This is a genomic window from Corynebacterium sp. NML98-0116 (genome assembly GCF_001767255.1).
Classification (GTDB): domain Bacteria; phylum Actinomycetota; class Actinomycetes; order Mycobacteriales; family Mycobacteriaceae; genus Corynebacterium; species Corynebacterium pseudogenitalium.
Window position 1 is genome coordinate 1,325,154 of the sequence record NZ_CP017639.1, and the last position, 57,671, is coordinate 1,382,824.

The following is a 57,671-nucleotide window of genomic DNA, read 5'->3' on the forward strand; positions in this document are numbered from 1 at the left end:
TTGGGCGCAAAAGCGCTGCGAAGCAGACCCGACCAACTCCCCAATGAGCGTCTACGAGTGCCACGTCGGCTCATGGAAGAAGGGCGCAACCTTCCAGACGATGCGCGACGAGCTCGTACCGTACCTCATGGAAAACGGCTTCACCCATGTCGAGTTCCTCCCGGTAGCCGAGCATCCATTCGGTGGCTCTTGGGGCTACCAGGTCACGGGGTACTACGCTCCAACCGCCCGTTGGGGAACTCCAGATGATTTCCGCGCACTCGTCAACGACCTACACGCAGCAGGCATCGGGGTCATCGTCGACTGGGTGCCAGCCCACTTCCCGAAGGATGACTGGGCACTCGCCCGCTTCGACGGCACCGCCCTCTACGAGCACCCCGACTGGCGCCGTGGTGAGCAGAAAGACTGGGGCACCTACGTCTTTGACTTCGGACGCAACGAAGTTCGCAACTTCCTGGTCGCTAACGCCCTGTACTGGTGCGAAGAGTTCCACATCGATGGCCTCCGCGTCGACGCCGTCGCATCAATGCTCTACCTCGATTACTCCCGCCAGCCTGGCGAATGGCTCCCGAACCAGTTTGGTGGGCGCGAAAACTGGGACGCCGTCCAATTCCTGCAAGAGATGAACGCAACGGTTCACCGCAACCACCCAGGCATCGTGACCATCGCGGAGGAGTCTACTGCTTGGCCAGGCGTGACCGCTATGACGGAAAACGACGGCCTCGGTTTCTCCCTGAAGTGGAACATGGGCTGGATGAACGACACCCTCGAGTACTTCTCTCTCGACCCGATTCACCGCTCATACCACCACAACGAAATCACGTTCTCACTGGTCTACGCGTTTTCCGAGCAGTACGTCCTGCCGTTTAGCCACGACGAAGTAGTCCACGGCAAGGGCTCCCTCTGGCAGCGCATGCCAGGCGATGACTGGAACAAGGCTGCAGGCCTTCGCACGCTCTTCGGCTATATGTTCTCCCACCCAGGCAAGCAGCTCCTCTTCATGGGCTGTGACTGGGGCCAGACCACCGAGTGGGACGAAGCGAACTCAATCAACTGGGATAATATTTCCGACGGCTGGGGCCACGAGTACCACCGCGGTATCCAGCAACTGGTTCGCGACCTCAACCGAGTGTACGTCGACACCCCTGCGTTGTACGCGCAGGACAACGTGCCTGCCGGATTCCAGTGGGTCAAGGGCGACGACTCACAGCACAACATCCTCGCCTACCTCCGGTGGGATACCGAGGGCAACCCTGTGTTGGCCGTCATCAACATGTCCGGTTCTTCGCAGCCGCACTACCGGATCGGCCTACCAGTCGACGGTGAGTGGGAACTACTCATCAACACGGACGCAGGTGTCTACGGTGGCGCTAACAACGACCTGCCACACACCGTGCATAGCGACGACGTCGAGTGGGATCGATTCCCGCACTCGATCGAGCTGCACGTCCCAGCGATGAGCGCACAGCTGTACAAGCTTCGCCGCTAAATCAACAAAGCCCGGGCCTCAGAAGTTCCTGCAGGTCCGGGCTTTTGCATGTTTCGTTAGAACAGTGCACTCGCAAGCTTCGTACGAGCGGACAATACTCGCGGATCGCTGGCGTCGAAAAGCCCGAAGAGCTCGAGCAGTCGCTCTTTCGCCTCCGGTGACTGCTTGACCAAGCCCAACAGACGGTCGAATGCTTTCTCAGGCGCACCGGACACGAGCTCAGCATCAGCAGCCACCAGCTGTTTCGCGACATCGTCAGGGTGCTCCGCAGCATCAGCAATAGGATCAACCGACAAGTTCGCAGGGTCAAGCCGCTTGACGACGGCCACCGTCGCCTTCGCCTGCGCAACCTCTTTGTTACCAGGCTCCTCGCTCAGCATCGCATCGTAGATAGCCGTAGCCTGATCGAAATCACCTGCCTGCATCGCACGAGCTGCCTCTTCCAAACGCGGGTCCTCTGCTGGGGCAGCATCCTCAACGGGCTCCTCGTCTAGGCCCTGCAACTGCCTGCCAACGTTGCTCACCAATGCCTCGAGCCAAGGCTTCAATTCTTCCTCCGACTGATCCCCCTCGAAGCTCGTCAGTGGGCGCCCAGCAGCAAGCGCGAGCGTAGTCGGAACAATCCGTACACCAAGCGCCTGCGCGATCTGCGGAGTGGCATCAGCATCAACGTATGCGTACGCGAATCCTCGCTGACCGGTAGCCAACTTGGTCAACGTCGCCCGTAGCGACTCCGAATCAGCTGAACGCGCACTACCGACATGAACGACAACCGGAATCTGCATTGAGCGCTGCAGTACCTTGGCTTCCAAATCTGCCTCAGTAACCGTAAATACTGGGACAAACCCCTCGCGCTGCATTTCCTCGCGGGCCTCCGCTTGCTTCGCTACCTGAGCTAAATCAACGGCCCCTGCCGTAAATTGTGGTCCTGTCACGTCCTAGTTCTCCTCAAGATGCTTGTTCAAAGACTCCATCTTCTGGTGGAGCATATCTGTAAACCCACGGCGGATATCCGCCTTAATCACCAGCGAAACACGTGGAGACACTTCCTCCACCGCTTGCGTCGCACGCTTAATAACGTCCATGACTTCGTCCCATTCACCCTCAACCGTGGTGAACATGGCTGTCGTCTCATTCGGCAGCCCCGATTCACGAACTACTTTCACGGCGCGTGCCACGGCCTGCGACATCTCCGCGTTCGGCGTGTCAGTGACGGCTGGTGCTACTGAAAATGCTGCAATCATGCCTCATACCCTACCGCCTCGACCAACAATGTTTATGCCAGTGCCGACGATCATCCGCCCCGCGCCCCACTTCTTTCGGCCACGCAACGACATGGGCTACTCCCGGAGGAATGTTCTGATTACATCCCGGGCACACGTAGAACTTCCGCGCTGCGGAAGAGCCAATCTGTCGCACTTTGTAGATCTCACCATGCGTCCACCGCGGCCCTTCCATTTCCTGGGTGCCGATAAAGGTGGACCCATCCCGCGGGAGTATATAGCTCGGCTGGATGTTTTGACGCCGATTTCTTCGCGGCACTGCTACATCGCTCCTCTAGAACAGGCGCAGCTCATCTGATTCAATTCCACGCAGGTCGTCATAGTCCAGCACAATACAGCGAAAACCACGATCTTCCGCGAGCGTGCGGGCCTGAGGCTTAATCTCCTGCGCAGCGATCACACCCTGTACTGGACGAAGTACGCTATCGCGGTTAAGCAGTTCAACATACCTGCTGAGCTGCTCGACGCCGTCGATCCCTCCCCGGCGTTTCACCTCAACGGCAACTGTCTTGCCGTCTGCATCCTTGGCGAGCAGGTCAACTGGGCCAATCGCCGTCGGATACTCACGGCGGACGAGCGTAAACCCATCGCCGAGCGTAGAAATATGCTCAGCCAACAGCTCCTGTAGGTGCGCTTCCACCCCGTCCTTCACAAGACCTGGATCTTCACCGAGCTCCACGTTGGTATCAGACACGATCTCCTCGACCGTTATGCGAAGCTGTTCGCCTTTTGGGTTCTCCACGATCCACAACTCGTCCCCCGTGTCTTCCCCATCAATATCCACGACGGCTTGTTCACGTATCGTGCACGGCGGTGTCATCCAGTTCAGTGGTTTATAAGCACGGTCGTCTGCGTGGATCGACACAGACCCGTCAGCTTTCATCAAAATAAGGCGAAGCGCAGACGGCAAATGCGCATCGAGACGACCAACATAATCTACTGAACAGCGAGCAATGACAAGACGCATGGATACTAGGCTACCGGTCGTGTCATTCTGTACGGAATTATCCCGCTAGTAGCGCTGATCGCGGCCGCGGTCACGCAGCGCACGCCGACGCAGCGCCTCGTAATCAACCTTTTCCTGCCGCTCATCAGGTGCAGACTCAATCCATGAAATCAACGCCATCTGCGCGCGCTTCTGGCCCGCGAATTCAATATCGCCATCGGCACCGTGCAGCAGTACGGCTTCCTTAATCCCTGGCATGAACGACTGCTCTTCTTGACTCAGCGCTCGCATTCCCTCGAAGCTGGTCTGGGTGCGCTCAATGCACATGTCGTACTGGAATGACAAGGACCGCAGTTTATAAAAACGGAGCTCCTCCGCGTGATAGATTAGCACACCGTGGCGCCAACCGTGGACCCCGGTGGCCGGGAGTTGTCGGAACAGGCCTATCGCGCCGGAGTTGCGGAACATTAAAAAGCGCCACACGCACACAGTGATAACAAAGAACACAAAGAACAATGCCACGTACAGTAAAACGATCACATTGCACCTCTGCTTCGTTCAAACCGACCTTGATGAAAGTATGCGCTTCATTTTAGCGACCTTCGCTGCCAGTGCAAGCAACGAAGAAACGGAAAGCCCCGCTGCTAAAACAGCGGGGCTTTACAAGGTTGAGCGTGGCGCTCTACCTTCCTCCTACGCGGTGACCGCGTTAGCGAGATTCACTGCGACGGACGGCAGCAAGCTCGGCCTCTGCACGAGACTTCGCGAGTGCGTCATCAATGTTCTGAAGCTCTGCCTGAGCTTCATCACGATTCACTTCGTGGGCGAAGATGGCGTAATCCGCAAGAATGGTCACTTTGTCACCTTGCACGGAAAGGAACCCACCCTGGACGGCGGCGACGATGCGCTCGCCGTCGATTGGGCGGATGGTCACGACACCATTGTCCTTGAGCTGACCAAGGATGGGTTCGTGGCCAGGCAGAATGCCGATCTCACCTTCGGTAGTCTGAGCAGTCACGATGCTTGCTGGACCCTTCCAGAGCAAACGGTCTACCGAGACTAATTGAGCGGTAAGTTCAGCCATTATTGCCTCCTAGCCCTGCAGCTTCTTGTAGGCAGCCTCAACGTCATCCAAGCCACCCAGGCCGTTGAATGCCTGCTCTGGGTATGCATCGAATTCACCGTTGCACAGCTTCTCGAAGGCATCGATGGTCTCCTCGAGAGGTACGTAGGAGCCCTCGTCGCCGGTGAACTTCTTAGCGACGAAGAAGTTCTGGCCCAGGAAGCGCTCGATCTTACGAGCACGCATAACCGTGACCTTATCCTCTTCGGAAAGCTCGTCCATACCGAGAATTGCGATGATGTCCTGCAGTTCCTTGTTCTTCTGCAGAATACCGATAACTCGCTGTGCAACCTCGTAGTGACGCTCGCCAACGATACCTGGCTCAAGGATGCGCGAGGTCGAGGTCAGCGGATCCACTGCTGGGTAAATACCCTTGGAAGCAATGGAACGCGAAAGCTCGGTCGTCGCGTCCAGGTGAGCGAAGGTCGTGGCCGGAGCCGGGTCGGTGTAGTCGTCAGCCGGAACATAAACTGCCTGCAGCGACGTAATCGAACGGCCCTTGGTCGAGGTAATGCGTTCCTGGAGAACACCCATCTCGTCTGCCAGCGTTGGCTGGTAGCCCACGGCCGATGGCATACGACCCAGCAGGGTCGAAACCTCAGAACCAGCCTGGGTGAAACGGAAGATGTTATCGATGAACAGGAGCACGTCCTGGTTCTGAACATCGCGGAAGTACTCCGCCATGGTCAGGCCGGACAGCGCGACACGCATACGAACCCCTGGCGGCTCATCCATCTGGCCGAAAACAAGGGCCGTATCTGGAAGAACGCCCATGTCCTCCATCTCGAGGAAGAGGTCCGTACCCTCACGGGTACGTTCGCCGACGCCGGCGAACACGGAGGTACCGGAGAACTCGCGTGCAATACGCGTAATCATCTCCTGGATGAGAACTGTCTTACCGACACCAGCACCACCGAAGAGGCCAATCTTGCCACCCTTCACGTAAGGGGTAAGCAGGTCGATGACCTTAATGCCGGTCTCAAGGATCTCGGTCTTACCTTCCAAGTCCTTGAACGCTGGTGGCTCGCGGTGGATGCCCCATCGCTCACCACCGACGCCGACCGATGGGTCGTCCAAGCACTGACCAAGCGCGTTAAACACGTGGCCCTTGACCTGGTCGCCAACCGGAACGGAGATCGGATTGCCGGAGTCGCGTACCTGTGCGCCACGAACCAGACCGTCGGTTGGTGCCATGGCGATCGTGCGGACGAGGCTGTCACCCAAGAACTGGGCCACCTCAAGCACGATGGTGCGGGACATTTCGCCGAGGTCGATGTCAACCTCAAGCGCGTTGTACAAAGCGGGCAGCTCGCCACGCGGGAACTCCACGTCGACGACTGCGCCGATGACGCGCACGACGCGGCCATTCTCAGACCCTGCCGGGTTCTGAGCGAAATCGGACTCATTCTGAGCCTGACCCGTTGGCTCCTCGCCGAGCTCGTCGTAAGAGTGAGCAGTAGTCATGATTTAGTCACTTTCTCCACTACCAGACAGCGCGCCAGCGCCGCCGATAATCTCGGTGATTTCCTGGGTAATTTTTGCCTGACGGGCTTGGTTAGCCTCACGGGACAAGTTGTTCGCCAATTCGGTCGCATTGTCCGTAGCGTTCTTCATCGCCGTACGACGTGAAGCGGACTCCGCTGCAGATGCCTCCAAGAAAATCGAGTACAGCGAGCGAGAAACATACGCCGGAAGCAGTTCGTCCATCAGCGTATCCGCATCAGGTTCGAAATCCATGTCCGGTTGCACATCCCCGCTTGTGGTGAGCATGTCTTCCTGCTCGTACTCGTAATCCTCAAGCACCGGCTCAATTGGGAGCAACTGGTGCACCCTGGCTTCTTGTGTCAACATCGACACAAATTCTGTGTACACCACGTGTACCTGGTCGAAGCCACGAACCTCCTGACCCTCAGGGCCGTGCAGGCCCTCGCGCCACTTAGCGGTCCCTTCAGAGCTCGCCATGAAGCCGTCGATCAGGTGGCGACGAACGTCGTGGGTCGCTTCCCACGAAGGCTTCTGGGACCAACCGGTCCAAGAGCCTTCGACCTCCATATCGCGGAAACGGTAGTGGGTTACGCCCTTACCGCCCGTGATGTAGCGGACGACTTCGTAGCCAGCTTCCTCAAGCATGCGCTCGAGCTCTGCTGCCTTCTTCAACACGTTGTGGTTATACCCGCCGGCCATACCGCGGTCTGATGTGACCACGAGGACTGCTGCGACTCGACCATTCTCACGCTCACGGAGCATGGGGTGATCGAGGGAGCTCGCAGCTGCGAGGCGTTCCATGACGTCTTTCAACTCGTCGGCATACGGCTTTGCCGCTTCGACGCGCTGCTGTGCCTTGGTGATCTGCGAAGTCGCGATCAGCTCCTGGGCTTTAGTGATTTTCTTCGTGGAGTTTACGGACCTAATACGGTCACGTAGTTCGCGAAGTGTTGCCATGGTTTACTCTCCTCCCTTCCTATATGTAGACGTTTACGTCTTGTTCCAAGAATTACTTCTTGGGACGGCCGACGTTAAGGGTATTTTTCTTGACCTCACGCTTGTCCAGCGGATCCGCCTCTGGCTCGCGCACGATGTGCTCACCGGTGGAGGACTGGAACGAGCGAGCGAAGTCATCATTGACGCGCAGCAGCGTCTGCTTGCTCGTATCGTCGAGCGCAGCGCCACCGGAGATCTGTTCGTAGACTTCCGGAGCGACGGAGCGAATGTGCTCCTGCAGCTCGAACTCGTAGCGACGCACGTCTTCGACGGGAACGACGTCAAAGGCGCCTTCGTTTGCAAGCCAGATAGATACGATCTGGAACTCAACAGGCTGCGGAGCGTTCTCCGACTGCTTGAGGAGCTCTACGAGACGCTGACCGCGCTCGAGCTGGCGCTTCGAAGCTGCATCGAGGTCGGACGCGAACGCAGCGAACGCTTCCAGGTCACGGTAGGCAGCAAGGTCGAGACGCAGGTTACCTGCAACCTTCTTCATACCCTTAGTCTGCGCAGCGCCACCGACACGGGACACGGAGATACCCACGTCAATAGCCGGGCGAACACCCTGGTTGAAGAGGTCGGACTGGAGGAAGACCTGGCCGTCTGTAATCGAGATGACGTTGGTAGGAATGAACGCACCCACGTCGTTAGCCTTCGTCTCGATGATCGGCAGTGCGGTCAACGAGCCTGCACCCAGCTCATCGTTGAGCTTCGCAGCACGCTCCAGCAGACGAGAGTGCAGGTAGAACACGTCACCTGGGTATGCCTCGCGGCCTGGTGGACGACGCAGCAGCAACGAGATGGCACGGTATGCCTCTGCCTGCTTGGTCAGGTCATCGTAAATCACCAGCACGTGCTTGCCCTGGTACATCCAGTGCTGGCCCAGCGCTGCACCAGAGAATGGTGCGAGCCACTTGAAGCCTGCGGAGTCGGATGCAGGTGCAGCCACAATCGTGGTGTACTCAAGCGCGCCGTGCTGCTCGAGGGTTGCACGAACGCCAGCGATCGTGGAGCCCTTCTGGCCCACCGCGACGTAGATGCAACGAACCTGCTTCGACGGATCTCCGGTCTCCCAGAAGTGCTTCTGGTTCAGGATCGTGTCGATGCAGACTGCAGTCTTACCAGTCTTACGGTCACCAATGACGAGCTGACGCTGACCACGACCGATTGGGGTCATGGCGTCAATAGCCTTGATACCGGTCTGCATTGGTTCCTCAACCGGCTGGCGGTCGAGAACGCCTGCAGCCTGCAGCTCAAGCGCGCGCTCTTCGTTGGATTCAATTGGACCAAGGCCGTCAATTGGCTGGCCCAGTGGGTTAATAACGCGGCCGAGGAATTCCTCCCCAACCGGGATGGACAGAACTTCGCCTGTCCGCTTTACTTGGTCGCCCTCGGTGAGGGTCTCGAAATTACCCAGAACCACGACACCGATCGAATCGGTCTCAAGGTTCTGTGCGACGCCAATGACGCCGTTCGGAAACTCGAGCAGCTCATTCGTCATGCATCCTGGCAGCCCGGAAACCTGGGCAATACCATCTGCAGCCGAAGTCACCACGCCGACCTCCTCACGGGAGGCCTCCGCGGAGTAGCTCGAGGTGTAGTTCGCTATCGCGCTACGGATCTCATCGGAGGAGATCGTCAGCTCCGCCATGTTCTTCCTGCTCTCGGTAGTTTGTTCCAGCATTATCTCTTACTAAAGGGTCGCGTTGGCGAGAAGGTCGGTGCGCATGCGGTTCAACTTACCGCGCGTCGACCCGTCAATCAGTTCATCGCCGACTCGGATGGTCAGTCCACCGAGGAGGCTGGGGTCAACCTCAGAATGGATCGCCATCTCACGACCGTAAATGTTCTCAAGTTTCTGTGCCAGTGCATCGCGCTGCGCATCAGAGAGCGCCTGTGCGGTGACCACACGTGCCACGGCCTTCCCACGCAACGCGGCGACGTCAGCTGCCAGAGCAGCGAGATCGTCTACCGGGTGGTGTTCTGGACGGCCAATGACCTGCAAAGCTAGCGCTTCAGTAACCGTGGTGACCTTGCCGTAAATGACATTCGCAAGCAGACCGCGCTTCTGTGCGGCTGTAGCGGTTCGGTCGGAGAGAAGCTGAGTAAGCTTCCGCTCCTTCTCAAGCAAGGTGGAGAGTTGGTACAGCTCGTTTTCGACCTGCTCCAACTGCCCTTGAGCCTCCGCGCCCTTCATCAGCGCGCGTCGACCTAGGTTGATCAGGCCTGCGCGGAACTCGCGCGGGTTTGACCACTCCTCGGAAGCTGCTGCAGCAAGGATCTGTGCCGTAGGCTCTGCCACCTTGGCACCGAAAACATCGTTGATGATCCCGCGACGCTGCGCGGCATCAAGCGAGTTATCAGCGACAGCGATGCGCAGTGCACGCTCGGCGTCCAGCTGATCCACGGTCAGGAACAGTTCCGTACCAAGCTGCAATGCAACAGCAACGGTGTCCCCTGCCCCTTGAATCAGCTGATCAAGCTGCTCAGAAACTTTTGTTTGTGCTTCGCGACTAGCTGCCTTCATTTCGCCTACTTCCTCGTAGAAACGTTGTCGAGTTCGGCGAGGAAAGCATCAATCGTGTTCGAGCGGCGGGTATCATCCGAAAGCTCGGTACCCAGCAGACGCTCTGCCAGACTGATGGAGTTCTGACCCATCTCGTTGCGCAGTTCAGCGACGACCTGCTCGCGGGAAGCCAGAAGCTGCTTTTCGCCTGCTTCAACAATTCGACGAGACTCTTCCTCAGCGCGCTCACGAAGTTCTGCCTGAATCTCCTTGCCCTTTGCCCGGGCAGCTTCACGGATCTCAGCAGCTTCGGCACGTGCCTCAGCGAGTTCAGCGTTGTTCTTTTCTAGAGCAGCCTTAGCCTCGGCCTGGGCAACCTGAGCACGCTCAATGCCGCCCTTGATTCGGTCTTCGCGCTCCGCCAGTACTTCCTGGAACTTCGGAAGGACAAACTTCCAGAAGAGCAAGAACACGATGACGAAGACAACGGTCGACCAAACCACGTCGTACATGGCAGGCAGGAGAATGGACGGCTCCGTCTCAAGCGGAAGCTTCTCTCCCTCTGCCAACACGAAAATATCGTTGACGTTAGTCATTGGTTGCTCCTGATCTAAAAAGTGTACGTGGAATTCGTGAGTTCTTTTTAGAACAGGAAGCCTGCAACGAGGCCAATCAGGGCAAGTGCCTCAACGAAGGCGATACCCAGGAACATGGTGGTACGCAGCTGGCCGGCCATCTCTGGCTGACGTGCCATACCCTCAACGGTCTTACCGACCAGCATGCCGATGCCGATACCAGGGCCGATGGTAGCGAGGCCGTAGCCGATGGTGCCGAGACCGGTGTATTCGGTAGCGGCTGCTGCCTGAGCAAGAATGATGTCGTTCATGTGAAAGTCGTTCCCTTTCTTGGTGTTTGCTTGCAACGCTTCCTGCAAACAAACGAGTGACAATTTGTATGGGGTTTATTCAGTTTGACCAGTAGGTTGCGCTTTGTTAGTGCGCGTCTGCATGCAGCGACAGTTCGATGTACACCGCAGTCAACAGAGCGAAGATGTACGCCTGCAGGAAGATAATGATTAACTCATACAGGGTGAACAGCAACGCCGCGATCAGGGTCAGCCCTGACACACTCGTCCAGGCCGAGATCTGCCAGAAGAAGAAGTTCGTAGCAGAGTACAGCAGAACGAGAATGATGTGGCCAGCCAGGAAGTTCGCCATAAGACGAAGTGCCAGCGTGACCGGACGCAGAATGAACGTCGAGAAGAACTCGATCGGCACAACAAGGAAGTGCAGAGCGAACGGCAACCCAGGAATCACGGTCGAGTGCTTGAAGAAGGCAACGCCGTAGCGCTGCACGCCCGCGTAGATCATCGCGATGTAGGCGACAACGGCCAACACAATCGGCATACCGATACGTGCGTTTGGCGAGATGTTGAGGCCAGGGATGATCGTGGCGACATTCATGAACAGGATCGTGAAGAAGATTGTCGCGATTACCGGCAAGAAGCGCCGGCCCTCTTTCTTCCCCAGCGTGTCTTCGGCGATGTGGATGCGGACGAAATCCACGCCCAACTCACCGATATTCTGCAGACCCTTAGGAACCAGTTTTGGCTTCCTAAAAGCAATAACAAAGAGGACCACCAGTACTGCCGCCATGAACAGGCGAACCAGCATGATACGGTCCAGCGCGAACCAGCCATTGGCGAAATCTTCACCAATAAACTGGTCGAACGTGTGCCCCGGGAAAAATTCTGGACCCAATTGGGGTGCGTGGAATGTACCCTTCATGGCCAAAGTTGTAACGCTCAGCGTTCTCTCCCGTTCTCGGGCCGCACTTAATGTGCGGTGCGATGGACGTCTCCAACAAGCTGTCTCCGTGGCGGACTCCGTCGCACATCTTCTACCACGGGACAGGGGATGTATTTTCGTGCTTCTTCCAGCGAAAAATAAGGAAGCAGCAAACCTTAACTAACCCGCCCGATACTTTAACAGGTCACAGCGTATTTTCACGCTTTAGGGGGTCTTCCAAAGCTTCTTCTGAGCATTTTTCGGTACCACGCCATTAAATATGGCTGGTACTGGCGTTTTCACCTAAAATGTTACTTCCCCCACACCCGTTCCAAAAAGGGGTAGACACCCACAAATTCGGTAGTAATTCCCCTACATTCCGACATAGAAAAGCGTTGCCACCCCAAGACGAGGGGGTAGCAACGCAAATGTCTGTACGCCTTAAGGCTTCTGAATATATGCCGTTCGTACGCTCAGTACCCCCATGGCTTCGGCGCCTAACGCAACAACAAGTGCCGCGATCGTAGTTACGCCGAATGCTGTCGAGTCGTAAAACGTCGCGTTCCGAAGCCCAAGCAAGATAAGCACGATGACGACCATCTTGATGAGCCAACCGCCGAGTACGACAGCCATCGTGGTTGTAGGGGTGGAATTTGACGTCACAAGAACACTGATAGCGGTCAACAGCACAAAGCCACCACCAATACCGACCCCCATCAATACAGCCCAAAGACCTGGCGCGCCGCTCACGGCTCCCCATGCCATCAGCGAAATGATAAGCAGCGCCAGCAATGCCAACGTTCCGAAGCGCAGCGCGCGCAGCAGCGGTCGCCGTTGGTCCTCATACTGCTCAGTGTCTGACACTTCCAGGTTCGGCGTCACAGGGTTCTTTGGAGTATCCACGATTGGACATCCTACACAGATACCGGGCCGATCTTGCCTTTCAGCCATGGAATGAGCGTCGCAACAAAGGCCACCACCAACGAAAGGACGGTAAAAGCTACAGCAAATCGGGTGGGGACGATCGAAAAGCTCACCGCACCGAGGGCTACTGCAGAAATCCACATATAGAGGACCAAAACAGTGCGTCTGTGTGTATGCCCGAGGCGAAGCAGTCGGTGGTGAATATGTCCGGCGTCTGCCTCCCACGGTCGCTGTCCACGAATCACCCGTCGAATAACCGCCCAAATCAGGTCAAGCAACGGCAAGGCAATTGCAGCAAGCACAACGATGATTGGGCTCACTAATGCCACCATGTCCGCAGCCCCATAGAGTGACATGTTGATCTTGCCCGACGCTGACGTCGACGCGGCTGCCAGCAGCAATCCAATAAGCATCGCGCCTGAGTCCCCCATGAAAATTCGGGCAGGCTCGAAATTATGCGGCAAGAACCCGGCACAAATTCCGACGAGAATCGAGCAAATGATCGCCGGCGGGTAGGCCGAAACAGCACCACCCTGGTCGTGGAGCACAGTGAGGGAGAAGAGAAGGATAGCTCCCCCGGCGATCATCCCCAGGCCAGCAGCGAGTCCGTCAATGCCATCAACAAAGTTCACAGCGTTGATAATCAACACAGTGAAGAACGCGGACAACAACATACCCTGCACTTGATCGAGGATTAGCGTGGTCCCCTCCCCAAACGGGACGTAAAAGACGGTAAAGACCAGTCCAAGAAAGCTCATGAGGCCAGCTACCAAGAGTTGTCCGCACAGCTTTACGACGGCCCCAAGCTCGTAGAGGTCGTCGATAATTCCAAGAATCACGATGCCGCTCGCACCAGCGAAGACTGCCGTCATCTCGGGCGTCACCGGTGCGAACCCACGTGTGAGCGCCGGGAGCTGCTGCGCAAGAAAAAGGGCGCACACGAGCCCTGTAAACATGGCAAGGCCACCGACAGAAGGCGTCGGCTGGGTATGCACATCGCGTTTGCGGATCTCTGCCACCCTGCCCGTCCGAACGAGCGCTGTGCGCACCACGCCTGTGAGCAGGTAGGTGATCGCTGCGGCAACAAGCAGAACCAAGCCCAATTCACGCAGCGGGACTCCGGCGCCGCCCATCTACTTCCTCCGCAACTGCTCTGGGTCAAGTTTTAGGACTTGAGCAATGCGTTCCGTGCTGATAGCTCCCTCTCGCAGGATGACTGGGCTAGGGCCAGAAATATCGATAATCGTTGACGGGGTGCCAACTTCGGCGGGCCCACCCTCGAGATACACGCCGACTGCCTCCCCGAACTGCTGGCGTGCAGCAGCCGCGTTGAGCGCTGGTGGATTGCCCGTCAGGTTCGCCGACGAGACCGCCATCGGGCCAGTTCGCTGCAGAAGTTCAAGCGCCAGGGGTTGATTCGGCATCCGCAACAACACGGTGCCACGAGTGTCGCCGAGATTCCAGGGAAGGCTCGGGGCTTCCGGAACGACGATTGAAAGCCCTCCCGGCCAAAACGCTTCAACGAGAGTTTTAGCGGTGTCCGTGAACTCCCGCACCAGCCCCTGGATAGTAGTCCAAGACCCTACCAACACTGGCACTGGCATATCGGGGCCCCGCCGCTTCGTTGCCAGCAGTGTCGCCACCGCCTGGTTATTAAATGCGTCGGCGCCGATGCCGTAGACGGTGTCAGTAGGAAGGACGATGCAACGCCCCTCTTTCACTGCGGCTTCTGCTGCCTGCAGTCCTTGTTCGCGTTCTTCTGGTTCGAGGCACTGGAAAACCCTACTCGCCATAATGCTCCTCGTCTCCTTTGTTCAGTACCGGACTAGCTTACTCGCTCCGCTTCCGGGCACAGACAAAGCGTTGCTTTCCGGTGAGGTCCGCTAACCGCTCCACTCTTTCGAACATGCCGGATGCCGTAACGGCGTCGACAGTCAGGTCAGAAGTTGCGTCATCATGTTCAACTGCAAATACTCCGCCCGGTTTCAGCAGCGCCGCAGCCACCGGAACCAGGCCACGTATCGCATCCATACCGTCGTCTCCGGAAAAGACTGCCTCCGGTGGGTCTACGTAGACCTCTGGGTCCAGACCGTCGGTATTGGGAACGTACGGCGGGTTGCTTACCACCATGTCTACGGTGCCATGCAGCGTAGACAACAAGTTGTGATCAGTCATGTCCCCTTCGACGATCCGGACGTTCAAGCCGAGTTCATCGCGATTTCGTTGGGCATACTCGCGAGCAGCTTCGGACCGCTCCACCGCGATCACCTCGGCGCACGGTGCCGCATGCGCGATGTAGAGCGCGAGCGCGCCCGAACCAGTGCCCAGATCCACGACAGTGGGCGCCTGCGAAGTGGCGGACTGCTGCAATGTCTTCACTGCCCAATCGGCTAGGACCTCGGTCTCCGGCCGCGGGATAAACACGCCTGGTCCGACACGCAGCGTCAAAGGCCCAAACGGCGCGGCTCCAACGATGTGCTGGAGTGGTTCGCGCGATGCCCGGCGTTGAATCGCTGCTTCAAACGCTGTTTCAAACTCCTGGTCAACGTCGAGGAACAGTACGTTCATCGGGGTGTCGTCGAGAAGCCAGGCAGCGATCAACCTCGCGTCGACTGCTGGCGTGGCAACGCCCGCGGCCGCAAGCATCTGCGCGCCACGGGCGATGACCTGTTGAGCGGGTTGTTTACTCGGCTTCAAGTCGTTCCTGCCGCTCGTGTGTCTGCAACGCCGTAATCAGATCGTCCATGTTGCCATCGAGCACCGTGTCAAGGTTGTTCGCCTTGTAGTTGATGCGGTGATCCGAAATACGGTTTTCGGGCCAGTTATAGGTCCGAATGCGCTCGGAGCGGTCCATAGTCCGCACCTGGGAAGCGCGTCCCTCGGCGGCTTCGGCCTCGGCCTTCTCGCGCTCGAGCTGGTCAAGGCGAGCTTGCAACACCTGCATTGCGCGGGCGCGGTTCTGAATCTGCGAGCGCTCGTTCTGACAGGTCACCACGATATTCGTCGGCAGGTGGGTAATACGCACGGCGGAGTCAGTGGTGTTCACACCCTGGCCGCCCTTGCCGGAGGATCGGTAGACATCAACGCGAATGTCTTTCTCATCAATATTTACCGACGCCACTTCGTCCGGCTCCGGGAACACATATACACCCGCGGCCGACGTCTGAATGCGGCCCTGCGACTCGGTGACTGGCACGCGCTGCACACGGTGTACGCCACCCTCAAATTTCAGCTTGGACCATGCACCGTCACGTGACGGCGTCTTCGCCTTCACCGCGACGGTCATATCCTTTACGCCGCCAAGGTCCGACTCAGACAAGTCGAGTACTTCCCAGGTCAAGCCGTGCTTCTCGCAGTACTTTTGGTACATGCGGGCGAGGTCGCCAGCGAAGAGGGCCGCCTCTTCACCGCCAGCACCGGCCTTGAGCTCCATGATGATGTCATCACCATCGTGCTCGTCGCGAGGTGCGAGCAGGTCCGCGAGTTCCTCCTCAAGCGCGACGATCTCTTTCGCAAGGCGTTCAGCTTCTTCGGCGAACTCTTTGTCTTCGTACGCCATCTCAGCCGCAGCTTCGTGATCTTCCCTCGCCTGGTTCAGCGCGTCGTTGACCTTGATGATCGGCTGCAGTTCGGCGTAGCGCTTTGAAAGCTTCCGGAATTTATCCTGGTCGCCCGCAATATCTGGGTCGCCCATCTGGGCCTGAATGCCCTCGTATTCGGCGACGTAGTCGTCGACGAGCGAAACTTCGCCAGCCATTAGATGTACTCCTCTGCGTCTTGATCGGCCACCATTGGTGCCGAGTTGGCAACGCCCATCAGGAACTCGCCGTTGCTCTTCGTCTTCTTCAACTGCTTGATCAGCATGTCGATGGACTGCTGCGGGTCAAGTGCCGACAGGATTCGACGCAACTTGTGCATCACGCGCGCTTCATCCGGCCCCATAAGCAGGTCATCCTTGCGGGTACCAGACGGGTTGACGTCGACAGCTGGGAAGACCCGGCGTTCCGCGATCTTACGATCAAGCTTCAGCTCGGCGTTACCGGTGCCCTTGAACTCCTCAAAGATGACGGTGTCACCAGCGGAGCCCGTCTCCACCATCGCCGTAGCGATGATCGTAAGCGAGCCACCCTCCTCGATGTTGCGCGCAGCACCCAGGAAACGCTTCGGCGGGTACAGTGCGTTGGAATCAACACCACCGGACAGGATACGGCCCGATGCCGGCGACGAATTGTTGTACGCGCGACCCAGGCGCGTGATCGAGTCGAGGAGGACTACAACGTCTTGGCCCATCTCAACGAGGCGCTTGGCGCGTTCAATCGCGAGCTCCGCGACAGCGGTGTGCTCTGACGGCGGGCGGTCGAAGGTGGAGGCGATAACCTCACCCTTCACACTGCGTTGCATGTCCGTGACTTCCTCAGGACGCTCGTCAACGAGGACGACCATCAGGTAGCACTCTGGGTTGTTCTTCGCGATTGCGTTCGCGATGTTCTGCAGAATTGTCGTCTTACCAGCCTTTGGAGGGGAGACGATCAGTGCACGCTGACCCTTACCAATCGGCATGACCAGGTCGATCACTCGCGTGGTCAGGATGTTTGGCTCTGTCTCCAGGCGCAGACGCTTATTCGGATACAGCGGGGTCAGCTTGTGGAATTGCTTGCGCTGCTTAGCGTCCTCTGGCGTCATGCCGTTCACGGAATCGACACGGACCAACTGGTTGTAGCGCTGGCGGTTGCGGCCAGAGCCATGCTGGTGACCCTGCCCGTTCGCGCGCACCTGACCGATGACCGCATCGCCGGAGCGCAACCCATTCGCCCGAACGAGGCGGTTGTTCACGTACACATCTGCGCTGCTCTGACGGTAACCAGTGGTGCGGATAAATGCAGCATTGTTGTCAATGACGTCGACGATGCCGGCTACTTCCTGCAGCTCTTCTGGTGGGATGTTCTGGTTATCCTGCTGGTCACGGTTGTTGTCACGGCCGCGGCGTCCACGACGGCCACGGCGTCCACGACGGCCTCCTCCGTCTTCGTCATGGTCGCGGTTGTTACGACCGCCGCGGTCATTGCGTTGGTTGCGGCCGCGGCCGCCGTTGCCGTCGTTGTTGTTTTCAGACTTTTCGTCGGCCGAGCCGTTATCGTGCTTTTCGGGCTTATCGTTCTTCTCGTCGTTCGAGTGCTTCTGTTCTGCGTCGGCATCGTGGGACTCATGATTGTGTCGCGCACGGTTTCGGCGAGCACGGCGTGCCGCAGATCGGGACTCATAGCGCCCCTCGTGCTGCCCGGACTGCTGCTCTTTGCCCTTTTCCTCTTTGCCCGTCTTGTCGCCTTGTTCCTCACTATTTTCAGCGGGATCTGCGGCCTTGCGGGTGGCGCGGCGACGGTTGTCGCTGTGAGTTTCCTCTTCTACTGCCTTCGCAGGTTCTACTGCCTTCGCAGGAGCCTTTCCAGGCACGGTGCCAGTAGTAATTGCTTGGATAAGCTCGCCCTTCCGCAGACCGGAGACACCTTTGAGGCCTTTTTCTGCAGCAAGTTTGCGCAGTTCAGGAATCTTCAGCGCTTGAAGGTCAGTTCCTGCTGCGTTTCCCGTATCTGTCACGGATATCCTTTCGTCACTTCGCCAGCAAAGAGAGTGAACACTGATTCGAAGCTTTCGTGTGCATTGTGTCGTTTCGTTCACTGTGCGCTGCAACTTCGTTAGCAGTAACTGAATTGCCTGCGCGCTCCCCCATGGTCAGTGAAAACCATGTAATAAAACTACGCCACTGCACGTAGATTGCAAAAAGGGGAAGCGGATCGATGAGGTTGGCTGCGCAGCAAAGTTCGTGCGATGCGCATGATCCGCCTTGTATTGTATCGCATGATTGAATTGCGCGTGCTTCATTCGCGCTAAAGTGGTGCCCATGCTTTCAACGATGCAGGAAGTGCCGTTTTCCGTCGGTCGCATTTTGGAGTATGGGCGCACCGCTCACGCCTCGACGAAGTGTACGACGTGGGGGCCCACGGGCGCCGAAGAGTGCACGTTTGCGGACATTGGCGCGCGGGCCAGCGCTTTTGCCAACGCTGCGGAAAACTTGCTGGGCATTGACGGGGACCAGCGCGTGGCTACGTTCATGTTTAACTGCTCCGAGCATATTGAGGTGATGTTTGGTACCGCCGCGAAAGGCGCCGTGTTCACCCCACTGAATATTCAGTTGATGCCGGATCAGATTGCCTATGTGGTGAATCATTCAGAGGCGAAGGTCATTGTGGCTGATCCGCGGCTAGCTGAAAAGCTTGGCCGAGTGATGGAGATGTGCCCGCTGGTTGAGCACATTGTCTTTATTGGCGCTCTGCTCAGCGACGACGTCCTTGGGTTGTCGTTCGGAGCTGCCAAGGTGCATAGCTACGAGCAGCTTCTCGACGGCCAAGCAACACGATACTCGTGGCCGGAACTGCCAGAAAACACTGCAGCCACACTGGTGTATTCGACAGCAACGACTGGCGCGCCAAAAGGCGTGGCGTATTCGCACCGTTCCCTTTGGCTCGAGGCGATGACGCTTCGCTCAACGGATTCACTAGCGATTACGCACGGCGAGTCTTTCCTGTGCTGCATCCCCATCTATCACGTGTTGAGCTGGGGCGTACCGTTCGCAGCGTACGTCACCGGCGCACCGATGGTACTACCAGGTGCCGACGTTTCCGCACCGACGCTTGCAACGATTATTGCCTCGACGCACCCACGCGTGGCACACGGTGTACCGACGCTGTGGATCCAGCTGATGGTGCACTATCTACATACGCCGCCTGAGCGCATGAGCTTGCAGGAGATCTTCGTCGGAGGCTCCCCTGCCCCGCCTGCACTGATCAAGGTGTGGGAGGAACGCTACGGTGTCGACGTCGTCCACGTGTGGGGCATGACGGAAACGTCTACTGTTGGCACGGTGGCACGCCCGCCATCAGGCGCTTCAGGCGAAGCTCGCCAGGCGTATCGTGTGTCCCAGGGACGGTTTGTGCCATGGCTGGAATACCGCGTGGTCAACGATGGAGAGGTGATGGCATCAACTGACCTTTCACAAGGCGAGATGCAGGTGCGAGGAAATTTGGTTGCCAACGGCTACTACCACTCGCCAACCCAAGAAAAGGGCGAGTTGGCCTCGACGTTCCGGGGCAAAGAGATTAATGACGCCCGCCACCACTTCACTGAAGACGGCTGGCTGCGCACTGGTGATGTCGGAACAGTCACCGCCGATGGCTACATGACGTTGTACGACCGTGCACGCGACGTTATCCGATCTGGCGGCGAATGGATCTATTCCGCACAGGTGGAAAACCTCATCATGGAAGCCGAAGATGTCATCGAGTGCGCTGTGATTGGCTTCCCCGACCGCCAGTGGGGCGAGCGCCCACTGGCTATTACCGTGCTTTTGGACGATATCCCGCGCACCGCGGAAACAGCGGAGCGGCTGCGAAAGAATCTCGCCGATGTGTTACCAACATGGATGGCACCTGAGTATTGGACGTTCGTCGATGTGATCGACAAGACTTCGGTGGGCAAGTTTGACAAGAAGGACCTACGGAAACACCTCGCCAAGGGCGACTATGAGATTATCGCGCTGCCGGGCCCCGGTAACCGCGGAAGGAAGACACAAACACCCGAGCAATAAATACGGGTTTTTCACTGCTAATTCTTGACCTGGCGTAATTCGTACTTATTATTGACAGCACTATGCCCATTCACCTTCCTCTTGCATCGCCGTTAGCGTCCCGCGCAGCTTCCGACGGTCCGCTCGCACCAAACGCCAGCTTGGACCCAGGTGAGCAGCCCGCCCCGCGCACGCTCGACGATCGTTTTGGGCGTACGGCACGAGACCTCCGGGTCAGCCTTACCGACCGCTGCAACCTGCGCTGCACGTACTGCATGCCTGCAGAGGGCCTTGAATGGATGCCAACTGAAGAGGCACTCACCGACGAGGAGACTATCCGGCTGATCCGCCTGGCTGTGGAGCACCTCGGCATCCGCCAGGTGCGTTTCACAGGGGGCGAGCCACTGCTGCGGCGCTCGTTGGAACGCATCATCAGTGAGACGAAGACCATGCGCACCGACGAGGGCGTCGCACCCTCAACTGCGGTCACCACGAATGCCCTGGGCCTTGCGCGCCGGGCGCAGAGGCTTGCCGACGCCGGCCTCGACAGAGTGAATGTTTCGCTCGATACCACGGATCGGGAGCTTTACGCACAGCTCACCCGCAGAGACCGCATCGACGACGTGTTTGCGGGCATCGACGCCGCAGTGGAAGCAGGCCTTCAGCCGGTGAAGGTCAACGCGGTAGTGATGCCGGGCATCAACGAAGACGGTGTCACAGACCTCGTGCGCTTTGCGCTGGAACGCGGGCTGCAGCTGCGTTTTATCGAACAAATGCCGCTGGGCCCACGCGAGCAGTGGAAGCGCACCGACATGGTGACGGCGCATGACTTGGTTGAGCGTCTCCGCCACGATTTCACGCTTGCACCTGCCGTCGAGCCACGGGGTTCTGCACCCGCTGCCCTATGGGATGTCACAGACGGTACTCGCAGCGGCAAGCTTGGGATTATCGCGTCTGTGACACACCCTTTCTGTGGCGCCTGCGACCGAACCCGCCTCACGACTGACGGCTCCATCCGGTCCTGCCTGTTCTCGAAAGCGGCCGACGAGGTCTCGCTCCGCGACGTCATGCGTGGGGGTGCCTCCGACGCGGAGCTCGCGGACCTCTGGTCGAAAGCCATGTGGCTGAAGAAGCCCGGACACGGCATTGATGACGAGGGCTTCCTGCAGCCGGAGCGCCTCATGAGCGAAATCGGTGGTTAAGAACTAATGAACACTCTCCCTTCTGTCAACGAACATTTGGCCCGTGTCCTGGCTGCGGCGCGGCCCCGTATTAAGCGCGATGTCCCATTAGGTGACTGCGTAGGCCAAGTACTCGCAGCCGACGTCGTGGCACGGTTCCCAGTGCCACCTTTTTCAAACTCGGCGGTCGACGGCTTCGTAGCCCACGAGTCGGATCTATTCGGTGACGGGCCGTGGGTACTGCCTGTAGCTGGTGAGATCCCGGCCGGACATGACGCAATCGATTGCCCGACTGGCCATGCAGTCCGAATCATGACTGGCGCACCGATGCCGCAACAGGACGGTCTTCATGTCGTCCCAGTCGAGCAGACGAATATCCCCCGAGGCCCTTATCCTCTCCCTAACGAGGTCCAGATCACTTCTGTCGACCTTGGCCGCTCCCACATCCGACATGCTGGTGAGAATGTCGGCGTCGGCGAAGTCGTTGCGCGCGAGGGGACACGGATTGACGCTGGCACACTCGCTGCACTTGTCGCCACTGGTGTCCGCACTGTGGACGTTTTCGAACGCCCGACCGTCGCAGTCGTCTCTACTGGCGACGAGCTCGTTGCCTGGCCCGGCGACATTCGCGGCGCACAAATTCCCGATTCAAACCTGCCAATGGTGGCGACGCTTCTGCGCGAAAGCGGCTACGCCAAGGTATTCACGATGCACGCTGATGACGATACGCAATCGACCGAGGTCTTACTCCAGCAGGCCGCGCAGCAGGCAGACATCGTGGTCACTACCGGCGGAGTCAGCGCTGGAGCGTACGACGTAGTCCGCACTGTCACAGCCTCCTCACCAGATATGTGGTTCGGCCATGTCGCCCAGCGCCCGGGAAGTCCGCAGGGCGTTGGACGATGGTCCGAAGCTGCTTTTATATGCCTGCCCGGAAATCCAGTTGCGGCGTTCGTCTCGTGCGCGCTGTACGCGATCCCGTTACTGCGTGCGAGTGCAGGAAACCGCACGCGTTGCAGCATGGACGAGCGAACAATGGTGGAAGCGGACGTCGATACGCACTTCCCCACCCCGCGCGCAGATCGCCATGTATTCGTACCTGTGCGCCTGCACACCGAACACGGGGCTGTCCGCGCTGAAGCCTTTGCCGGCGGACATGGCGGCTCCGGATTCGTTGCTTCCCTACCTGCAGTGGACGGAATCGCGGTCCTTGCCCCTGGAACCGACGCCCCCACTCGCATCCCAGTGATGCTGTTTTAAAGAAAGAAAGACTCAACATGAAATTTACCCATCTCAATGCTGCTGGCCAGGCCTACATGGTTGACGTTACGGAGAAACAGCCAACCGTACGGAATGCAACCGCGCAAGGTGAAGTCGCTTGCTCGCCTGAGGTGATGAAGGCACTGCGTGAAGGCACCGTGCCGAAAGGCGACGTGTTAGCCGTTGCACGCGTCGCAGGCATTTCGGCTGCGAAGCGCGTGCCGGACTTGCTGCCACTCGCCCACACGATTGGCGTACACGGTTGCGCGGTAGACGTGGAGTTGCGCGAAGACCACGTTTTCATCGAGGCCACCGTTCGCACGGCGGACCGCACCGGTGTCGAGATGGAGGCGCTGACCGCTGTCAGCGTTGCGGCACTTGCCATCGTGGACATGGTCAAGGGTGTCGACCGCTCGGCATTTGTGCGCCGGATGGGGATCGTGGCCAAGTCTGGTGGTCGATCTGGCGACTGGTCGCGCGAGCTTCCCGAGACATAGCGTGCGAGGCGTGCGAAGCGTGCAACACAAGTGGGAGGATGTTGGCGTCATTGTGCTCGCTGGGGGACGCTCGACACGAATGGGCGCCGATAAAGCCCAGGTGAAAGTGAATGGCACCCGCCTCGTTGATGCGGTGTGCGCCCGCATTCCTGATGATGTGCCGCGCATCGTCGTCAGTCCGCAACCGCTGGGAGTGCCTACGGTGAGTGAGGATCCGCCGTTCGGGGGTCCCGTCGCGGGGATTGCTGCAGGGCTCTCGCGTATCGATGCCCCCTTCGTCGCTATCGTCTCCGTCGACGCACCACGATCCCCTGAACTGATCCCGGTACTCTCTCGAGCCGCTCGCGACGGTGCGGACGTTGCGGTCGTTGAAGCTGCGGATGGGTATCTGCAACCGTTATGTGCGGTGTGGAACCGGGCCTCCTTAGTAGCTGCACTCGACGCTGCGGGCTCACGCGACATTCCCGCGAAGCGCCTCTTCGACGCGGTTGAGCACGTAGTACGAGTCCAGGGCACTGGCGCTGAGCGCGACTACGATACGCGGTTGGAACTCGACGAGCTTGGGGACGTCGAGTTTCCCGCTACCGAGTAGCGTCTGGTTAGCGAACCCACTCTGTCAGACTAGGCCACAGCGCAAGGATGACACCGAGGGTGTCTCGCACGCCACCGTGCGAACTCGGGGCGTTGACGATGAGGCTTGCACCAGGCTCCCGGGAAGTGAGACCAATGAGGCCTCGGCAAAGTCCGGCGCGCGGTGAATGCTCCAGCCCGTCGATCAGTACTTGGGTTTCGATGCCGTGGAGCCGTGTGGAGATGAACTCTTCGCTTACTTCAGGGGTGAGGTTGCGCGGTCCGAGCCCGGTGCCACCGCAGGTAAGGATGAGCGAGTTTCCATCCTTCACCGCCTGTGCCATTGCGTTCCGGAGCGCTTCGTCACCTTCCGGGACGATCACCGGCTGCGTGACCTGGAATCCGGCTTCAGTGAGCAGCCGGGTGGCTGCGGGGGATGCTTTGTCTTTTCGCTCGCCCCCGAAAACCCGGTCCGAAACGACGATAACTATCGCTGTGGGGTCCGTAGTTGTTTCCATGAAGTGTTCCTTCCCTGCGCAAATACCAGCATCTGTACAAATCGCCGAATTAAGACACATATATGTTGCGAAATTATACACGACTTTTTTCGTGGATAAGTTGATAGTAGCAGCTCACTGCTACTATTCTTAATATTAGTTGCGGGTTTTTCTGACATTTTTATTCACCCGGAGCATGTAGACCTTTATTGTTTTTCTGAAGAGGATTTCACTCCATGTCCAAGCTTGACACTTCCCAACGGGTACTCACCGGTTGGGACGCTGAAGATCCAGAAAAGTGGGACGCTGGCATTGCATGGCGCACACTTTGGATCACGACGATTTCGATGTTCTTCGGGTTCGTCACCTGGTACATCGTGGCGGCGATTGCGCCGCGGCTCAATGAGATCGGGTTCGACCTCACTGCTGCACAGCTTTACTGGCTTACTGCAGTCCCAGGACTGGCAGCTGGTATCTTCCGCCTGATTTGGATGTTCTTGCCACCAGTTCTTGGTACCCGAAAGCTCATTACGCTTTCGACAGCACTCTTCCTCATCCCACTGGTCGGCTGGTATTTTGCGGTCCAGAGCCCCGAGACTTCATACGCAACCCTGTTGATCCTGTCCTTCATGACAGGTATCGGCGGCGGCATCTTCTCTGGCTTCATGCCGTCGACGGGGTACTTCTTCCCGAAGGCAAAGTCCGGTACAGCGCTCGGCCTCCAAGCCGGCCTGGGCAACCTCGGCATGTCCTTCGTACTGTTGCTGGCGCCTTGGCTGATCGGCATCACCATGATCGGTTCCATTGAGGCATCGGATGGCTCTGGCGCAGCAATTAACGTGCACAATGTCCCAGCGTTCTTCGTCCCTTGGGTCATCATCATGGTGATTGTGTCCTGGCTGATGCTGAAGGACGTTCCTGTAAAGGCGAACTTCCGCCAGCAGATCGATATTTTCGGAAACAAGAACACCTGGATCCTCACCATCATTTACGTGATGACGTTCGGTGCACTTGCCGGGTTCGGCGCGCAGCTCGCGCTCTTGATGAAGAACTCCTTCGGTGAGAACGCGACGAAGCTGCTCGGATGGGCGTTCATGTACGCCCTGCTTGGTGCGCTGATCCGCGCACTGTGGGGCCCACTGTGCGACAAGTACGGCGGTGCAATCTGGACGTTCGTCGCCGGTGTCGGCATGACCGTCACCACTGCAATTGCCGCAATTTTCCTTGCCCGCGGTGGCGACGCCGCAGCACCGTTCTTCTACACGATGCTTGCCATGTCTGTCTTCGCTGGTATCGGCAACGCCGGCACGTTCAAGCAGATGCCGATGATCCTGCCGAAGCGACAGGCAGGCGGTGTCATCGGCTTCACCGGCGCAATCGCCGCGTTCGGCCCGTTCATCGTCGGCGTGCTGCTCACGCTGATGAGCGCACCAACGTTCTTCTGGGGCTGCGTGGTCTACTTCATCTTCGCTACGGCACTCGCATGGATCTACTACGCCCGTCCGAACGCTCCGTTCCCTGGTTAACATCCATTTCATTCACGACCCCGTTTTCTCACTTTCATCCAAGGAGATTGTGAACCATGACTGATGCGACACAGTCCAACCCGCTGTTTAAACTTGGTGGGTTCGTTCGCAAAGGCGACGTCACGCCTTCCGGCCAGCAGATTTTCCTCGAAGGCGGCCGACAAGCCGACGTGTTCTACCGCAACCGTTGGTCCTTCGACAAGATGGTGCGCTCCACACACGGTGTGAACTGCACCGGTTCCTGTTCCTGGAAGGTTTACGTCAAGGATGGCGTCATCACCTGGGAATCCCAGGCGGTTGACTACCCGACTACCGGCCCTGACTTCCCAGAGTACGAACCTCGAGGGTGCCCGCGTGGCGCATCCTTTTCCTGGTACACCTACTCGCCGACGCGCATCCGCTACCCGTACGTGCGTAGCGCGCTGCTGGAGATGTACCGCCACGAAAAGAAGCAACACGACGGCGACCCTGTCCTCGCCTGGCGTGCGATCCAGGAAGACCCAGTCAAGCGTCGCGCCTACGTCGGTGCCCGCGGCAAGGGCGGCCTGGTGCGCGTTGCCTACGAAGAGGCCGTCGAGATCGCTGCAGCAGCACACGTGTACACCATCAAGCAGTGGGGCCCGGACCGCATCGCTGGCTTCACAGTGATTCCTGCGATGAGCCAGGTCTCCTACGCCGCCGGTACCCGTTTCTTGGGGCTGATCGGTGGCGCGATGCTGTCCTTCTACGACTGGTATGCAGACCTGCCCCCTGCCTCCCCGCAGACGTTCGGCGATCAGACGGATGTGCCTGAGTCGGGCGACTGGTTCAACTCTTCCTACCTGATGATGTGGGGCTCGAACATCCCGGTGACCCGTACGCCGGACTCACACTTCATGACCGAGGTGCGTTACAAGGGCACCAAGATCGTCGTGGTTTCCCCGGACTACAACGATGCGGCGAAGTTCGCCGACGAGTGGATGCGCATGTCGCCGGGCACCGACGGCGCGCTCGCCTTCGCGATGGGCCACGTTATCTTGAGCAAGTTCCATGTAGCGCAGCAACCGCAGTACTTCATGGATTACATGCTCAAGTACACGGATGCGCCGTTCCTGGTAGAGCTTGATCAGCTCGAGGACGGCACCTTGGCTCCAGGCAAGTTCCTCACCGCAGACAAGCTTGACGACGCCTCCCTGGCCAGCAGCGATAACGCACAGTACCGTCTGCTCAACATTGAAGCGGACGGTACCGTTGTCGACCCAGGTGGCACTATCGCGGACCACTACAAGACCGATCCGGGCAAATGGAATCTCCGCCACGATAACGCGAACCCGGTGATGTCCATGGCGGATACCAACTCCTACGGCACAGCCGAGGTGTGCTTCCCACGCTTCGACATGGATGCCTCGCGCGAGGCTTTGGACTCGGACGGTCCTATCGGCGCTGGCGTCTACCGCCGCGGTGTTCCGGTCCGCGAGGTCGCAGGCCGCACCGTCACCACCGTGTACGACCTCATGCTGGCGCACTACGGTGTGAACCGTCCGTCGCTGCAGCTGCCTGGCTCTTGGCCGGCTGACTTTAACGACGCCTCTGAGGTCGGCACGCCCGCATGGGCAGAAGAGCTGTCGAGTGTTCCGGTTGCGCAGATCGAGCGCATCGCTACAGAGTTCGCGCAGAACGCGCTGGACTCGAAGGGCCGCTCCCAGATCATCATGGGCGCGGGCGCGAACCACTACGTCCACGCGGACTCGATCTACCGCACTTTCCTTGCGCTGACTTCTATGTGTGGCACCCAAGGTGTCAACGGCGGCGGTTGGGCGCACTACGTGGGTCAGGAGAAGCTGCGCCCTCAGTCGGGCTGGAGCCAGTACGCGTTCGCGAATGACTGGAACCGTCCGCCGCGCCACATGATCACCACCGGGTTCTACTACCTGACCACGTCCCAGTGGCGGTACGATAACTCGAAGGCTTCCAGGATGGCCTCGCCGCTGGCTCGTAAGGGCGCGTCGGAAGATAAGTTCCTGTCGGAGACGCTGGTCGAGGCCATGAAGCGTGGCTGGATGCCGTCGTATCCGCAGTTCAACCGCAACCCACTGCTGCTTGCTGAGCAAGCGAAGGAAGCGGGCATGGATGTGAAGGACTACGTCGTCGACCAGCTCGAGTCGGGTCAGATGGAGTTCGCTGCTGAGGATCCGGATGCTCCGGAGAACTGGCCTCGCATCCTGCTGAACTGGCGCACGAACCTGATGGGTTCTTCGGCAAAGGGTACCGAGTACTTCCTGCGCCACATGTTGGGGGTTGATTCGGATGTCTCCGCGGAAGAGCTGGCCGAGGATGAGCGCCCGAAGTCGATTCGCTGGCGCGAAGAGGCACCGATGGGCAAGCTCGACCTGATGATGACTACGGACTTCCGTAACACCTCGACCACCCTGGTGTCAGACATCGTTTTCCCTGCGGCCACCTGGTACGAGAAGAACGACTTGTCCACGACGGATATGCACCCGTTCATCCATACGTTTAACGCTGCGATCAACCCGCCGTGGGAGGCCCGCAGTGACTGGGAGATCTTCCGCGATATGTCCGACGCTGTTTCCCGCATGGCCGGCAAGTGGCTGGGAGTACAGACGGACATCGTCACCGCGCCTATCTCCCACGACGCACCGGACGAGATCAACCCGAACATGGCGAACGGCGTGGTGCCCGATGTCAAGGAAGTCGGCATGATTCCGGGCCAAACGATGGCAAAGCTGGTCCCGGTTGAACGCGACTACACCAAGGTGTTCGAGAAGTGGATGTCTTTCGGCCCACTGACCGAGAAGGCTGGTACGAACGTACACGGCACGCCGTTTAACGTTGAAAAGCAGGTTGGTGAGCTCTTCGGTATGAACGGCGTCGCTGAGACTGCTTCAGCAGGCGACCGCCCAGCATTGAACTCTGCGGTGAAGGCCGCACAAGCGATCCTGCACCTGTCCGGTGTGTCCAACGGCGAAGTCGCACGCAACGGTTTCGAAAACCTGGGCAAGATGCTCGGTTCGGACACTAGCGAGTTCTGGGAAGGCACCGAGGACGCCCAGATCGTGTGGGACAAGGTCAAGGAACGCCCGCAAGAGGTCATCACCTCGCCGGAGTGGTCTGGGGACAAGCGCGATGGGCGTCGCTACACCGCGTTCTCGCTGAACCTCGCGATGGACAAGCCCTGGAACACGCTTTCCGGTCGCATGCACTACTTCATCGATCACGACTGGTTCATTGACTACGGCGAGCAACTCCCCGTGTTTAAACCTCCGCTTGACCGCATGCGTCTTAATGGTGAGACCCGTCCGGGCGAGATTCTCAAGGGCGAGGACGGCAATCCAGAGATCACGGTGCGCTACCTCACCCCGCACAATAAGTGGTCGATTCACTCGCAATACTTCGACAACCTTCATGTTTTGTCCATCTCCCGCGGTGGCCAGGTCGTCTGGATGTCGGATGCGGATGCTCAGAAGATCGGTGTCAAGGACAACGAGTAGGTTGAGCTCTACAACCGCAACGGTGTTGTCTCAGCGCGTGCTGTGGTCACCCACCGCATTCCGGAAGGAACGGTCATCATGAACCACGCGCAGGAACGCACAGTGGGCACACCACTGAACGAGCGTTCCGGCCGACGTGGCGGCACGCACAACTCGCTGACCCGCATCACCATCAAGCCACTGCATGTGGCTGGTGGCTACGGCCACTTGACCTACGGATTCAACTACATCGGCCCAACCGGCAACAACCGCGACGAGGTTACCCGCATCCGTCGTCGCTCCCAGGAGGTGCAGTACTAATGCGAGTTATGGCGCAAATTGCCATGGTCATGAACCTGGACAAGTGCATCGGATGCCATACGTGTTCGGTGACGTGTAAGCAGGCATGGACCAACCGTGAAGGCACGGAGTACATCTGGTTCAACAACGTTGAAACCCGTCCCGGTGTGGGCTACCCACGCTCGTGGGAGGACCAGGAGAAGTGGAAGGGCGGCTGGAAGCTTGACGGCAGCGGCAAGCTCAAGCCACGCCAGGGTGGACGTATCAAGCGTCTGGCCACTATTTTCCACAACCCGAACATGCCGACGATCGAGGACTACTACGAGCCGTGGACCTATGAGTACGAGAAGCTCATCAGCGCCCCAGCTGGCCAGAAGACGCAACCGACGGCTCGGCCGAAGTCGCAGATCACTGGCAAACCGATCGACACGATCTCCTGGTCTTCGAACTGGGATGACAATCTTGGTGGTTCGACGGCAACCATGGACGATGACCAAGTCCTGGAGAAGATGAACCTGGAGGTGAAGAAGGAAATTGAAGAGTCCTTCATGTTCTACCTCCCGCGCATCTGTGAACACTGCCTGAACCCAACGTGTGTGTCTTCCTGCCCGTCAGGCGCGATGTACAAGCGCACTGAGGACGGCATCGTCCTGGTTGACCAGGACAGCTGCCGCGGCTGGCGCATGTGCGTCTCTGGCTGCCCGTACAAGAAGGTGTACTTCAACCACAAGACGGGCAAGGCCGAAAAATGTACGCTGTGCTACCCGCGCATTGAGGTCGGCCAGCCGACCGTGTGCTCGGAGACATGTGTGGGGCGTCTGCGTTACCTTGGCGTACTGCTCTACGACGCGGACCGTGTTGCAGAGGCGGCGTCGACACCCGATGAGAAGGACCTGTTTGAGGCGCAGAAGTCGCTCTTCCTCGATCCACGCGACCCTGAGGTCGTCCGCGCGGCGACCGAAGAGGGCATCCCGCACTCTTGGATCGAGGCGGCGCAGAACTCCCCGATCTACGATCTGATTTTCACGTACGGTGTGGCGCTGCCGCTACACCCAGAGTTCCGCACACTGCCGATGGTGTGGTACATCCCGTCGCTGTCGCCGATCGTCGATCAGGTGACCAAGACTGGTGCTGACGGCGAAGACCACAAGGTACTGCTCAGCGCGATCTCCAACATGCGTATCCCGCTCGAGTACCAGGCTGGCCTGTTCACTGCAGGTGACACCGTCCCAGTCGAGCTTTCGCTGCGTAGGCTCGCCGCGATGCGTTCCTACATGCGCGACATCAACCTAGGCCAGCCGACGAACGAGGCGATTGCAAGCGCCGTCGGTATGACTGGCAAAGACCTGGAAGCGATGTATCGCCTGCTGGCGATCGCCAAGTACGACGACCGCTACGTCATCCCGACCACCTCGCCGGAGACCCCGCGTGGTGTTGCCTCGCTGGATCCGTTTGGCGGCGTCGACCCTGCCAGTGGCGACCTGATGGCCAACCTGGGCATGGGTGCGCCGAGCGCCTGCCACGAAGAGGCAGACAACGCGCAGCCTGGCAAGGTGTCACTCATGTCGTGGACCGGCGACCGCCCTGACGCGATGTTCCCCACCGCGCTGAAGACTCGCGAGCCGAAGACTGCAAGCGAGAACTACCGCCCTGCTGCTCCGGAAGCATCGACTCCAACGCCGAACCCGGTTGAGGAAGGACCGAGTGCTGACGGCAACATCGCGCGACGCGAGGGTGAGCAGTAATGAGCACCCGAACCCAAATCGGGGTTGTACCCGAGGACCTAGTGGCACCAGTGGCGTGCGATACGCAGCAGCGTCAGATCGCAGCGATGGCGCTCAGCCTCACGTTGCGGTACCCAGAAGAGGAGTTCTTCTCCACGCTGGAGACCGTCGAGGAGCAGCTCGGGCTGCTTCCAGCCCCTGTTGCTGCAGAAATCGCGGAGTTCATCGGCAGGGCACGTGGCCTCGGACTCCTGCCGCTCCAGGAGCACTACGTCGAGACCTTCGACCAGCGGCGTCGCTGCGCGCTGCACCTCTCCTACTATTCGGTTGGTGATACCCGCCAGCGCGGTGCCGCGATATTGGCGTTTCGTCAACAGTTGGCAGGTCTAGGTATGGAAGAGATCTCGGAGGAGCTCCCGGACCACCTTTGCGTCGTCCTGGAAGCGCTTGCGTTCGCTGACTCCGACTCCCAACAGCACGCGTTAGAGATGATTGCCGCGCACCGAGACGGCCTCGAGGTGCTGCGTCACGCTCTGGTCGGACTGGGTAGCCCGTACGCTCACTTGCTCACGGCTGTGTGCATGTTGCTGCCCAGCATTGACGAGGAAACTATCGCTCGCTGCATCAACCTGATTCGCCAGGGCCCTCCTGCGGAGATGGTCGGTATTGAAACTACTCCCCTGCCGTTTCCAACGGCTTCTCCCAACCACAGTTAAAGGACTGAACTCACTATGACTGGTATTGAAGAATTCCTGTGGGTGGCCTTTCCCTGGTTGGCCATCGCTGCGTTTGTCATCGGCATTATCTGGCGCTGGCGTTATGACCAGATGGGCTGGACTACCCACTCGTCACAGATTTACGAATCGAAGTTGCTGCGGCTTTCCTCGCCACTGTTCCACTGGGGCATGGTCTTCGTGGTCATTGGCCACCTCATGGGCCTAGCGATTCCGAAGACTTGGACCCGAGGCATGGGCATCAGCGACCATGCCTACCACCTCATCGCAACGATTCCTGGCACGATTGCGGGTATCGCCGTGGTGTTGGGGTTGCTTGGCTTGCTCTACCGTCGTGTGGTCAACCGTTCGGTGTTCTTATCGACGGCCACCTCCGACAAGTTCATGTATGTGTTCCTGACAATCGCAATCTGCTCCGGCTTTATCGCGACCGTCTCGACGCAGGTCTTCGGTGTGCCCGGCGGCTACGATTACCGCGAAACGATTTCACCGTGGCTGCGCCAGCTGCTGATTTTCAACCCAATGCCGGACCTGATGGTGCAGGCTCCGTGGCAGTTTAAGGTCCACGTGCTTGCTGGCTTCACCTTGATCGCCTGCTGGCCGTTTACCCGACTTGTCCACGCGTTCTCGGCTCCGGTCGGCTACTCCACTAGGCCGTACGTGGTCTACCGCTCGCGCGGTGAAGAGGTCCAGGGCCGCCGCTCTGAGGCCCAGTGGGAGCCGATCCGCTCGAACGGACGTCAATTGAAGCGCTAGTGCTTCAACCCGCTCGCCAGTGCTGCCCCCGGAGCTCTTCTTCCGGGGGCATTCTTCGTGTCTACCCCTTTTTTAAGATAATTTATATTCATATTCAAACCACTACTCGAAGGAGTTCTCATGCGCTCTACTCGCCTTGCCACATTGTTCGTGGCTGCCCTGGCCGCGACCGGTCTGACCGCCTGCGCCGGTGGCACCGATTCCGAAAGCGCCGCCTCAAAAGCACCGACCGCTGAGGCACCCAGCGACCTCATCGTGATGGGCGCGGCTTCCACGCGCGTACTCAACGAGGACCTTTCGGAAATGTCGGAGAACAACCTCGAGTTCGTCAACGCCGGCTCCTCTGACCTGGTGCAGCAACTGAAGGAGGGCGCACCTGGTGACGTGTTGATCACAGCTGACCAGAAGAACATGGACAAGGCTGTCGAAGCGGGCGTCGCAAAAGACCCGAAGGTAGTGGCGACGAACTCGATGGTGCTCGTGGTGCCGAAGGGCAACCCAGCGGACATCAAGAGTGTCGAAGACGTACAGAAGGACGGCGTGAACTTGGTCGTCTGTGACGCCCAGGTTCCTTGCGGCTCCGTGACCAACGAGCTCGTGACGGCGAACAACCTCACCATCAATCCGGTGTCCCTGGAACACAGCGTGTCTGACACCTTGGGCAAGGTTGTCTCGGGCGAGGCTGACGCAGGCTTTGTGTACCGCACCGATGCTGCTGCCGCTGGCGATGCTGTGGAGGTCCTCGATATCCCTCACGCTGACGAGAAGCCGAACTCCCTCGTCGCCGCTGTAACCACCAACACCACCGACGAGGCTGCCGCGCAGAATCTCTTCGAACTGCTTGCAAGCCCAGAAATGGCCGTGGTGTGGGAGAAGTACGGCTTCACCCCTGCTGCGCAACAGTAACCACCGGGTAGAGTCCGTATTCATGCAGCAATCAACGCTTCGCCAGGCCCCACGCCAGACACCAATGTTGGTGTGGGGCCTGGCGCTTCTTGCACTCGCCGCCATTGTGCTGCCGATCCTGGCGCTTGGTGCACGTGTGCCATGGGACCAGCTCGGTGAGATCCTTGCCTCCGCATCGACACAGCAGTTGCTCCGCGTCACGCTGCGCTCCGCTGTCCTGGCGTGCGTCATCACACTCCTGCTGGGCACACCGCTTGCGCTATGGATGCAACACTTGCGACGAGGTGCAGGCCTTGCGCGAGTACTCGTGCTACTTCCGCTAGCGATGCCGCCGGTCGTCGGTGGTTTAGCGCTCAGCGCGTTTCTCGGACGCCGAGGCTTGGCTGCGCCGCTGTTGGACGCGCTGCATATTCAGTTCGCGTTCGCGTTTCCGGGTGTCGTCGCTGCACATGTGTTCATTGCGCTGCCGTTCGTTGTCATCACACTTGACGCGGCGCTGCGGCAACTCGATCCGGAGATTACATACTCGGCCGCAGGCGTGGGGCTGAGCCCCTCGACGATTACTCGCAAGATAATCCTACCTGCAATCGCGCCCTCACTCGTCTCTGCGGCCGGGCTAGCGTTTGCGCGCTCGCTCGGCGAGTTCGGCACCACGTTGACCTTCGCCGGCTCGATGCCTGGCACCACGCGCACCATGCCGTTGGGCATCTATATTGCCCGCGAAGTGGATCAGGATGTCGCGTATGGGCTATCAGCCATCCTCATCGCAGTGGCGGTGCTCACGCTTGCCGCATCGACGCTGCCGACGGTCTTCCTGTCGCGTACGCGCTCCCGTGAAGTCGCTCGCGCTACCCACGAGGTGGACACGGAACGGCTGCGCCTACTGACAAGCCCCGAGGACGGGGGCGTACCCGTCGTCATCGGTGAAACAACGTTCCCTGCGAACGCCACGACGGCGCTCATAGGCTTGAACGGCTCGGGGAAGACCACGTTGGTTGGCAGGATTGCAGGGCGCCTCGGCGGTTTGCGCACCTTGATCGGCGACCGCGTGGTTGATGCGGGCACGTCGTCGAGCAAGCTTGTCCCGGCGCACAAACGCGGAGTTGTGTTGCTTACCCAGAACCCCGGTCTGCCACCTACGTCGACCCCACTGAAGGCTGTCGCGATGGTCACTGGCAGCAAACAGCGCGCACTTGAGCTGCTGACCTCAGCGGGCCTGTGCGACCTTGCCGACGTCCCCGTCCGTGCTCTCTCTGGCGGTCAAGCATCGCAGGTGTCGCTAGTACGAGCGCTCGCCCCGCGCCCCCGCGTGCTAATTCTTGACGAGCCACTCGCTGCGATCGACGTGAACTCTGCGCATCACTGGCGCCAGGTACTGCGGGCTACAGCGCACGACCGCACCACGATCGTGATTACGCACAACCCATTGGACGTGGCCAACCTTGCGGAATACGTTGCGGTAATGGACCGAGGCAACGTCATCAGCCTGCGGCCGACGGCCGAGGAGCTCAAAGTTCCGGCGACGCAGTTTTCTGCACGGCTCGCTGGCGTGAACTGGTTGCCCGCTAGCGTGAACTGGATTCCAGCGCACATGGTGGGTGCCGCGCACCAAGGTTCCGTTGCGTGCGTGGCAACCACAGTCGGTGAGCTCACCGGTGTCGCCTCAGAGCAGTGCGAACAGCATGAGCATGCCGTCGTAGTCTTCGCGCCGCAGGACGTCTCGCTGCACGTCCCAGCCGGAGCAGCGCCGGGAGATTACAACTCGCTGGAGGCCACCGTGGCCACAGTCGATGTCAGTACCTCGGGTGGCCTCACTGTGGAGCTCGACGTCCACGGTGCGGTTGTGGCGCTCCCGGTCCAGCGTCAGGAGGCACTCGATGCGGGCATTGAGCCCGGCGCATCTGTAACGTGCTACGTCAAAACGGATGACATCGCCATCTACCCAAAGCCGACGGATTAGCCCCCAGCGAACGGTGGCAAGACATCAACGCGCTCAGCGGACTCGAGCGAGTCAGTCTGCTGGGCGCGTTTTCCGTCGATCAGGAAGGTGCAGCGCGCCAGGATGTCTGCGAGCGTTTGGCCTGCGTCGGTGGTGCCGTTGTGGCGCGAAGCGGCGTCGGCAAGCAGTTCCTGCAGTGTGGCAAAGTTCCCAACTTCTTCCTGTGCGACGCCTGTGGCCGCGCGTGCGGCGGCAAAGTAGTGAATTTGCATGTCGTCCATGGTAGCGAACTGGTGGTGGCGCGTAGAGTAGGCGCCATGACACGAACTACTGAGGAGCACCTGAATGCGGTGCGCGAGGCCGTCGGCCCTCGGCTTTCGGAGCGCATCAGCGTCGTTGAAGCTGGCAAGCAGCAGCGTGTGCTCGCGGCCGATGTTGTTGCCGTGCGCAAGCAACCGACCTTCGACAACTCGCAAATGGACGGGTACGCGTTGACGCAGGTGAAAGCGCACACAGCGACGATCGGCCCGACGATTGCCGCAGGCGCTGACCCCGACGAACTGTATCCAGAAGGCCTGCAGGGCGTTGTGGCGCCGATCATGACCGGCGCGAAACTTCCTCGTGGCACGGTAGCAGTCGTCCCAGTGGAGCGTTGCACCCCGCCGACGTTCGGGGCGACTGGTGAACCTGTCAAGATCCCTGAGGTCAAGCGTGGTCAGTTCATGCGCCTTGCGGGCAGCGATATCCAGCCCGGGGCTTGCATTGCACATCGCGGTGATGGGGTGACACCGGCGCTTGTTGGCGCCGCGATCAGCCAGGGAATCGAGACCGTTGAGGTCAAGCGCACTGCTCGCATCTTAGTGATCACGGGTGGCGCTGAGGTCTCCCCGAGCGACCAGGCCACAGGCCCCGCGACAATTCCGGACTCGAACGGTCCGATGCTTGAGGCGCTAGCCGCGCGCCATGGCATCGAGGTTGTAGCGCGCCTACTGACCAACGACGATCCTGAGGCACTCGAGCGAGAGGTCGCAGCAGCGGTCGAGGAGTACCAACCGGATGCGATTGTGACCTCAGGCGGGATCAGCCACGGCAAGTTCGAGGTCATCCGTCAGGTGTTTACGGATGGCTGGTACGGACATGTCGCTCAGCAGCCCGGCGGGCCACAAGGCATCTCTGCGTTTCACGGTGTGCCTGTGCTGAGCCTGCCAGGCAACCCGATTTCCACCATCGTGTCATTCGTCCTGTACGTCGCACCAGTGTTGGGACGCGCGCCGGCTCCCGTACGCGTTGCTATAGATACAGAGGGCGTTGGAATCGCCGGCAAGGATCAGTTCCTGCGCGGTGAAATTCGAGAGGGCCTTGTGCATCCGTACCACGGTACAAGCTCGCACCTGCTTACCCAGGGTGCCACCGCGACCTGCCTGATCCGCATTCCCGCCGCGGCTACGGTTCCCGCGGGTACACCAGTCATGGTCTATCCGCTGTAGATTGTGCCTATGAATACCAATCAACGTACTGCACGGGTTATCGTGGCTTCTACGCGAGCAGCCGCAGGTGTCTACGAGGACAAGTCAGGTCCGATCGCGGTCAGGTTCCTGCGGGAAGCGGGGTTCGACACTCCAGACGCCACCATCGTGGCCGATGCCGACCTTTCGGATGCGGTCCAGGAGGCACTCGGCGCTTCCCCGTCGGTACTGCTGACCTCGGGCGGAACCGGCATTACACCGGATGACCAAACGGTTGATATTGTGGAGCCTCTGTTGGACCGGCAGCTGCCAGGTATCGTGCACGCGTTCTGGGCCTATGGCCAGCAGCAAGTCGCGACGGCAGTGCTGTCGCGTACTGTCGCCGGAGTGGCGGGTCGCACGTTTGTCATGACACTGCCAGGTTCACGCGGCGGGGTGAAGGACGGGTGTGCCGTGCTCGCTCCCCTGCTCGACCACATCACTGCACTCATAGAAGGATCACATGAGCACTAGTTCACAACCAGCCTCTACTTCGGACCCACAGTTCGTCGCCGAGCAGGTCAATACCGTCATCGGCGCACGCATTACCGAAACGCCGCTTGAGCAGTTCGCTGCGGATGCGGCCACGGCTACAATGACGCGCTCCATGGGTGCGCTCGTCCGCTTTGAGGGCGTTGTCCGCGACCACGACGGCGGGCAGGCAGTGCGTTCGCTGACGTACGAATCGCACCCCAGCGCCCAAGACGAGCTCCGCGCAATTGTCGAAGACATCGCCCAACAACACCCGGTGCGAATCTGGGCCGCCCACCGAGTCGGCTCCGTGCCGATCGGCGAGATGGCGTTCCTGGTCCTCGTGGCCAGTGCGCACCGCGCCGAGGCATTCGCCGCCTGTGAAGAGGTCACCAACAGAGTGAAATCACAGGTCCCAATATGGAAAGAGCAGTCCATGGCGGACGGCGCAACGCAGTGGGTTGGTATCGATGACGCTCGATGAGCGCTACCTACGGCAAACCACACTCATCGGCGAGAGGAAGCAGCAACAGCTTTTCGACGCCCACGTCGTTGTTCTTGGCGCCGGAGGCTTGGGGTCTCCGACCCTGCTGTACTTAGCTGGTGCCGGCGTCGGCACGATCACTGTCATCGACGACGACCGGGTGGATCTGTCCAACCTGCACCGGCAGGTCATCCATACCACCGCTGCCATCGGTACCGCAAAGACGGCGTCGGCAAAGACACAGATGCTGGCGTTGAACCCGGATATCAACGTCCGCACTGTATCTGACCGCCTCACGTGGGATAACGCACTGCAGCTGTTCAGTGACGCTGACATCATCGTCGACGGCACCGACAACTTCCAGACTCGCCACATCGCATCGCACGCGGCCACGCGCCTGGGCGTGCCGCACGTGTGGGGGTCAATCCTCGGGTTTGAAGCACAGCTCACGGTGTTTTGGGCAGGCCACGGGCCAATCTACGAGGACCTCTTCCCCGCTCCACCAGCACCAGGCAGCGTGCCCTCTTGTTCCCAGGCAGGCGTGGTCGGTCCACTTGTAGGCGTTGTCGGGTCCGCGATGGCAATGGAAACGATCAAGCTCATCACCGGACTCGGTTCGCCGCTGATTGGCCAGATTGGCTACTTCGACTCACTCACAGGTATGTGGGAGTACGTGCCGCTTGTCGCAGACCCAGAGGTCACTGAGCGCGTGCGTACGAGCGCACCTCCACAAGGACCGGCGGAGGTCACCACCATTCCGGAAGGCGCCACGATTCTCGACGTCCGCGAGCCCGAGGAGTTCGCTGACTTCCACCTTGACGGCGCCATCAACGTGCCGCTCGGCACCATTATCGATGGCTACACACCGCCAGAAGCGCAGCCCGGCACCATTGTGGTGTGCGCCCGAGGGGCGCGCTCAGCGCAAGCTGTTGCAGCGCTCGATGCGCGCGGCGTGACCGGCACAGCGAGCCTGCGCGGGGGCGTCGAACAGTTCCGCCCCCCTTTCAGGCCTGTAACAGCCAGGACAGATTAAGCGCGGGTCAGCTCGCCACGTACCGGACCCGCTACCTCAAGCTCGATGACGCGTAGTCCGGCCTCGCGGGCGTCGTCAAGCAACTCCTCGTCAACGTCCGTCGTGGTCAGAACCAGGGCGGTCGGGCCCGCACCAGAGACGAAGGCTGCGTAGCCGCGGTTGCGCAAGCGGTTGACCCACTCAGCGGTGACCGGCAGCACGTCAGCACGGTACGGCTGGTGCAGGCGGTCGCGGGTGCCCTCCCAGAGCAGCTCGGGGTGGGACTGGATGGCAACCGTCATCACCGCGGTACGCGACACGTTGAAACGCGCATCCGTGTGCGTGACGTGGCTCGGCAACACCTGCCGCACCGCGTTGGTCGAGGCGTGGAAGTTCGGCACCAGCGCCACCGCACGAATCGAGGGATCCACGGGGACCCCGACAGCCCGGTAGACCGGATGCGATACACCATCGACAGGAATCTCGGTCCAGGAGACAACCGCCCCACCGAGCACGGATGCGGCAGCATTATCAGGATGCCCCTCGAACGCCGAGGAAAGCTGCACAACTTCCTCTGTGGAAAGCGGGTTACCAGCCAGTGTGTTTGCCGCCACAACGCCTGCGACAGCCGCAGAGGCCGACGAACCAAGCCCACGAGACTGCGGGATGTTGTTCGTGCACACCACGCGAAGGCCTGGAACAGAAACATCAGCGGCTTTGAGGCCAGAACGAATCGCTTTGACTACGAGGTGGGAACCGTCGCGCGGCAGGTCCTCGGCGCCTTCGCCGAAGATCTCCACCTCAAGCCCGGACTCGATGACCTCAACCTCGACAGTGTCGTAAATGGAGAGAGCGAGCCCCAACGTATCGAAGCCCGGTCCTAAGTTCGCCGACGAACCCGGCACCGTCACAGTCGCCTTTAGGCCTACTTCAATGTCTGTCGCCATGATGTGCTCCTTGTCTGTAGGTATCTCAGCTTAGGCGTCTAGGCGGATCACCGAGTTGATTTGCTGCACATCCGGGTGCTGCGAGAGGCGCTCCACGATGTCACGTAGGTCCTTCTCCAGCGCCTTGTGCGTCACCACGATCAGGTGTGCCTCATCGCCGGACTCCTCCTGGCGCACTGCGGAGAGCGACACGTTTGCCTCCGCAAACTTTCGGGTCAGCTCCGCCAGCACACCAACGCGGTCGTTGACGGTCATGTTCACGTGGTAGCGAGTCGCCACCTCGTCGAAGCCGACCACTGGGTAGTTCGCGTACGGGTTCTCCGCTGGTGCACGGCCGCCGTGCACCTTGTTGCGGGCTGCACCGACCAGATCACCCAGCACTGCAGACGCGGTAGGAGCGCCACCAGCACCGTTGCCGTAGAACATCAGGCGGCCAGCAGCCTCAGCTTCGACGAAGATGGCGTTGTACGACTTATCAACGCTCGCCAGCGGGTGCTCGTTCGGGATGAGCGTCGGGTGAACGCGAGCATTAACAGCAGTGGTCTTACCGTTTTCGTCGTAGAGGCGCTCACAGATCGCCAGCAGCTTAATCGTCTGGTTCGACTGCTTCGCCGCAGCAATATCCTCAGCGGTAATCTTCGTGATGCCCTCGCAGGACACATCGTCGAACGTGACTCGTGTGTGGAAGCCCATCGAGGCAAGGATCGCTGCCTTGGAAGCCGCGTCGTGCCCCTCAACGTCGGCGGTCGGATCAGCCTCTGCGTACCCCAAACGGGTCGCCTCAGCGAGTGCTTCCTCGTAGGTCGCTCCAGTCGAAGCCATCGCGTCCAAGATGAAGTTAGTCGTACCGTTCACAATGCCGGAAATGCGCTGAACCTGGTCACCGGCCAACGAGCGACGCAACATACCAACAACTGGAATCGCCGCAGCAACCGCTGCCTCATAATAGAGATCGACGCCTACTTCATTCGCGGCGTCGGCAAGCTCGGAACCGTGCGCTGCAACCAGCGCCTTGTTTGCCGTAACAACGGACTTACCTGCCTTCAGAGCAGACAACACCAGTTCACGCGGGTAGTCGATGCCGCCGATGACCTCGACTACAACATCAACGTCATCGCGAGTGATCAGCGAGCGAGCGTCATCAGTCAGCTCAATGCCTTGCACCTCAGGCGCATCCTTGTGCTTTTCCACGTTGGAGACCGCAACACCGCGCACCTCAAGTGGGCCACCGATACGCTGCTCAAGATTGTCAGAAAACTCCCGAATGAGGCGAAGCACCTCACTGCCCACAGTGCCTTTCCCCAAAATAGCGACACCGACCGGCTGACCAATTCCCTTACCTGGGTAATTACCGTTACGGCTCTCTGCAGATTCGACCGACATCTCTAGATTCTCTCCTACTTCGATACTGGTACGTTCAGCTACGGCGCAGTGTACCGCTTTGTCTATTTCGCACAGAATACATTCTTATTTATATTCACGCGAGAGAATGTCTTCAACAGTTTCTCGCCGCACCATCGGCTTGATCTTTCCAGCTCGGACCGCGACCACGGCAGGGCGCCCAAATGAGTTGTAATTCGAGCTCATCGGGTAGCAATACGCTCCTGTCGCAGGCATCGCGATCAGGTCGCCGCTGACAATGTCGTCCGGCCACTGAGCATCCTCGATGAGAACATCGCCGGACTCACAGTGGGAACCCACCACACGAGTTGCCACCGGCTGGCCGCCTGTAAACCTGTTGACCACCCGGCCCTCGTAGACGGCGTCGTAAAGCGCTGGACGAATGTTGTCGCTCATGCCACCGTTAACGGAAATGTAGCGACGCGTCTTGGTGTACGAAATCTCGACGTCTTTGACCACGCCCGCGCTGTATAGCGTAATGGCGGATGGCCCGGCGATCGCACGGCCAGGCTCGACAACCACGGTCGGCGACGAGATGCCGAGTTCACCGGCAACCTCGTCGACGGCAGCCAACAGATCTTTCGCAACCGCAGCAACGTCCAATGGCGCTTCTTCCTCAAGCTGCGCGATGCCATATCCGCCGCCAAGGTCCAAGTACTCAAGCGCAACGCCGCGCTCGGTCCAAATCTGCGCATACAGCGCAAGCACACGTTCCGCGGCGAGCTTGAACCCCTCTGCATCAAAGACCTGGGAGCCTACGTGGCAGTGCAGGCCGGTCAGGCGCAGATGCTCCGCATCGATCGCGGCACACGCCGCCTGATAGGCAGAGCCAGACGCCAAGGAAATACCAAACTTTTGGTCCTCGTGGCTCGTCGCGATGAATTCGTGTGTGTGCGCGTCTACGCCTGGCTTCACGCGGATAAAGACCTCTTGGGTGGTCCCCATTTCCCCGGCAAGCTCATTGAGCTCTCGAAGCTCCTGGTGAGAATCAAGGACGACGTGCGCTACCCCGGAATCGATGCACAGCTGCAGAAAGCTGCGTGACTTGTTATTCCCGTGCACCGTAATCCGCTCTGGCGGAAAGTTTGCAGCAAGCGCAATGCGAAGCTCATTTTCGCTCGCAACATCAAGCGCGAGGCCTTCCTCGTCAACCCAGCGGGCAATGTGCGTGGTCAAGAACGCCTTCGACGCGTAGTGCACATGTGCTGGGTCACCGAACGCCTTTGCCATATCGCGACACCGCGAGCGGAAGTCGTCCTCATCCACCACCATGACGGGCGTACCGTACTCTTCGGCAATCTCTGGAAGGGGCACGCCAGCGATAGTCACGACCCCGTCTTCTTCTCGTCTGGTGTTGCGTGGCCATACGTGCGCGGGAAGCGCATCAAACGCTGCGGTCATGTACTTCCTCCTACATCCGTTCCGGCGCGCTCACGCCGATCATGCCGAGTGCGTTTGCAAGTACCTGGCGCGCTGCCATCGCCAGTGCAAAGCGCGCGGTATGCAACGGCTCAACTTCTTCGCCAGGCTTCGGCAGGATCTGGCAGGCGTCGTAAAACTTGTGGAAGGAGCTAGCTAGTTCCTCCGCGTAGCGCGCGATTCGGTGCGGTTCGCGCAGCTGCGCGGCGGTGCTCACCACCTCCGGGAACTCACCCAGGGTACGAATGAGGTCGCCCTCCTTTTCATGCTCAAGCAACGCAACGTCCGCGCCGTCGGTAGTGACGCCAGCTTCCTTCGCCTTGCGAGCGATGGAGCACAGACGCGCGTGACCGTACTGCACGTAGTACACGGGATTGTCGGAGGACTGCTTAGTCCACAGGTCAAGGTCAATGTCCAACGTGGAATCCACAGAGGAGCGCACGAGCGAGTAGCGAGCCCCGTCAACGCCAATAGCGTCCACGAGGTCGTTGAGAGTGATGATCGTCCCGGCGCGCTTCGACATCTTGACTGGCTGGCCATCACGCACAAGATTGACCATCTGACCAATGAGCACCTCGACAGCCTCAGGGTCATAGCCAAGAGCCTGCGCTGCGGCGCGGAGGCGCGCAATGTAGCCGTGGTGGTCCGCGCCAAGCATGTAGATCGCCAGTGTGTGACCGCGGTCAAACTTGTCTGCCACGTACGCGATGTCGCCCGCGATGTAGGCGGCGTCGCCATCGGACTTCAGCACGACACGGTCCTTGTCGTCGCCAAACTGGGAAGAGCGCAACCACCAGGCGCCCTCGTTTTCGTACAGGTTGCCGTTGTCTTTGAGCGTTGCAATCGCCTTATCGACGGCCCCACTCTCAAACAGCGAGTTTTCGTGGAAGAACACGTCGAAGTCCACGCCGAACTCGTGTAGGGACTCCTTGATCTGAGCGAACATCATTTCCACGCCTGCGGCACGGAACGTTTCCTGCACGTCTTCGGGGCTGCCATCAAGCGCATTCGGCTGCTTCGCCACAATGTCGGCGGCGATGTCATTGATGTAGGAGCCGCCGTAGCCGTCCTCTGGAGTCGGCTCGCCCTTTGCCGCTGCTACTAGCGAACGTGCGAAGCGGTCAATTTGGCCACCGTGATCGTTGAAGTAGTACTCGCGGGTCACCTCGGCGCCGCTCGCTTCTAGCACGCGGCCTAGCGAGTCGCCCACAGCTGCCCAGCGGGTCCCGCCAAGGTGGATCGGGCCGGTTGGGTTCGCCGAGACGAATTCGAGGTTGATGCGCTGGCCGTCAAGAAGAGATGATTTGCCGAAGGTCTCGCCTGCCGCCAGGATGTCCGCAACCAGCTGTCCCTGCGCGTCCGTGGCGAGGCGCAGGTTCAAGAACCCTGGGCCTGCGACGTCAGCTTCTGCGATTGCGGGGGTTTCCAGGAGGACGTCGGCAAGCCACTGCGCAAGCTCGCGCGGGTTCGTACCGGCTTTCTTCGCCACCTGCAGTGCGATATTCGTAGCGTAATCGCCGTGCTCAGGGTTGCGCGGGCGCTCGACGGTCACTGCATCGGGCACGACGGATGCGTCGAGATTGTGGTCGGAAAGCACCTTGACGGTCGCTTCATGAACTGTTGTAGCGAGATCAGCTGGAGTCATGGGCAAACAGTCTAATTCACGTGCCGGACATTCTCCCTATTCCCCCATAAATGCCGCGCGACCCCCATTTGACTACCCCCACCATAGGTACTGAAAACGCTACTAGCTTGAACTTCTACAGACCTCATCCATTTGTGTGACCTAGCATACTTTTTGGTTTTCTCATTGCAGATGTCACCACAGTACTTTGGGGAGGTATTTTGTGTAGCCCTCTGACTCCAAGGAGTGTCTCAGTGGACAAGTTTCAAATTATTACCGACGCAGTAGGGGGAAGCCTCGGGCTTTCTGCGCTCGTTTCCACGATTCCCCTTCTCACATTTTTCTTCATGCTGCTCGCGGTCAAGGCCCGCGCGCACACATCCGGCGCAGTAGCGCTGGTCGCAGCTATCGCAGTCGCGATATTCGGGTTCAACATGCCAACCGAGATGGCACTTGCGACTGCACTACGCGGCGGATTGTTCGGACTCTTCCCAATCGTGTGGGTGATCTTGACCGCGATCTGGTTTTACCAAATTACGGTTGCATCGCGTCGCTTTGAAGATCTTCGCCTGGTCTTTGACAAGATGGGCAGCGGCGACGTCCGCATCCAAGCAATGCTCATTGCGTTCTGCTTCGGTGGCCTACTCGAGGCCCTCGCTGGATTCGGCGCACCCGTCGCGATTACCGCGACGATGATTCTGGCGCTCGGCATCCCACCTTTGAAAGCCGCAACGGTAGTCCTGATTGCAAATACAGCGCCTGTGGCATTCGGCGCCGTCGCCATCCCCATTACCACCGCGGGCGAGGTCGGTGGCCGCACCCTCGAGCAAACGCAGAACATCGCCGCGATCGTTGGCCACCAAACCCCTCTGCTCGCATTCTTTGTTCCTTTCATCATCGCAGCAATTATCGACGGCTGGCGAGGCATCAAAGAAACCGCGCCTATCGCGGTGACGATCGGGCTGAGCTTCGGCATTGCCCAGTGGTGGACATCGAACCACTTCGCCTACCAGCTCACGGATGTCGTAGCCTGCATCGTTGCCCTTGGGGCTGCCTTCGTGGCGCTTCGCTTCTGGAAGCCTTCGACTACTGCCGCTCTCCGCGAACGCCTCGGCTTGCCTGAGCACGAGGACAATACTGAACTGCCTGGCACCCGAGTCTGGATGGCGCTGATGCCGTACGCAGTCGTGGTTGTCGTCTTCGGTCTAGCGAACCTGGGCACAACCATTCCGCAGTGGCTGAGCTCGTTCAAGATCAGCCTGACATGGCCTGTTATCGAGCGCGGACTGCTCTTCAACCAGCTGGGTGAGCCAATCAACACCGACTACACCTTCGCCTACATCAACAACCCCGGCACGCTCCTGGTCATTTCTGGCCTCATCGTCGCTATCGCCTACATGATCTTTGACGGCAACGGTCTCTACCAGCTCAACTGGGCACAGGTGGGACGTGAGTTCGTCGATACTTTCTGGCGCATGCGTTGGTCATCCACCACTATCATGTTGGTGCTCGCGTTGGCCTACGTCATGAACTACTCGGGCCAGACCGTTTCTATCGGCGAATTTTTCGCCAACATGGGCGGCGTATTCGCATTCGCTGCCCCAGTGCTTGGTTGGGTCGGCGTGGCAGTAACAGGCTCCGACACATCCGCCAACGCGCTGTTCGCTAACCTCCAAGTCACCGCTGCAAATAAGTTGGGCCTCAACCCAGACCTGATGTTGGCGGCAAATACGACCGGCGGTGTCGTCGGAAAGATGATTTCGCCGCAATCCCTCGCTATTGCCGCGACAGCTGTGAATTTGGAGGGCAAAGAGTCCGAACTCTTTAAGAAAGTTGCAGGCTTTTCCGTGGTCTTCTTGGTTGCAGTGTGCCTGATTGTCTTCCTACAAACCAACCTACTGAGTTTTCTAGCTCCAACTGTTGTACCGTAGACGTATTACCATTATCTGTATCGTTCACGACCATCAAAGGAGTCCACATTGCGAGTAGCACTGTTTTCTACTTGTATCGGTGACGCCCTGTTTCCTGACGCCCACAAGGCCTCAGCACTTGTCCTATCTCGTCTGGGCTACGACGTAGTCTTCCCTGAGGGACAAACCTGCTGTGGCCAGATGCACGTCAACACGGGCTACCAGGAACAAGCTGTGCCAATCATTCAGACATATGCCGATGCGTTTGCTGACCCATCCATCGACTATGTTGTGGCCCCTTCCGGCTCGTGCGCTGGTGCAGTTCGCGAACAGCACGTGCGCCTCGCCGAGCGCTACGGAAACAAGGCACTTGTCGACGGCGCTACGCAGGCAGCGAAGAAAACCTACGAGCTCACGGAGTTCATCGTGGACGTCGCTGGCGTGACCAACCTCGGCGCGTTCTTCCCACACAGGGTGACCTACCACGAGTCTTGTCACTCTCGCCGCTTCCTGAAGGTCGGCGACCGCCCTTACAAGTTGCTTGAAGCCGTCGAAGGCATCGAGCTCGTGGACCTGCCGAACGTCGAAGAGTGCTGCGGATTCGGCGGCACCTTCTCGGTGAAGCTGCCCGAGGTTTCCGCAGCGATGGTTTCCGACAAGGTGCGCCACATCAAGGAGTCAAAGGCGGAGTTTGTCACCGCCGGTGACTCCTCGTGCTTGATGAACATCGCAGGCGCGATGAGCCGTCAGCACAACGGCATCCGCGCGCTGCACATTGCAGAGATTCTCGCCTCCACGAAGGAACACCCGTGGACGCCAACGACCGCTGCGTACTCGAAGGAGAAAATGCTGTGAAAGTTGCACTCGGCAAGCCAACGATGCCCCCAGTGGCGCAAGGACCGAACCACCTGCGTGGCTCGGAGCGCTTCGGACAGGCTGCGCACCACGAACTCGACAACGTTACGAAGCGTCGAAACCTCAACTACGCAACCACTGCTATTCGTGTAAAGCGCCAAAACGTTGTGGACGAACTCGATGACTGGCAGGAGCTTCGCACCGCTGGCTCCACCATCAAGCAGGATGTTGCGGCCCGCATGCCTGAGCTGCTCGAGGAGTTCGAGCGCAACGTCACCGCTCGCGGTGGCCACGTTCACTGGGCACGCGACGCCCAGGAAGCCAACGACATCATAGCTTCGCTCATTGAGGAGACAGGCGAGACTGAAGTCGTCAAGATTAAGTCGATGGCGACGCAGGAAATCGCGCTCAACGAGGAGCTAGAAAAGCGCGGCATCCATGCACAGGAAACCGACCTTGCGGAGCTCATCGTTCAGCTCGGCGAAGACTTCCCATCACACATCCTGGTGCCAGCGATCCACCGCAACCGCGAAGAGATCCGAAACATCTTCGTGGACAAGATGCCCAACACCGACGACTCGCTGACGAACAATCCGGCAGAGTTGGCCGAAGCCTCTCGCATTTTCCTCCGCGAGCAGTTCATGAAGGCCAAGGTGGCTATCTCCGGTGTCAACTTCGGTATCGCTGAGACCGGCACGGTCTCCATCGTCGAATCCGAGGGCAACGGTCGCATGTGTCTGACGCTGCCGGAGACACTGATCTCCGTCATGGGTATCGAGAAGTTGCTGCCGAAGTTCGAGGACTTGGGCGCGTTCTTGCAGTTGCTCCCGCGCTCCTCCACCGGCGAGCGTATGAACCCGTACACCTCACTGTGGTCAGGTGTGACGGAGGGCGATGGCCCGCAGAACTTCCACATCGTTCTCCTGGACAACGGTCGTACCCACGCGATGTCGAACGAGATCGGCCGCGAAGCACTGAAGTGCATTCGCTGCTCCGCATGCCTCAACGTGTGCCCGGTCTACGAGCGCGCTGGCGGCCACTCCTACGGCTCGACATACCCTGGCCCAATCGGCGCGATTATCACGCCGCAGCTGACCGGCATCGAGTCTGCCGAGGACCCGAACGCGTCGCTCCCATTCGCATCTTCCCTGTGTGGGCGCTGCAACGAAGTGTGCCCAGTGAAGATCCCGATCACAGACATCCTGCTTGAGCTTCGCCACCAAAAGGTAAAGGAGCACAAGCCGTTCCTGGAATCCACAGCCTTCGGCGCTATTTCCCTACTGTGGGGCAAGCCTGCACTGTGGAACGCCGCAATGCACGTTGTAGCGCTGGGTCGCGTACTTGGCGGTTTCAAGGGCGAAATTTCCTCGATGCCCGGTTTCGTTGCTGGCTGGACCGATTACCGCGACGTAGCAGTTCCGCCGAAGAAGTCGTTCCGCCAGTGGTGGAATACGGACGAGGCGAAGGACCTCCTCGCTGAGGCCCGTCGCGAAGGGATCCCAGCGAATGTCAGGAAGGATGGCTAACAATGTCAAGCACCCGAAATGAAAGCGCGAAGCGCGAGATTCTTGACCGCATCCGCACTGCACAGAAGCTCTCCCATACCCCAGAGCACGTCGAACCTGTGCGCGAGTACCGCACCACCAGCGACCACACTCCCGAGCAGTTGCGCGAGATTCTCATCGATCGTCTTCTGGACTACAAGGCAACGGTTGTAGAGACAACCGAGGAGACCCTTGCCGCAGACATCGCCAGATATTCTGGCCAAGCGCGAGACAACCGAGATTGTTTACGCACCGGGTCTCGACACCGCGCTGTTCGAGAAGTTCGACGGGAGTGCCCGCCCAGACGACCCATCGAGCGATCCGCGTGAGCTCGGCACTATCGGTGCCGCGGTAACGGATTCCCACGTCACTTCAGCACAGACCGGTTCGATCGTGCTCGAAGCTGGCGAGCTGTGCGGCCGCCGTGCACTGTCACTGGTCCCCGATCGCCATGTGGTCATCGTCCGTCCAGAGTCAGTGGTCTACGGCGTGCCGGAAATGATCGCTCGCATCGATCCGGAAAAACCCGCTACCATGATTTCTGGTGGTTCAGCGACCTCAGATATCGAGCTTGTTCGTGTCGAGGGCGTCCACGGGCCCCGCGACCTGATCGTGATGGTTGTGAAGTAGAAACACACCGTCGACATTCCCTACCGATCAGCGCATCGGTAGGGATTTGTCTTTTCGCACCCCAACGGAAGGAATGCAATGCGCACCACAGCTTCAGTAATTGCGGCGCTCGGACTGCTTGGCATGGCCGTCGTAACGCCTGCTACTGCGCAGCCAGCACCGGCTGTGCAGTGGACCAAATGCCCGAAAGAAGTCAAAGATTCAACAGCGCAGTGCGGACACATCGACGTCCCAATGCGCTACAACCAGCCGAACGGCAAGAAGATTCAAATTGGATTCGTACGAGTCCCAGCGAAAACCCAAGCGCGCCGAGGCGCACTGTTTACCAACCCCGGTGGCCCAGGTGGCGACGCCTACGCCTACGCCGCCGGCAATATCCTCGAGTTTCCGAAAGAGCTCAACAACGAGTGGGACATCATCGGTGTACAACCGCGCGGGCTGCCCGGCTCCACGGCGCTCGAGTGCGCAATTCCCGATGTGAACGATCCTAGCCAGATAGCCAAACTCACCGCTGACAGTCTGTTCAACGCGGGAGGTTTCAACCGCTCGGCTTGCCAAGGTGACAAGCCTGGCTACCCCGAAACCATCACCACGGAAAATACCGCGCGCGATTGGGAGGAAGTTCGACGCGCCCTGGGTTACCAGCAGGTTTCTATCCTCGGCGTCTCCTACGGCACCTACCTTGGCTCCGTGTACGCGACTCTATTTCCACAGCACACCGACAAAGTAGTGCTTGACTCCGCCATGGACCCCACCCGCTCCTGGAACGGCATTGCCGCCGACCAACAAGCGGCGTACGAGAAAGCACTCAACGAATACTTCGCCTGGGTAGCACTCAATGACGCCAAGTATCACATGGGCAACACCCCGCTGAAGGCATACCAGTACTGGTCGCGCAAGGTCAGTGCACAAGCTGGCACCAACCCAACTGTCACTCCCCCGCCTGCACGCGTTGGTGATCTGCCAGCGGGCCTGGAGTTCGCCGGACAGGCTGGCGCGGACGCCATGACGGCAGTCGGGAAAACCCGTGTCGAAGGTGAAGGCGTCATCAGCCGCATGCTGAACCCTGGTGCTGTACAAGCTAAGTCGCCGCTCCTGCAGGAGACCCGCGCTATGCTTCCAACCCCAAAGATGTGGGACTACCTGGCAAGGTCCACAAACGGCACCCTGACCGCTGAAGAATCGAAGCAGCCGTCCAAGGAAGAGATTCAGCAGGCGGTGGATCAAATGATGGCGGTCGAGCAGCTGCAAGCTGCCCAGTGGTGCAATGAGAACGTTGTCCCCGGCGACCCAACGCTGCTCCCCTCATTTGCATGGTCACAGCTCACGGGAGACCCGTTTACTTTCTTCAACGCTTCACGCGGCTCAGGGTGGTACTGCAACGGGGCCGGCGCAGTCACCGGAATGGCACCCCTGAACGGGGCGGCATTAAAGACTCGCCCATTGCAGCTATCCGCGACCCGTGACCCCCAGACGCCGTACTCAGGCCACGGACAACTCGCCCGCAGAATGGGCACCCAGGTAGTCACGATTCACGGCCCAGGCCACGCACACTTCGGCACCGGCAATAAAGTTGTCGACGCCACCGTCATCAACTACCTGCGCACCGGCAAGGCCGATCGCACTGATGCACCAGGCTACTGGGAGGCCCAATAGCAGCTACTTTCCGCAGTCTTAGGCCAGTTATGTGCCAGGCATTTCTGGTGCTAAGATTGCGTCATTGCTTGCTCACAAGCAATGCGTCTCCGTAGCTCAGCGGATGAGAGCATCGGTTTCCGGTACCGAAGGTCGCAGGTTCGAATCCTGTCGGGGACACTTTTTCATTACCCCCACCGCCTGGTGTTTTGCCTGGTGGTGGGGGTTTTGTTGGTTTTGACTGATTTTACCTGAAATCGTCTCCCCTACGCTTTCAGAACGCAATTTCGTGCTAAAACTCCGGGGGAATCACAATCCAGGCCACTATATACAGGATGAACAAAGGCACAAACGCCGTGCAGAGCCCAATCAACACCGTGCCGATTCGTACAATCGCAGGGTCGAGTCCAAAGTACTCCGCGATGCCGCCACAGACCCCGCCGATGTATTTGTCCACCATGGAACGCTGTAGCCGCTTCGGTGCCGGGTTCGGTTGGTAGTGAGGTTGGTTCGTCGGATAAGACATGGCGCCTCGCTTTCCTAGAGTCGTTACTTGTTATGCCCAGGGCCGGTTTGCGCACCGAGTACACCCTGAAAAAATCTGGTCAGAGCTGGGATGTCGGCGTCATCAAGGTGGTCGAACACCAGGCGTCGCACGCTTTCAACGTGGCCCGGGGCTGCAGCCTCGAGCCGCTGTAAACCGTCCTCGGTGAGCGCTACCAAGACGCCACGGGCGTCTCCCGGGCTCTTCTGCTTTGATACCAAACCGCGCTTCTCCATGCGGGTGACTTGGTGCGATGTTCGGGATCGGTCCCACTCCAGTGCACCGCATAAGTCACGCAAACGCATCGTGTACCCATCCACTTCTGAAAGGCTGACCAGCACAGAGAACTCCGAAGTCGACAAGTTTGAGTCTGCCTGGAGCGTGTCGTCGAGCGCGCGCGAAATTTTGCGTGCAGTGGCAAGCATGAGCCGCCACAGGTCTTGCTCGGCGTCGCTGAGCCAGTGGGGTGCGTCAGACATGCACCCCACTGTAGTAGATCAACCAAACAGTTTCATAGCATTAATTAATTGGTTTTTAGCTGCTCAATCTCGTATCGGTTGCTACTGGCAACGCCGTCGTACCGGTTGGGGTAACACGTCAGCACAATCACTTGAGCATGCTTGCCCACCCTGTTAAACAGCGCGTTCATCAGTTGCAGCCGGTGGGGGTCCGTCGCGCCGAGTGCATCGTCTATCACCACAGGTACCGGTGCTGTTCCATCACGGGCGACAAGCTCCGCAATGGCAAAACGGGTCAGCAAGGCGAGCTGCTCCTGTGCGCCACCAGAAAGCTCCTCGATCGGCAGGGACACACCAGCAACGTTGCGGCGGGTGATTTGCAGTTGGTCGTCGAGCTCGAATTCCACATCTCTGCCAAACAGCGCCCCCGCGTAGCCCTCCAGCGCAGCAGCGAACGGCGCCGCGTAGCGCGCATTCGCCTCTTCACGGTAGCGCTGTAGCGTGTCATACAAGAGCTTGGTTGCCTCAGCACGGCGGGTGGTACGGCGGTACTCAGACTCAGCTGCGTCCAACATCGCTTCGGCTCGGTCGACCTTTTCCGCAATACCAGTCGCCATTTCAAAAAAGCTTTTCAGCTCGGCAACGCGTCTATCGGCGGCATTGTAGCGGTCCTGCAAGTTCACGACGCGGGTTTGCGCGCTTTCGAGCAGCGCCTGTGCCATGTCCACGTTGGCCTCGTTTGCCGCCGTGGTGACCTCTTCAAGTTTTGTGCGCGCAGCGCGCAGTCCAGCCTCAGCAGTTGCTTGTGCCTCGCCCAAGTCTTCCGACGTTGTATGTTCCTGTTCTGTTCGCAACTCTTCATCGGCGATACGTACTGCTTCCTCGTGCGTTGCGAGTTTGGTCTCCAGTACAAGCAGTGCCTGGCGGGCCTTTCGCTCCCGGTGCGGCTCCAGCGCAGCCACCGCCACTTCCGCGTCATGCTGGGCATTCTGTAAAGCAGCCTCTGCAGCAGCGGCCTCGTGCTCAGCAGCATCGAGTTCCTTTAAAGCTACGTCTTCCCCCAAGGCCTCAGCGTGCTCTGCGTGTAGTTTCTGCAGCTTTAGGTGACGCTCCTGCAACGCTGACAAGTCCCTGCCTGCGAGGATGTCTTCCCTGCGTCGCTTGGATTCCTCCACGCGTTGAGCAAACGTCCGATGCTCATCACGCTTCGCTCGCGCCTCCGTAACGTCAGCACAACCAAGCTCCGCGAGTAGCTCCTCAAGCGCGCGCTCCGCATCTTCCACCGCGCTGTACTGGTTCGCGCCGCTGGCGCCAGCACTGTAGGTCAGATGAAACTCACCGAATTCAAAGGTGGTGGCGTCGAAAAGCTCGATAGTGCGCTCGCCTTTGACGTGTGTGGGGGCGTCGTCGTGCACGAAGGTGGCGTCATCGGCACGCACGGTCAGTTTCGCGGTCGAGGCTGCACGGATGGTGCGCTGTACCTTTACTTCACTCGCAGCTTCTTCCACTCGAGTCACATCGGCGTCGGTGACGGGACGACTAGGGGCCTCAGCAACGAGTTTTTGATACTCGGCTTGCGCACCGTCAACCTGGTCAAGCACTGCCTGCAGATCTGAGAGTTCCTGTTGGCACAGCGAGTACTCACGCAGAGCGCTGGCACGGCGTGCCTCCTCGCGTGCATTCGTCAGTGCAGCTTGACGCCGCTCCACGGTTTCGGTGAGTGTCGCAATGGTAGCTTCCTCTTCATCACTGGCTTGCTGGGCGGCGCCCTTCTCCTGCTCGAGCGCTGCCTGCTGCTCACCCAACAGTGCGACGCGCTGCTCCAACTTCTTCCTGTTTTCCACATCCTGCGCTGCGCGCTGTGCCGTGAGCTCTGCGTATTTCACAGCTGCTTGCGCAGCCTGAAGTTTTGCGGCAACCTCTTCGGCGCGCTTCGCCTCGGCTTGACTGGACTCAAGATCTCGCTGTGCTTCCGGCAGCTCATCCTGGATCTGCTGCATTTGCTGCTGCAAGCGCTCAACTTCTACGACTTCATTGTCAAACTTCCGCTTTTCCTGCAACAGCGATTCGTACTGTTGCTGCGCTTCTTCTGCTGCTTTCCGGAGCTTGTCGTATTCGCCACGCGGGCGACCTGTGGGTGTGAAGTACGCTGCGTATTCGTCGCTGATGCGCTGCATGAGCGCAGTGTCATCGTAAGCAGCCTCCTCTGCGCTACGTCCAGCGTCCCCGTCAAGGGTCCTCACAACACTTGGGATGCCAGCTGCGCTGATCCCTGCTGCGAACTGCCCCTGGCGCAGGAAGAGCGTCGAGGCGAGCTCCTGGTCAAGGTTTTCCGCGAGGATCCGCGCAAGCTCGTCGTCAGCCTCGCGGCCGGTGTATTGGCGCAGCTGCGGTCTGGTGATGTTGAGCTCCGAGTACTTCCCCTTCCCCCACTGTTTGGCAATGGTGAAGCTGTAATCGCCAACCGTCGCCTCAAGCCGTACCGCAGGCGAAACGTCCCTCCCGATCGGGGTGAGCACGCCAATCTTCTTCCCGCCGGCAGTATGGCGCTCGTTCAGCACTGTCGTCAACGCGTCAAGGATGGTGGATTTGCCCGCCTCGTTGTTGCCATGGATCACGATCACACCGGTATCTGGCAGGTCTCGGAGTTCTAATCGCTGAATACCACGGAAGTTTTCAATGGTGATCGAATGGATGCGCATCTAGTTCACTTCCTTGGAGAATCGGAACAGAAGGTTCACTGCGTCACGGGCTGTCGCAGAGCCTGTGACATCATCTTGCACGGAAGCCTGGCAGATCAGGTCCCGCATCGCCTCGGCCGCGTAACCGCTCAGCGGAAGGTTTTCGAGCTCTTCATCGCTGGGCGCCAAGTGCAAGCTCATGAGGCGCTCACGCTCATACAACGCGGCAAACACCGGCTCAAGCCGCCCTATCGCCTGCTCAAAGGTAGCCATCGCCGCAAGGCCAAGCGTGCCACGCACCGAATACTTCACCACCGTGCGGTCTTTGTGCTCGTAGCGTTCAAGCTGATCCACAATCTTTGCGACGTCCCCTTCGTCACTAACCTCCCAGTCCAGTGCCTCAAACGTCCATGCTCCTGTCTCAACTGGCTCGACGTTCACAGTGCAATCGTCTGCGGAGGACTTCGCAATCTCGACGACGAGGGCATTGCCGGAGTTGACCTCGCCGCCACCACCAGGACCACCGATAGCAAAGTCGTGGAAATCGGTTGTTTCCGGGCTGCCCGAGAACCACACGCGCCCACTCGTGCCGAGTGACTGCGTGGAGTGCGTATCCCCCAACGCGACGTAATCGATCACCCCCGAGGCCAGCTTCTCCTCCAGCAAATCCAGATCGATGAGCGCTTCGGCCTGTTCTTTGCCGTAGCCGTCTACTTGGCCGTGGCCAACGAGGACTCGAATCGTATCCGTCGGCTCCAAGTCACGTACGGCACGGGCACAGAGGTCCTCAGAGGCGTATCGGGCTTTGAGAGGCGCGCCGACAAGCTCAACGCCAGGGACGACCTCTACGGGATCGAAGGAATCGAGCACGTGCACATTCTCAAGGTCATCGGTGGCGTGGAAAATGGAGTCCGCCACCAGCGGGTCGTGGTTGCCCGGGAGCAAGTACACCGGCACTGGCAGGCGCTTCAGCACCTCGAGTGCTCGACCAAGCGTCTCCCGTTCGAGCGCGTTGTGCTCAAACACATCACCGGCGATCACAATACAGTCTGCATCATGCTCCGTGGCTACTTGGCCGAGGCGTTCAACGGCGCGCAAGCGGGCGTCGTCAAACCTCGATTGGGCTTCGGAGCGCAGAAACTTCCGAGTCATGCCAAGCTGCAGGTCAGAGGAGTGGATAAATCGAAACGTGTTCACATACTCACTACTACCAAACGGCTCGGACATTAGTCTTCGGTTTCAGTCAGAGCGTAGAACAGATCTTCGATATCGGAGACAGCCCGCAGCTGGTCGATGTTGGTAAAGGAAATCGTCTGCATCGCCTTGTGCAACATCGTGATGTCAGAATCTTCGATCATCGGAGCGACTTTCGGGGTAGGCAAATCAGGTAACGCGCCGCCTTCCCAAAAGTCCGGCTGCGGGCGCGGTGTAGACGCCGTGACTTCGCCCGGCGCGTCAGGCTGCGCTGCCTCGTGCTGCACAGTCGGTGGCGCCATGCCGGTCAGTCGCGCAATCGAGCTATCCCGAAGTTGGAGAATGAATTCGTGGTGTTCGCTCATGCGCTGTGCTGCCTGATACCCCACTGCGACAATGTGTTTGCAGGCTACGACCGGATCGGGGCAGCTACAGTGCAGCCGAAACTCTTCAGGACCGTTGGCGATCAAGGTGTCCAACGCCTCATCGGTATAGACACCATTGCGCGCTTTCATCAATGCCGCGGAGTCGTGCGCAATGTCGGACAGCAGCCCGCCGATGTCAGCAGCGGTGCGCCGTGGTAGCTCAATGACGGTGTGAAATGGTTCGATTTGTGAGCCGGTCACAACCGCATCGATCCCACTAAGCCGCGGGTAGAGCTCGGCGACGTGACCGCCGTTGGCGTACGCAATGCCCCGCTTAATGCGACCGGCATCGCTGTAGCGTACTACTGCTTCCCAGATTCTGCGGCCGGCTGCATTCCACGTCGCGGGTACGTCTTTGTACCGCGACCGAGTCTCCGCTGCTTGTTTCGCCTGCTTCTGCTCCGGCGAGCGCCGCCGTGCGCCAAAGTTTGCATAAATAACGTTGTCTTCGCGTGGTCGCTGGGTGCTCATAGGTTGCGCTCGCCTCCGTTTCCTCGGTAGCTCATCAGCTGTGCCAGATCGTCAGCGTCGAGTTCCGTAATCCAGCCTTCGCCCTCGCCAATCACCGCACCTGCCAGGTGCATCTTGCCATCCAAGATGTCTTGGATCGATTCCTCCATGGTTCCGCGCGTAATCATCTTGTACACCGTGACGTCTTTCTTCTGGCCAATGCGGAACGCGCGGTCCGTCGCCTGGTTTTCCACGGCGGGATTCCACCAACGGTCAAGGTGGATCACCATCGATGCAGCAGTCAGGTTGAGTCCGGTACCACCTGCTTTAAGACTCAGCAGCATCGCGCGCGGCCCGTCCGGCTCCTGGAAGTGCGCAACCATAGCATCGCGCGCGCTCTTTCCTACCCCACCGTGGAGAAACGGGATGAGCTCACCGAGGTAGTCGCTCAGGTAGGGCCGCAGAATGTCACCAAACGCTTTGTACTGGGTAAAGATCAACACTCGTTGGTCGGTACGCACTGCCTCATTGAGCAGCTCCACAAGGCGGGCGACCTTACCGGACCTGTGGTGGCCGTCGGCAAGTACTGGTGATCCATCGCCCAGGAAGTGAGCCGGGTGGTTGCAGATCTGCTTGATGCGAGTGATCGTGGCAAGCACGAGACCTTTACGCGCCATACCCTTGCGTTCCTGCAGTTCGCGCTGCATGCGGTCAACGAGTGCCGTGTAGAGCGCCGCTTGCTCCGCAGTCATGTCCACTGTCAGTACATGCTCAGCCTTGTCCGGCAGGTCATCGATGATCGCGGTGTCCGTCTTCAGCCTGCGCAGGATAAACGGCGCGGTGAGGCGCTGCAGGCGCTCCCCCATCTCGTCGGCGAGGCCCTCGTCCCGGCGCGACTCAATTGCCCGTGCGAAGTGGTTGCGGAAGAAGGACTGCGAGCCGAGGATGCCGGGGTTCACAAA

General features: G+C 59.4%; 50 protein-coding genes, 1 tRNA gene and 3 pseudogenes (2 of these 54 cut by a window edge). 23 read left to right on the plus strand and 31 right to left on the minus strand.

The features are described from left to right. On the plus strand, positions 1-1,489 hold the 3' portion of the coding sequence (gene glgB / locus BJP05_RS05945; protein WP_205634827.1) for a 1,4-alpha-glucan branching protein GlgB. 716 nt of this gene lie to the left of the window's left edge; the window shows 1,489 of its 2,205 coding nt (coding positions 717-2,205); the start codon falls outside the window, past its left edge; it ends in the stop codon at positions 1,487-1,489. Positions 1,490-1,545: 56 nt separating this feature from the next. Here glgB and BJP05_RS05950 read toward each other — a convergent pair whose 3' ends face one another. From BJP05_RS05950 to rho, 19 genes are all read right to left on the minus strand, one after another. Next, positions 1,546-2,424, minus strand: a complete 879-nt coding sequence (locus tag BJP05_RS05950; protein WP_070362606.1) for a tetratricopeptide repeat protein — start codon at positions 2,422-2,424, stop codon at positions 1,546-1,548. Between the two features lie 3 nt (positions 2,425-2,427). Next, positions 2,428-2,733, minus strand: coding sequence for an MTH1187 family thiamine-binding protein (locus tag BJP05_RS05955; protein ID WP_070362607.1), 306 nt, complete (start codon positions 2,731-2,733; stop codon positions 2,428-2,430). A 10-nt stretch (positions 2,734-2,743) separates the two neighbouring features. Continuing rightward, positions 2,744-3,031: a hypothetical protein gene (locus tag BJP05_RS11435; protein ID WP_071573411.1), complete on the minus strand. Its 288-nt coding sequence runs from the start codon at positions 3,029-3,031 to the stop codon at positions 2,744-2,746. Positions 3,032-3,046: 15 nt separating this feature from the next. Next, positions 3,047-3,739: an endonuclease NucS gene (gene nucS, locus BJP05_RS05960; protein WP_070362608.1), complete on the minus strand. Its 693-nt coding sequence runs from the start codon at positions 3,737-3,739 to the stop codon at positions 3,047-3,049. Between the two features lie 45 nt (positions 3,740-3,784). Next, complete coding sequence (locus BJP05_RS05965) at positions 3,785-4,258, minus strand: DUF2550 domain-containing protein (RefSeq protein ID WP_070362609.1); 474 nt, start codon at positions 4,256-4,258, stop codon at positions 3,785-3,787. Between the two features lie 169 nt (positions 4,259-4,427). Beyond that, positions 4,428-4,802, minus strand: a complete 375-nt coding sequence (locus tag BJP05_RS05970) for a F0F1 ATP synthase subunit epsilon (RefSeq protein WP_070362610.1) — start codon at positions 4,800-4,802, stop codon at positions 4,428-4,430. 9 nt (positions 4,803-4,811) lie between these two features. Further along, complete coding sequence (gene atpD / locus BJP05_RS05975) at positions 4,812-6,305, minus strand: F0F1 ATP synthase subunit beta (protein WP_070362611.1); 1,494 nt, start codon at positions 6,303-6,305, stop codon at positions 4,812-4,814. A gap of 3 nt (positions 6,306-6,308) precedes the next feature. Further along, positions 6,309-7,283, minus strand: a complete 975-nt coding sequence (locus tag BJP05_RS05980) for a F0F1 ATP synthase subunit gamma (protein WP_070362612.1) — start codon at positions 7,281-7,283, stop codon at positions 6,309-6,311. 52 nt (positions 7,284-7,335) lie between these two features. Next, positions 7,336-9,006, minus strand: a complete 1,671-nt coding sequence (atpA, locus tag BJP05_RS05985) for a F0F1 ATP synthase subunit alpha (RefSeq protein WP_070362613.1) — start codon at positions 9,004-9,006, stop codon at positions 7,336-7,338. A gap of 9 nt (positions 9,007-9,015) precedes the next feature. Continuing rightward, positions 9,016-9,849, minus strand: coding sequence for a F0F1 ATP synthase subunit delta (locus tag BJP05_RS05990; protein ID WP_070362614.1), 834 nt, complete (start codon positions 9,847-9,849; stop codon positions 9,016-9,018). 5 nt (positions 9,850-9,854) lie between these two features. Continuing rightward, positions 9,855-10,424: a F0F1 ATP synthase subunit B gene (locus BJP05_RS05995; protein WP_070362615.1), complete on the minus strand. Its 570-nt coding sequence runs from the start codon at positions 10,422-10,424 to the stop codon at positions 9,855-9,857. Between the two features lie 47 nt (positions 10,425-10,471). Then, positions 10,472-10,714, minus strand: coding sequence for an ATP synthase F0 subunit C (locus BJP05_RS06000; RefSeq protein WP_070362616.1), 243 nt, complete (start codon positions 10,712-10,714; stop codon positions 10,472-10,474). Positions 10,715-10,820: 106 nt separating this feature from the next. Beyond that, positions 10,821-11,615, minus strand: a complete 795-nt coding sequence (gene atpB / locus BJP05_RS06005; RefSeq protein WP_070362617.1) for a F0F1 ATP synthase subunit A — start codon at positions 11,613-11,615, stop codon at positions 10,821-10,823. A gap of 441 nt (positions 11,616-12,056) precedes the next feature. Beyond that, complete coding sequence (locus BJP05_RS06010) at positions 12,057-12,518, minus strand: hypothetical protein (protein ID WP_240492719.1); 462 nt, start codon at positions 12,516-12,518, stop codon at positions 12,057-12,059. Positions 12,519-12,529: 11 nt separating this feature from the next. Next, a complete protein-coding gene (locus tag BJP05_RS06015) occupies positions 12,530-13,672 on the minus strand; it encodes an MraY family glycosyltransferase (protein WP_070362618.1) in 1,143 nt (380 codons plus the stop codon). After that, positions 13,673-14,332, minus strand: a complete 660-nt coding sequence (locus BJP05_RS06020; RefSeq protein ID WP_070362619.1) for an L-threonylcarbamoyladenylate synthase — start codon at positions 14,330-14,332, stop codon at positions 13,673-13,675. It abuts the gene before it with no gap. 37 nt (positions 14,333-14,369) lie between these two features. After that, on the minus strand, positions 14,370-15,236 hold the full coding sequence (gene prmC / locus BJP05_RS06025) for a peptide chain release factor N(5)-glutamine methyltransferase (RefSeq protein ID WP_168156184.1): 867 nt from the start codon (positions 15,234-15,236) through the stop codon (positions 14,370-14,372). After that, a complete protein-coding gene (prfA, locus tag BJP05_RS06030) occupies positions 15,223-16,296 on the minus strand; it encodes a peptide chain release factor 1 (RefSeq protein WP_070362621.1) in 1,074 nt (357 codons plus the stop codon). The genes prmC and prfA overlap by 14 nt, the downstream gene beginning before the upstream one ends. Continuing rightward, positions 16,296-18,134 carry a transcription termination factor Rho gene (rho, locus tag BJP05_RS06035; RefSeq protein ID WP_070362622.1) on the minus strand — a complete coding sequence of 613 codons (1,839 nt, stop codon included), beginning with the start codon at positions 18,132-18,134 and terminating at the stop codon, positions 16,296-16,298. Before rho ends, prfA begins: the two co-directional genes overlap by 1 nt. 304 nt (positions 18,135-18,438) lie before the next feature. Here rho and BJP05_RS06040 point away from each other — a divergent pair, with 304 nt between their 5' ends. From BJP05_RS06040 to BJP05_RS06060, 5 genes are all read left to right on the plus strand, one after another. Continuing rightward, a complete protein-coding gene (locus BJP05_RS06040) occupies positions 18,439-20,181 on the plus strand; it encodes a long-chain fatty-acid--CoA ligase (protein WP_070362623.1) in 1,743 nt (580 codons plus the stop codon). A gap of 62 nt (positions 20,182-20,243) precedes the next feature. Then, positions 20,244-21,362: a GTP 3',8-cyclase MoaA gene (gene moaA / locus BJP05_RS06045; protein WP_084028587.1), complete on the plus strand. Its 1,119-nt coding sequence runs from the start codon at positions 20,244-20,246 to the stop codon at positions 21,360-21,362. A 6-nt stretch (positions 21,363-21,368) separates the two neighbouring features. Next, the gene (locus BJP05_RS06050; protein ID WP_070362625.1) at positions 21,369-22,601 is read left to right on the plus strand and encodes a molybdopterin molybdotransferase MoeA; all 1,233 of its coding nucleotides are present in this window, start codon (positions 21,369-21,371) and stop codon (positions 22,599-22,601) included. Between the two features lie 17 nt (positions 22,602-22,618). After that, entirely contained in the window at positions 22,619-23,098 is a 480-nt protein-coding gene (moaC, locus tag BJP05_RS06055; protein WP_070362626.1) for a cyclic pyranopterin monophosphate synthase MoaC, read from the plus strand. 19 nt (positions 23,099-23,117) lie between these two features. Next, positions 23,118-23,690: a molybdenum cofactor guanylyltransferase gene (locus BJP05_RS06060; RefSeq protein WP_240492720.1), complete on the plus strand. Its 573-nt coding sequence runs from the start codon at positions 23,118-23,120 to the stop codon at positions 23,688-23,690. A gap of 7 nt (positions 23,691-23,697) precedes the next feature. Here the strand turns inward: BJP05_RS06060 and BJP05_RS06065 are convergent, their stop codons facing one another. Then, positions 23,698-24,186: a molybdopterin-binding protein gene (locus BJP05_RS06065; protein WP_070362628.1), complete on the minus strand. Its 489-nt coding sequence runs from the start codon at positions 24,184-24,186 to the stop codon at positions 23,698-23,700. 215 nt (positions 24,187-24,401) lie between these two features. On the opposite strand from BJP05_RS06065, the gene BJP05_RS06070 reads away from it, so the two are divergent. The 7 genes and pseudogenes from BJP05_RS06070 to BJP05_RS06100 all read left to right on the plus strand — a co-directional run bounded on the left by BJP05_RS06070 (position 24,402) and on the right by BJP05_RS06100 (position 35,541). Next, positions 24,402-25,691 carry an MFS transporter gene (locus BJP05_RS06070; protein WP_070362629.1) on the plus strand — a complete coding sequence of 430 codons (1,290 nt, stop codon included), beginning with the start codon at positions 24,402-24,404 and terminating at the stop codon, positions 25,689-25,691. A 56-nt stretch (positions 25,692-25,747) separates the two neighbouring features. Continuing rightward, positions 25,748-29,482: pseudogene (locus BJP05_RS06075) on the plus strand (nitrate reductase subunit alpha). Next, positions 29,482-31,062, plus strand: a pseudogene (gene narH / locus BJP05_RS06080) (nitrate reductase subunit beta); the annotation flags it as partial. The pseudogenes BJP05_RS06075 and narH, both read left to right, overlap by 1 nt. A gap of 143 nt (positions 31,063-31,205) precedes the next feature. Beyond that, positions 31,206-31,901, plus strand: coding sequence for a nitrate reductase molybdenum cofactor assembly chaperone (gene narJ / locus BJP05_RS06085; RefSeq protein ID WP_070362630.1), 696 nt, complete (start codon positions 31,206-31,208; stop codon positions 31,899-31,901). A gap of 15 nt (positions 31,902-31,916) precedes the next feature. Next, complete coding sequence (gene narI / locus BJP05_RS06090) at positions 31,917-32,675, plus strand: respiratory nitrate reductase subunit gamma (RefSeq protein ID WP_070362631.1); 759 nt, start codon at positions 31,917-31,919, stop codon at positions 32,673-32,675. Positions 32,676-32,795: 120 nt separating this feature from the next. Continuing rightward, positions 32,796-33,581 (plus strand): molybdate ABC transporter substrate-binding protein, encoded by a 786-nt coding sequence (gene modA / locus BJP05_RS06095; protein ID WP_070362632.1) that lies wholly within the window; start codon positions 32,796-32,798, stop codon positions 33,579-33,581. A gap of 22 nt (positions 33,582-33,603) precedes the next feature. Beyond that, the gene (locus BJP05_RS06100; RefSeq protein WP_070362633.1) at positions 33,604-35,541 is read left to right on the plus strand and encodes an ATP-binding cassette domain-containing protein; all 1,938 of its coding nucleotides are present in this window, start codon (positions 33,604-33,606) and stop codon (positions 35,539-35,541) included. Here BJP05_RS06100 and BJP05_RS06105 read toward each other — a convergent pair. Continuing rightward, complete coding sequence (locus tag BJP05_RS06105) at positions 35,538-35,792, minus strand: MoaD/ThiS family protein (protein WP_070363540.1); 255 nt, start codon at positions 35,790-35,792, stop codon at positions 35,538-35,540. The genes BJP05_RS06100 and BJP05_RS06105 overlap by 4 nt on opposite strands. 45 nt (positions 35,793-35,837) lie before the next feature. Between BJP05_RS06105 and BJP05_RS06110 the strand changes: the two genes are divergently transcribed. From BJP05_RS06110 to BJP05_RS06125, 4 genes are read left to right on the plus strand one after another with little or no spacing between them, the layout of a single operon-like run. Beyond that, positions 35,838-37,007 (plus strand): molybdopterin molybdotransferase MoeA, encoded by a 1,170-nt coding sequence (locus tag BJP05_RS06110; RefSeq protein WP_070362634.1) that lies wholly within the window; start codon positions 35,838-35,840, stop codon positions 37,005-37,007. Between the two features lie 9 nt (positions 37,008-37,016). After that, a complete protein-coding gene (locus BJP05_RS06115) occupies positions 37,017-37,499 on the plus strand; it encodes a MogA/MoaB family molybdenum cofactor biosynthesis protein (RefSeq protein WP_070362635.1) in 483 nt (160 codons plus the stop codon). Further along, on the plus strand, positions 37,489-37,980 hold the full coding sequence (locus BJP05_RS06120) for a molybdenum cofactor biosynthesis protein MoaE (protein ID WP_070362636.1): 492 nt from the start codon (positions 37,489-37,491) through the stop codon (positions 37,978-37,980). Before BJP05_RS06115 ends, BJP05_RS06120 begins: the two co-directional genes overlap by 11 nt. Beyond that, a complete protein-coding gene (locus tag BJP05_RS06125) occupies positions 37,967-39,013 on the plus strand; it encodes a ThiF family adenylyltransferase (RefSeq protein ID WP_070362637.1) in 1,047 nt (348 codons plus the stop codon). Before BJP05_RS06120 ends, BJP05_RS06125 begins: the two co-directional genes overlap by 14 nt. Here BJP05_RS06125 and thrB read toward each other — a convergent pair. From thrB to argS, 4 genes are all read right to left on the minus strand, one after another. Beyond that, positions 39,010-39,939 carry a homoserine kinase gene (thrB, locus tag BJP05_RS06130; protein WP_070362638.1) on the minus strand — a complete coding sequence of 310 codons (930 nt, stop codon included), beginning with the start codon at positions 39,937-39,939 and terminating at the stop codon, positions 39,010-39,012. The two genes, BJP05_RS06125 and thrB, sit on opposite strands and share 4 nt — an antisense overlap. A gap of 30 nt (positions 39,940-39,969) precedes the next feature. After that, positions 39,970-41,322 (minus strand): homoserine dehydrogenase, encoded by a 1,353-nt coding sequence (locus BJP05_RS06135; protein ID WP_070362639.1) that lies wholly within the window; start codon positions 41,320-41,322, stop codon positions 39,970-39,972. Between the two features lie 84 nt (positions 41,323-41,406). Next, a complete protein-coding gene (gene lysA, locus BJP05_RS06140) occupies positions 41,407-42,741 on the minus strand; it encodes a diaminopimelate decarboxylase (protein WP_070362640.1) in 1,335 nt (444 codons plus the stop codon). Between the two features lie 10 nt (positions 42,742-42,751). After that, positions 42,752-44,404, minus strand: a complete 1,653-nt coding sequence (argS, locus tag BJP05_RS06145; RefSeq protein WP_070362641.1) for an arginine--tRNA ligase — start codon at positions 44,402-44,404, stop codon at positions 42,752-42,754. Between the two features lie 233 nt (positions 44,405-44,637). Between argS and BJP05_RS06150 the strand changes: the two genes are divergently transcribed. From BJP05_RS06150 to BJP05_RS06175, 6 genes and pseudogenes are all read left to right on the plus strand, one after another. Beyond that, the gene (locus BJP05_RS06150; protein WP_070362642.1) at positions 44,638-46,314 is read left to right on the plus strand and encodes an L-lactate permease; all 1,677 of its coding nucleotides are present in this window, start codon (positions 44,638-44,640) and stop codon (positions 46,312-46,314) included. Between the two features lie 48 nt (positions 46,315-46,362). After that, entirely contained in the window at positions 46,363-47,148 is a 786-nt protein-coding gene (locus BJP05_RS06155; protein WP_070362643.1) for a (Fe-S)-binding protein, read from the plus strand. Further along, positions 47,145-48,674, plus strand: coding sequence for a lactate utilization protein B (locus BJP05_RS06160; RefSeq protein ID WP_070362644.1), 1,530 nt, complete (start codon positions 47,145-47,147; stop codon positions 48,672-48,674). Before BJP05_RS06155 ends, BJP05_RS06160 begins: the two co-directional genes overlap by 4 nt. 2 nt (positions 48,675-48,676) lie before the next feature. Next, a pseudogene (locus BJP05_RS06165) lies at positions 48,677-49,322 on the plus strand (lactate utilization protein C). Between the two features lie 78 nt (positions 49,323-49,400). Further along, positions 49,401-50,978: an alpha/beta fold hydrolase gene (locus tag BJP05_RS06170; protein ID WP_070362645.1), complete on the plus strand. Its 1,578-nt coding sequence runs from the start codon at positions 49,401-49,403 to the stop codon at positions 50,976-50,978. Between the two features lie 85 nt (positions 50,979-51,063). Then, a tRNA-Arg gene (locus BJP05_RS06175) sits at positions 51,064-51,137 on the plus strand. Between the two features lie 112 nt (positions 51,138-51,249). On the opposite strand, the gene BJP05_RS06180 is transcribed toward BJP05_RS06175, so the two are convergent. The 6 genes in view from BJP05_RS06180 to BJP05_RS06205 are tightly spaced (at most 44 nt apart) and all read right to left on the minus strand, a layout consistent with a single transcriptional unit that may run on beyond the window. Continuing rightward, the gene (locus BJP05_RS06180) at positions 51,250-51,483 is read right to left on the minus strand and encodes a PspC domain-containing protein (protein ID WP_070362646.1); all 234 of its coding nucleotides are present in this window, start codon (positions 51,481-51,483) and stop codon (positions 51,250-51,252) included. A gap of 23 nt (positions 51,484-51,506) precedes the next feature. Further along, positions 51,507-51,980: a MarR family winged helix-turn-helix transcriptional regulator gene (locus BJP05_RS06185; RefSeq protein ID WP_070362647.1), complete on the minus strand. Its 474-nt coding sequence runs from the start codon at positions 51,978-51,980 to the stop codon at positions 51,507-51,509. 44 nt (positions 51,981-52,024) lie between these two features. Beyond that, a complete protein-coding gene (locus BJP05_RS06190) occupies positions 52,025-54,661 on the minus strand; it encodes an AAA family ATPase (RefSeq protein ID WP_070362648.1) in 2,637 nt (878 codons plus the stop codon). Next, entirely contained in the window at positions 54,662-55,867 is a 1,206-nt protein-coding gene (locus tag BJP05_RS06195) for a DNA repair exonuclease (protein ID WP_070362649.1), read from the minus strand. Then, on the minus strand, positions 55,867-56,730 hold the full coding sequence (locus tag BJP05_RS06200; protein ID WP_070362650.1) for a hypothetical protein: 864 nt from the start codon (positions 56,728-56,730) through the stop codon (positions 55,867-55,869). The genes BJP05_RS06195 and BJP05_RS06200 overlap by 1 nt, the downstream gene beginning before the upstream one ends. Then, on the minus strand, positions 56,727-57,671 hold the end of the coding sequence (locus tag BJP05_RS06205) for a DEAD/DEAH box helicase (protein ID WP_070363541.1). It continues 2,181 nt past the right edge of the window; 945 of the gene's 3,126 nt are visible here — the last part of the coding sequence; the start codon falls outside the window, past its right edge; its stop codon occupies positions 56,727-56,729. The genes BJP05_RS06200 and BJP05_RS06205 overlap by 4 nt, the downstream gene beginning before the upstream one ends.

What these genes read in the sequence shown, in the direction of transcription:
- BJP05_RS05955 (WP_070362607.1), bottom strand. Translation starts at nt 2,733, where the DNA reads ATGATTGCAGCATTTTCAGTAGCACCAGCCGTCACTGACACGCCGAAC.
- nucS (WP_070362608.1), bottom strand. Translation starts at nt 3,739, where the DNA reads ATGCGTCTTGTCATTGCTCGCTGTTCAGTAGATTATGTTGGTCGTCTC.
- BJP05_RS05970 (WP_070362610.1), bottom strand. Translation starts at nt 4,802, where the DNA reads ATGGCTGAACTTACCGCTCAATTAGTCTCGGTAGACCGTTTGCTCTGG.
- atpD (WP_070362611.1), bottom strand. Translation starts at nt 6,305, where the DNA reads ATGACTACTGCTCACTCTTACGACGAGCTCGGCGAGGAGCCAACGGGT.
- BJP05_RS05980 (WP_070362612.1), bottom strand. Translation starts at nt 7,283, where the DNA reads ATGGCAACACTTCGCGAACTACGTGACCGTATTAGGTCCGTAAACTCC.
- atpA (WP_070362613.1), bottom strand. Translation starts at nt 9,006, where the DNA reads ATGCTGGAACAAACTACCGAGAGCAGGAAGAACATGGCGGAGCTGACG.
- BJP05_RS05990 (WP_070362614.1), bottom strand. Translation starts at nt 9,849, where the DNA reads ATGAAGGCAGCTAGTCGCGAAGCACAAACAAAAGTTTCTGAGCAGCTT.
- BJP05_RS05995 (WP_070362615.1), bottom strand. Translation starts at nt 10,424, where the DNA reads ATGACTAACGTCAACGATATTTTCGTGTTGGCAGAGGGAGAGAAGCTT.
- BJP05_RS06000 (WP_070362616.1), bottom strand. Translation starts at nt 10,714, where the DNA reads ATGAACGACATCATTCTTGCTCAGGCAGCAGCCGCTACCGAATACACC.
- atpB (WP_070362617.1), bottom strand. Translation starts at nt 11,615, where the DNA reads ATGAAGGGTACATTCCACGCACCCCAATTGGGTCCAGAATTTTTCCCG.
- BJP05_RS06015 (WP_070362618.1), bottom strand. Translation starts at nt 13,672, where the DNA reads ATGGGCGGCGCCGGAGTCCCGCTGCGTGAATTGGGCTTGGTTCTGCTT.
- BJP05_RS06020 (WP_070362619.1), bottom strand. Translation starts at nt 14,332, where the DNA reads ATGGCGAGTAGGGTTTTCCAGTGCCTCGAACCAGAAGAACGCGAACAA.
- prfA (WP_070362621.1), bottom strand. Translation starts at nt 16,296, where the DNA reads ATGGCTGGCGAAGTTTCGCTCGTCGACGACTACGTCGCCGAATACGAG.
- BJP05_RS06040 (WP_070362623.1), top strand. Translation starts at nt 18,439, where the DNA reads ATGCTTTCAACGATGCAGGAAGTGCCGTTTTCCGTCGGTCGCATTTTG.
- moaA (WP_084028587.1), top strand. Translation starts at nt 20,244, where the DNA reads ATGCCCATTCACCTTCCTCTTGCATCGCCGTTAGCGTCCCGCGCAGCT.
- BJP05_RS06050 (WP_070362625.1), top strand. Translation starts at nt 21,369, where the DNA reads ATGAACACTCTCCCTTCTGTCAACGAACATTTGGCCCGTGTCCTGGCT.
- moaC (WP_070362626.1), top strand. Translation starts at nt 22,619, where the DNA reads ATGAAATTTACCCATCTCAATGCTGCTGGCCAGGCCTACATGGTTGAC.
- BJP05_RS06065 (WP_070362628.1), bottom strand. Translation starts at nt 24,186, where the DNA reads ATGGAAACAACTACGGACCCCACAGCGATAGTTATCGTCGTTTCGGAC.
- BJP05_RS06070 (WP_070362629.1), top strand. Translation starts at nt 24,402, where the DNA reads ATGTCCAAGCTTGACACTTCCCAACGGGTACTCACCGGTTGGGACGCT.
- narJ (WP_070362630.1), top strand. Translation starts at nt 31,206, where the DNA reads ATGAGCACCCGAACCCAAATCGGGGTTGTACCCGAGGACCTAGTGGCA.
- narI (WP_070362631.1), top strand. Translation starts at nt 31,917, where the DNA reads ATGACTGGTATTGAAGAATTCCTGTGGGTGGCCTTTCCCTGGTTGGCC.
- modA (WP_070362632.1), top strand. Translation starts at nt 32,796, where the DNA reads ATGCGCTCTACTCGCCTTGCCACATTGTTCGTGGCTGCCCTGGCCGCG.
- BJP05_RS06100 (WP_070362633.1), top strand. Translation starts at nt 33,604, where the DNA reads ATGCAGCAATCAACGCTTCGCCAGGCCCCACGCCAGACACCAATGTTG.
- BJP05_RS06105 (WP_070363540.1), bottom strand. Translation starts at nt 35,792, where the DNA reads ATGCAAATTCACTACTTTGCCGCCGCACGCGCGGCCACAGGCGTCGCA.
- BJP05_RS06110 (WP_070362634.1), top strand. Translation starts at nt 35,838, where the DNA reads ATGACACGAACTACTGAGGAGCACCTGAATGCGGTGCGCGAGGCCGTC.
- BJP05_RS06115 (WP_070362635.1), top strand. Translation starts at nt 37,017, where the DNA reads ATGAATACCAATCAACGTACTGCACGGGTTATCGTGGCTTCTACGCGA.
- BJP05_RS06120 (WP_070362636.1), top strand. Translation starts at nt 37,489, where the DNA reads ATGAGCACTAGTTCACAACCAGCCTCTACTTCGGACCCACAGTTCGTC.
- BJP05_RS06125 (WP_070362637.1), top strand. Translation starts at nt 37,967, where the DNA reads ATGACGCTCGATGAGCGCTACCTACGGCAAACCACACTCATCGGCGAG.
- thrB (WP_070362638.1), bottom strand. Translation starts at nt 39,939, where the DNA reads ATGGCGACAGACATTGAAGTAGGCCTAAAGGCGACTGTGACGGTGCCG.
- BJP05_RS06135 (WP_070362639.1), bottom strand. Translation starts at nt 41,322, where the DNA reads ATGTCGGTCGAATCTGCAGAGAGCCGTAACGGTAATTACCCAGGTAAG.
- lysA (WP_070362640.1), bottom strand. Translation starts at nt 42,741, where the DNA reads ATGACCGCAGCGTTTGATGCGCTTCCCGCGCACGTATGGCCACGCAAC.
- argS (WP_070362641.1), bottom strand. Translation starts at nt 44,404, where the DNA reads ATGACTCCAGCTGATCTCGCTACAACAGTTCATGAAGCGACCGTCAAG.
- BJP05_RS06170 (WP_070362645.1), top strand. Translation starts at nt 49,401, where the DNA reads ATGCGCACCACAGCTTCAGTAATTGCGGCGCTCGGACTGCTTGGCATG.
- BJP05_RS06180 (WP_070362646.1), bottom strand. Translation starts at nt 51,483, where the DNA reads ATGTCTTATCCGACGAACCAACCTCACTACCAACCGAACCCGGCACCG.
- BJP05_RS06185 (WP_070362647.1), bottom strand. Translation starts at nt 51,980, where the DNA reads ATGTCTGACGCACCCCACTGGCTCAGCGACGCCGAGCAAGACCTGTGG.
- BJP05_RS06190 (WP_070362648.1), bottom strand. Translation starts at nt 54,661, where the DNA reads ATGCGCATCCATTCGATCACCATTGAAAACTTCCGTGGTATTCAGCGA.
- BJP05_RS06195 (WP_070362649.1), bottom strand. Translation starts at nt 55,867, where the DNA reads ATGTCCGAGCCGTTTGGTAGTAGTGAGTATGTGAACACGTTTCGATTT.
- BJP05_RS06200 (WP_070362650.1), bottom strand. Translation starts at nt 56,730, where the DNA reads ATGAGCACCCAGCGACCACGCGAAGACAACGTTATTTATGCAAACTTT.